49 protein-coding genes and 1 pseudogene (2 of these 50 running past the window's edge) are annotated in these 57,671 nt (G+C 57.0%); 29 read left to right on the forward strand and 21 right to left on the reverse strand.

Going from position 1 to position 57,671, the window contains the following annotated elements; all coding sequences use genetic code 11:
- On the forward strand, nucleotides 1-81 hold the final stretch of the coding sequence (locus SJQ66_RS02205) for a tail fiber protein (protein ID WP_320533815.1). 633 nt of this gene lie to the left of the window's left edge; the window shows 81 of its 714 coding nt (coding positions 634-714); the start codon falls outside the window, past its left edge; the stop codon is at nucleotides 79-81.
- A 104-nt stretch (nucleotides 82-185) separates the two neighbouring features.
- Here SJQ66_RS02205 and hydA read toward each other — a convergent pair whose 3' ends face one another.
- The 6 genes from hydA to SJQ66_RS02235 form a co-directional block, all read right to left on the reverse strand.
- On the reverse strand, nucleotides 186-1,652 hold the full coding sequence (gene hydA, locus SJQ66_RS02210; RefSeq protein WP_320533816.1) for a dihydropyrimidinase: 1,467 nt from the start codon (nucleotides 1,650-1,652) through the stop codon (nucleotides 186-188).
- Between the two features lie 224 nt (nucleotides 1,653-1,876).
- Entirely contained in the window at nucleotides 1,877-2,545 is a 669-nt protein-coding gene (locus SJQ66_RS02215) for an amino acid ABC transporter permease (protein ID WP_320533817.1), read from the reverse strand.
- A 4-nt stretch (nucleotides 2,546-2,549) separates the two neighbouring features.
- Nucleotides 2,550-3,227: an amino acid ABC transporter permease gene (locus SJQ66_RS02220; RefSeq protein ID WP_320533818.1), complete on the reverse strand. Its 678-nt coding sequence runs from the start codon at nucleotides 3,225-3,227 to the stop codon at nucleotides 2,550-2,552.
- Nucleotides 3,228-3,232: 5 nt separating this feature from the next.
- Complete coding sequence (locus tag SJQ66_RS02225; RefSeq protein ID WP_301291069.1) at nucleotides 3,233-4,078, reverse strand: amino acid ABC transporter ATP-binding protein; 846 nt, start codon at nucleotides 4,076-4,078, stop codon at nucleotides 3,233-3,235.
- A gap of 23 nt (nucleotides 4,079-4,101) precedes the next feature.
- Nucleotides 4,102-4,950, reverse strand: coding sequence for a transporter substrate-binding domain-containing protein (locus SJQ66_RS02230; protein WP_320533819.1), 849 nt, complete (start codon nucleotides 4,948-4,950; stop codon nucleotides 4,102-4,104).
- Nucleotides 4,951-5,166: 216 nt separating this feature from the next.
- Nucleotides 5,167-6,114 (reverse strand): N-carbamoyl-D-amino-acid hydrolase, encoded by a 948-nt coding sequence (locus SJQ66_RS02235; RefSeq protein ID WP_024905372.1) that lies wholly within the window; start codon nucleotides 6,112-6,114, stop codon nucleotides 5,167-5,169.
- A gap of 552 nt (nucleotides 6,115-6,666) precedes the next feature.
- On the opposite strand from SJQ66_RS02235, the gene SJQ66_RS02240 reads away from it, so the two are divergent.
- From SJQ66_RS02240 to SJQ66_RS02280, 9 genes are all read left to right on the forward strand, one after another.
- Nucleotides 6,667-7,830: a hypothetical protein gene (locus tag SJQ66_RS02240; protein ID WP_320533820.1), complete on the forward strand. Its 1,164-nt coding sequence runs from the start codon at nucleotides 6,667-6,669 to the stop codon at nucleotides 7,828-7,830.
- Complete coding sequence (locus SJQ66_RS02245) at nucleotides 7,827-8,336, forward strand: phage tail protein (protein ID WP_081765160.1); 510 nt, start codon at nucleotides 7,827-7,829, stop codon at nucleotides 8,334-8,336. The genes SJQ66_RS02240 and SJQ66_RS02245 overlap by 4 nt, the downstream gene beginning before the upstream one ends.
- Nucleotides 8,333-8,527 (forward strand): DUF5908 family protein, encoded by a 195-nt coding sequence (locus tag SJQ66_RS02250; RefSeq protein WP_024905375.1) that lies wholly within the window; start codon nucleotides 8,333-8,335, stop codon nucleotides 8,525-8,527. Before SJQ66_RS02245 ends, SJQ66_RS02250 begins: the two co-directional genes overlap by 4 nt.
- The gene (locus tag SJQ66_RS02255; protein ID WP_253464879.1) at nucleotides 8,524-9,243 is read left to right on the forward strand and encodes a CIS tube protein; all 720 of its coding nucleotides are present in this window, start codon (nucleotides 8,524-8,526) and stop codon (nucleotides 9,241-9,243) included. Before SJQ66_RS02250 ends, SJQ66_RS02255 begins: the two co-directional genes overlap by 4 nt.
- A 2-nt stretch (nucleotides 9,244-9,245) precedes the next feature.
- Complete coding sequence (locus SJQ66_RS02260; RefSeq protein ID WP_253464877.1) at nucleotides 9,246-10,919, forward strand: phage baseplate assembly protein V; 1,674 nt, start codon at nucleotides 9,246-9,248, stop codon at nucleotides 10,917-10,919.
- 148 nt (nucleotides 10,920-11,067) lie between these two features.
- The gene (locus tag SJQ66_RS02265) at nucleotides 11,068-11,385 is read left to right on the forward strand and encodes a GPW/gp25 family protein (protein ID WP_051504666.1); all 318 of its coding nucleotides are present in this window, start codon (nucleotides 11,068-11,070) and stop codon (nucleotides 11,383-11,385) included.
- 77 nt (nucleotides 11,386-11,462) lie between these two features.
- Nucleotides 11,463-12,419: a hypothetical protein gene (locus SJQ66_RS02270; RefSeq protein ID WP_253464875.1), complete on the forward strand. Its 957-nt coding sequence runs from the start codon at nucleotides 11,463-11,465 to the stop codon at nucleotides 12,417-12,419.
- A 9-nt stretch (nucleotides 12,420-12,428) separates the two neighbouring features.
- On the forward strand, nucleotides 12,429-15,107 hold the full coding sequence (locus SJQ66_RS02275) for a baseplate wedge protein (RefSeq protein WP_320533821.1): 2,679 nt from the start codon (nucleotides 12,429-12,431) through the stop codon (nucleotides 15,105-15,107).
- Nucleotides 15,108-15,161: 54 nt separating this feature from the next.
- On the forward strand, nucleotides 15,162-16,784 hold the full coding sequence (locus SJQ66_RS02280) for a contractile injection system tape measure protein (RefSeq protein ID WP_320533561.1): 1,623 nt from the start codon (nucleotides 15,162-15,164) through the stop codon (nucleotides 16,782-16,784).
- 121 nt (nucleotides 16,785-16,905) lie between these two features.
- Here SJQ66_RS02280 and SJQ66_RS02285 read toward each other — a convergent pair whose 3' ends face one another.
- Nucleotides 16,906-17,934, reverse strand: a complete 1,029-nt coding sequence (locus SJQ66_RS02285) for an Ldh family oxidoreductase (protein WP_046153336.1) — start codon at nucleotides 17,932-17,934, stop codon at nucleotides 16,906-16,908.
- 521 nt (nucleotides 17,935-18,455) lie between these two features.
- Between SJQ66_RS02285 and SJQ66_RS02290 the strand changes: the two genes are divergently transcribed.
- Complete coding sequence (locus tag SJQ66_RS02290) at nucleotides 18,456-19,007, forward strand: DUF2878 domain-containing protein (protein ID WP_320533562.1); 552 nt, start codon at nucleotides 18,456-18,458, stop codon at nucleotides 19,005-19,007.
- Between the two features lie 12 nt (nucleotides 19,008-19,019).
- Here the strand turns inward: SJQ66_RS02290 and SJQ66_RS02295 are convergent, their stop codons facing one another.
- From SJQ66_RS02295 to SJQ66_RS02305, 3 genes are all read right to left on the reverse strand, one after another.
- On the reverse strand, nucleotides 19,020-20,075 hold the full coding sequence (locus SJQ66_RS02295; RefSeq protein ID WP_046153308.1) for a LacI family DNA-binding transcriptional regulator: 1,056 nt from the start codon (nucleotides 20,073-20,075) through the stop codon (nucleotides 19,020-19,022).
- A 42-nt stretch (nucleotides 20,076-20,117) separates the two neighbouring features.
- Nucleotides 20,118-21,227 carry an S-(hydroxymethyl)glutathione dehydrogenase/class III alcohol dehydrogenase gene (locus tag SJQ66_RS02300; protein WP_024905025.1) on the reverse strand — a complete coding sequence of 370 codons (1,110 nt, stop codon included), beginning with the start codon at nucleotides 21,225-21,227 and terminating at the stop codon, nucleotides 20,118-20,120.
- A 280-nt stretch (nucleotides 21,228-21,507) separates the two neighbouring features.
- Nucleotides 21,508-22,074, reverse strand: a complete 567-nt coding sequence (locus SJQ66_RS02305; protein WP_036012185.1) for a TIGR00645 family protein — start codon at nucleotides 22,072-22,074, stop codon at nucleotides 21,508-21,510.
- A gap of 201 nt (nucleotides 22,075-22,275) precedes the next feature.
- Here SJQ66_RS02305 and SJQ66_RS02310 point away from each other — a divergent pair, with 201 nt between their 5' ends.
- Nucleotides 22,276-23,385, forward strand: a complete 1,110-nt coding sequence (locus SJQ66_RS02310; RefSeq protein ID WP_046153309.1) for a CHAD domain-containing protein — start codon at nucleotides 22,276-22,278, stop codon at nucleotides 23,383-23,385.
- 13 nt (nucleotides 23,386-23,398) lie between these two features.
- Here SJQ66_RS02310 and SJQ66_RS02315 read toward each other — a convergent pair whose 3' ends face one another.
- From SJQ66_RS02315 to SJQ66_RS02325, 3 genes are all read right to left on the reverse strand, one after another.
- Complete coding sequence (locus tag SJQ66_RS02315; RefSeq protein ID WP_024905028.1) at nucleotides 23,399-24,022, reverse strand: GNAT family N-acetyltransferase; 624 nt, start codon at nucleotides 24,020-24,022, stop codon at nucleotides 23,399-23,401.
- A 50-nt stretch (nucleotides 24,023-24,072) separates the two neighbouring features.
- On the reverse strand, nucleotides 24,073-25,503 hold the full coding sequence (locus tag SJQ66_RS02320) for a helix-turn-helix transcriptional regulator (RefSeq protein WP_024905029.1): 1,431 nt from the start codon (nucleotides 25,501-25,503) through the stop codon (nucleotides 24,073-24,075).
- Between the two features lie 284 nt (nucleotides 25,504-25,787).
- Nucleotides 25,788-26,819, reverse strand: a complete 1,032-nt coding sequence (locus tag SJQ66_RS02325) for a hypothetical protein (RefSeq protein ID WP_157685154.1) — start codon at nucleotides 26,817-26,819, stop codon at nucleotides 25,788-25,790.
- Between the two features lie 352 nt (nucleotides 26,820-27,171).
- Between SJQ66_RS02325 and SJQ66_RS02330 the strand changes: the two genes are divergently transcribed.
- The 5 genes from SJQ66_RS02330 to SJQ66_RS02350 all read left to right on the forward strand — a co-directional run bounded on the left by SJQ66_RS02330 (nucleotide 27,172) and on the right by SJQ66_RS02350 (nucleotide 33,469).
- The gene (locus SJQ66_RS02330; protein WP_096335620.1) at nucleotides 27,172-27,696 is read left to right on the forward strand and encodes a lytic transglycosylase domain-containing protein; all 525 of its coding nucleotides are present in this window, start codon (nucleotides 27,172-27,174) and stop codon (nucleotides 27,694-27,696) included.
- A gap of 151 nt (nucleotides 27,697-27,847) precedes the next feature.
- Nucleotides 27,848-28,516 (forward strand): adenylyl-sulfate kinase, encoded by a 669-nt coding sequence (locus tag SJQ66_RS02335; RefSeq protein WP_024905032.1) that lies wholly within the window; start codon nucleotides 27,848-27,850, stop codon nucleotides 28,514-28,516.
- 47 nt (nucleotides 28,517-28,563) lie between these two features.
- Nucleotides 28,564-29,745: a Rieske 2Fe-2S domain-containing protein gene (locus SJQ66_RS02340; RefSeq protein ID WP_024905033.1), complete on the forward strand. Its 1,182-nt coding sequence runs from the start codon at nucleotides 28,564-28,566 to the stop codon at nucleotides 29,743-29,745.
- Nucleotides 29,742-31,844, forward strand: a complete 2,103-nt coding sequence (locus SJQ66_RS02345) for a thiamine pyrophosphate-binding protein (protein ID WP_320533563.1) — start codon at nucleotides 29,742-29,744, stop codon at nucleotides 31,842-31,844. The genes SJQ66_RS02340 and SJQ66_RS02345 overlap by 4 nt, the downstream gene beginning before the upstream one ends.
- A 35-nt stretch (nucleotides 31,845-31,879) precedes the next feature.
- Entirely contained in the window at nucleotides 31,880-33,469 is a 1,590-nt protein-coding gene (locus SJQ66_RS02350) for a polysaccharide pyruvyl transferase family protein (RefSeq protein ID WP_157685155.1), read from the forward strand.
- Between the two features lie 271 nt (nucleotides 33,470-33,740).
- On the opposite strand, the gene SJQ66_RS02355 is transcribed toward SJQ66_RS02350, so the two are convergent.
- Nucleotides 33,741-34,841 (reverse strand): type IV pilus twitching motility protein PilT, encoded by a 1,101-nt coding sequence (locus tag SJQ66_RS02355; protein WP_320533829.1) that lies wholly within the window; start codon nucleotides 34,839-34,841, stop codon nucleotides 33,741-33,743.
- Nucleotides 34,842-35,835: 994 nt separating this feature from the next.
- On the opposite strand from SJQ66_RS02355, the gene SJQ66_RS29565 reads away from it, so the two are divergent.
- From SJQ66_RS29565 to sctC, 9 genes are all read left to right on the forward strand, one after another.
- Entirely contained in the window at nucleotides 35,836-36,090 is a 255-nt protein-coding gene (locus SJQ66_RS29565) for a toxin co-regulated pilus biosynthesis Q family protein (protein ID WP_390174024.1), read from the forward strand.
- Nucleotides 36,091-36,164: 74 nt separating this feature from the next.
- Nucleotides 36,165-37,889, forward strand: coding sequence for a PilN family type IVB pilus formation outer membrane protein (gene pilN / locus SJQ66_RS02365; RefSeq protein ID WP_024905038.1), 1,725 nt, complete (start codon nucleotides 36,165-36,167; stop codon nucleotides 37,887-37,889).
- A 3-nt stretch (nucleotides 37,890-37,892) separates the two neighbouring features.
- Nucleotides 37,893-39,206 (forward strand): type 4b pilus protein PilO2, encoded by a 1,314-nt coding sequence (gene pilO2 / locus SJQ66_RS02370; protein ID WP_024905039.1) that lies wholly within the window; start codon nucleotides 37,893-37,895, stop codon nucleotides 39,204-39,206.
- Nucleotides 39,196-40,026 (forward strand): type IV pilus biogenesis protein PilP, encoded by an 831-nt coding sequence (gene pilP, locus SJQ66_RS02375; protein WP_081765117.1) that lies wholly within the window; start codon nucleotides 39,196-39,198, stop codon nucleotides 40,024-40,026. The genes pilO2 and pilP overlap by 11 nt, the downstream gene beginning before the upstream one ends.
- 116 nt (nucleotides 40,027-40,142) lie before the next feature.
- Entirely contained in the window at nucleotides 40,143-41,873 is a 1,731-nt protein-coding gene (locus SJQ66_RS02380; RefSeq protein ID WP_260843880.1) for a GspE/PulE family protein, read from the forward strand.
- On the forward strand, nucleotides 41,863-42,939 hold the full coding sequence (locus SJQ66_RS02385) for a type II secretion system F family protein (RefSeq protein WP_024905042.1): 1,077 nt from the start codon (nucleotides 41,863-41,865) through the stop codon (nucleotides 42,937-42,939). Before SJQ66_RS02380 ends, SJQ66_RS02385 begins: the two co-directional genes overlap by 11 nt.
- A 63-nt stretch (nucleotides 42,940-43,002) precedes the next feature.
- Entirely contained in the window at nucleotides 43,003-43,584 is a 582-nt protein-coding gene (locus SJQ66_RS02390) for a type 4 pilus major pilin (RefSeq protein ID WP_244141713.1), read from the forward strand.
- Between the two features lie 21 nt (nucleotides 43,585-43,605).
- Nucleotides 43,606-45,705, forward strand: coding sequence for a type IV pilus biogenesis protein PilM (pilM, locus tag SJQ66_RS02395; protein WP_024905044.1), 2,100 nt, complete (start codon nucleotides 43,606-43,608; stop codon nucleotides 45,703-45,705).
- Between the two features lie 206 nt (nucleotides 45,706-45,911).
- A complete protein-coding gene (gene sctC, locus SJQ66_RS02400) occupies nucleotides 45,912-47,705 on the forward strand; it encodes a type III secretion system outer membrane ring subunit SctC (RefSeq protein ID WP_407691448.1) in 1,794 nt (597 codons plus the stop codon).
- Nucleotides 47,706-47,867: 162 nt separating this feature from the next.
- Here the strand turns inward: sctC and SJQ66_RS02405 are convergent, their stop codons facing one another.
- The 3 genes from SJQ66_RS02405 to SJQ66_RS02415 all read right to left on the reverse strand — a co-directional run bounded on the left by SJQ66_RS02405 (nucleotide 47,868) and on the right by SJQ66_RS02415 (nucleotide 50,775).
- A complete protein-coding gene (locus tag SJQ66_RS02405) occupies nucleotides 47,868-48,194 on the reverse strand; it encodes a hypothetical protein (protein ID WP_024905047.1) in 327 nt (108 codons plus the stop codon).
- A 604-nt stretch (nucleotides 48,195-48,798) separates the two neighbouring features.
- The gene (locus SJQ66_RS02410) at nucleotides 48,799-49,110 is read right to left on the reverse strand and encodes an H-NS histone family protein (RefSeq protein WP_024905048.1); all 312 of its coding nucleotides are present in this window, start codon (nucleotides 49,108-49,110) and stop codon (nucleotides 48,799-48,801) included.
- A 609-nt stretch (nucleotides 49,111-49,719) separates the two neighbouring features.
- Nucleotides 49,720-50,775: an LLM class flavin-dependent oxidoreductase gene (locus SJQ66_RS02415; protein ID WP_024905049.1), complete on the reverse strand. Its 1,056-nt coding sequence runs from the start codon at nucleotides 50,773-50,775 to the stop codon at nucleotides 49,720-49,722.
- Between the two features lie 624 nt (nucleotides 50,776-51,399).
- Here SJQ66_RS02415 and SJQ66_RS02420 point away from each other — a divergent pair.
- The 3 genes and pseudogenes from SJQ66_RS02420 (at nucleotide 51,400) to SJQ66_RS02430 (ending at nucleotide 55,495) form a co-directional block, all read left to right on the forward strand.
- On the forward strand, nucleotides 51,400-52,737 hold the full coding sequence (locus tag SJQ66_RS02420) for a sensor histidine kinase (RefSeq protein WP_052738355.1): 1,338 nt from the start codon (nucleotides 51,400-51,402) through the stop codon (nucleotides 52,735-52,737).
- Between the two features lie 187 nt (nucleotides 52,738-52,924).
- A pseudogene (locus SJQ66_RS02425) lies at nucleotides 52,925-53,668 on the forward strand (response regulator transcription factor); the annotation flags it as partial.
- 168 nt (nucleotides 53,669-53,836) lie between these two features.
- Complete coding sequence (locus SJQ66_RS02430) at nucleotides 53,837-55,495, forward strand: hypothetical protein (RefSeq protein WP_253464839.1); 1,659 nt, start codon at nucleotides 53,837-53,839, stop codon at nucleotides 55,493-55,495.
- Nucleotides 55,496-55,518: 23 nt separating this feature from the next.
- Here the strand turns inward: SJQ66_RS02430 and SJQ66_RS02435 are convergent, their stop codons facing one another.
- From SJQ66_RS02435 to SJQ66_RS02450, 4 genes are all read right to left on the reverse strand, one after another.
- Nucleotides 55,519-55,974, reverse strand: coding sequence for a CesT family type III secretion system chaperone (locus SJQ66_RS02435; protein WP_024905054.1), 456 nt, complete (start codon nucleotides 55,972-55,974; stop codon nucleotides 55,519-55,521).
- Between the two features lie 168 nt (nucleotides 55,975-56,142).
- On the reverse strand, nucleotides 56,143-56,325 hold the full coding sequence (locus SJQ66_RS02440; RefSeq protein ID WP_024905055.1) for a hypothetical protein: 183 nt from the start codon (nucleotides 56,323-56,325) through the stop codon (nucleotides 56,143-56,145).
- A gap of 182 nt (nucleotides 56,326-56,507) precedes the next feature.
- Nucleotides 56,508-56,768: a hypothetical protein gene (locus tag SJQ66_RS02445; RefSeq protein ID WP_024905056.1), complete on the reverse strand. Its 261-nt coding sequence runs from the start codon at nucleotides 56,766-56,768 to the stop codon at nucleotides 56,508-56,510.
- A gap of 90 nt (nucleotides 56,769-56,858) precedes the next feature.
- On the reverse strand, nucleotides 56,859-57,671 hold the 3' portion of the coding sequence (locus SJQ66_RS02450) for a hypothetical protein (protein ID WP_320533565.1). Its footprint extends 438 nt past the window's final position; the window shows 813 of its 1,251 coding nt (coding positions 439-1,251); the start codon falls outside the window, past its right edge — the gene reads right to left on this strand; its stop codon occupies nucleotides 56,859-56,861.

Genomic DNA, 57,671 nt, shown 5'->3' on the forward strand with positions numbered 1-57,671 from the left:
GATACGATGACTATTCGGCTAGATGCCCCCTTCAATGTGTCACCGCCCTGTTACGCTCTGGCCTTCATAATCAAGCTTTAACGTCGCCAGTCAGCATAAGTGATCGAAGTCGGCTACTGATACGGCACATCAAACTAGGGCAGCGCGAGCCGCCGACAGCAGACAACGGCAAGTCGGTGGGTTGATTAATGATCGACCTTTTCAAACAGCCTCCGCAAAAAAGACGCTCGTTCGCCTGGCTCTTTCGCATTCGCCACCGGCTCCGGTGTACCGCGCGGAATCTTCCAGCCGCGGCCAGCCACGGCGTTTAGCGTGCCCTTATCGATGATGACATCGCCGCGGCTAATCACCGTTTCAGGCCAGCCGGTAATGTGATGCCCTTCGTACGGCGTATAGCCGACGTTATCGTGCAGCATGTTCGCAGTCACGGTGACTTGCTTGTCTGCGTCCCAGATTGCGATATCGGCATCCGCACCCGGCGCGATCGTGCCTTTTCGCGGATAGAGGCCATACATCCTCGCATGGTTCGTCGAGGTCAACGCTACGAACTGGTTTAACGTGATACGGCCTTTCTTCACGCCCTCGGAGAACAGGATGGGCATCCGTGTTTCGAGCCCCGGCAGGCCATTTGAAATCTGCTTGAACGTGGTGTCGTCGCCATGCGGCAGCTTACCTGTCACGTCGTAGCGGTACGGCGCGTGATCGGACGAGAACAGCGCGATATTGCCTGACGCTAGACTTTCCCACATCGCTTGTTGCGAGGCCGGATCACGCGGCGGCGGGCTGCAGCAGAATTTCGCGCCTTCGGTGCCGGGCAGATCAATATCGTCCGCGGTCAACACCAGATACTGCGGACAGGTCTCGCCGTGCACGGAGGCGCCCATCGTTTTAGCGCTATGAATCACGCGCGCGCCGCCGGCGCTGGATACGTGCACGATCACGACCGGCACTTCCAATACGCATGACAGTTGCGTGGCACGATTCGTTGCTTCATCCTCTGCGAAGACATCGTGCGCGACCGCATGATATTTCGGTGCCGTATAACCAGCATCAATGAGCTTGCGGGCAATCCAAGAGATGACATCGTCGTTCTCCGCATGCACCATCGGCAGTGCGCCTTCGCGCGCCGCCACGGCAAAAACATCAAGCAATTGCTTGTCGTTCAACTTCATCTTCTCATAGGTCATGAAGACCTTGAAAGACGTGATGCCTTCGCGGACCAATACGGGCAGGTGCTCGTTCAACGCCTCGGGCGTCGGGTCCGTCATGATCAAGTGATAGCTGTAGTCGATGACGGCTTGCGGCGCTGCCAGTTCTTCATAGTCACGCGCAATTTGCATCAGCGATTGCCCGCGATGCTGCGCGGCAAACGGGATGATCGTCGTGTTGCCGCCGTACGCGGCGGACACGGTCGCCGAGTACCAAGTATCGGCGCACATGATGCCCATGCTCGACAGCTGTTCGACGTGTGCGTGGCTATCGATTCCACCTGGCATCACCAGCTTGCCTGCTGCCTGAATGTCGCGCGTTCCAGCGGGTAGCGCTGACGCGACCGCGACGATACGTCCGCCTTTGATACCGACGTCACCCACAAAGTCTTCGGAAGAGGTGACAATGCGGCCGCCGCGGATGGTCAAATCGAAATCGTTCATGCATGTGTCCTCGTTCGCGCGGGATCCGTCGATGCCTTTGGAGGTTTTGCGGCACGCCACCGAAGAAAGCCCGACCATTCACTAAAATAACTAATATCCTACCAGCCATGCCAGGTAGTCGGGGAGGATTTCCCAAAATATCGACGATGCGTCGCTGACCACGCTGTAACTTTTTGCAGCGCCTTCCATGGCATCAACGAGACCGCGCAAAGGAACTGCATCTATCAAGTTGCATGCTTTTGCTCGAAGCGACGGAGTAGCCTGACGAGCGGCCAAAGCATTGCGAGGTAAACGAGTGCGGCCAGCATGATGGGCGAGGGGTTATATAGCAGTGATTGCGCGTCACGCGCCACGCGTAACAACTCCGGCAGCGCAACGACGCTGGCGATCGTGGTCAGCTTCACCACTTCGATCGTGTTGCTGATCAGTTCGGGCAGGACGGTGCGAACGGCTTGCGGTATGACAATCAGCACCGTCGTTTGTACCGCGCTCATGCCGGTTGATCGGGCGGCCTCTTGTTGGCCTTTGGGAATACTTTCGAAGCCCGCACGCAACACCTCGCCGTAATAGCTGGAATTGTTCAGCATGAAACCGATGGCGACTGCCAGCAATTTCGGCATGTCCCATCCAAGGAACGGGGCGCCAAAATAGATGAAGATCAGTAGCACCAGCGGCGGCACCGCGCGGAACAAGTCAATATAGGCGGCCAGCAAGAAACGCGCGATCCGCGAGCGCAGATGATGTGAAAGTATTGCAACCACCATTCCGGCTGCGAAACCGCAGGGAATGACCAGCAGCGAAAGGCCAATGGTCATCGCCAGTCCGCGCAGCAAAAAAGGCGCTACCTGAACGTAAACGTCCCAGTTGAAGAAATTGTCGAGTATGGCTTGCATGACGTCAAACCCGCCAGGTAAAGCGTTTTTCCAACCATCGTCCAAACAGCACGAGCGGAATGAAGATGATGAGGTAACCAAGTGCGCCCATTGTCAAAGGCGTGGCGCTGCCTAAGTTACTGCTGGCGGATTGCGCGTTGTTCAGGATTTCATTCAGTGCGACGACGGATCCGAGGGCAGTGTTTTTCGTGGTCGAGATCGCGCGATTCGTCAAGGGCGCCATCACGAGCCGGATGGCCTGTGGCAGGATCACCAGTCGCATTGTCTTGATCCAGCTCATGCCGGTCGACCGCGCTGCTTCCGCTTGCCCCTTCGGCACCGAGATAATACCGGCCCAAAATAACTCTTCGGCAAACGCCGCGAGCACCAAGGCCAGTGCGAGCCACGTGGACTGAAAGGCAGAGAAGGATAGCCCGATCGACGGAAATGCGTAGAACAGCATCATGATCACGATCAGCGGCGGGAGTGCGCGGAGAATATCGGCATAGCCGATGATCAGAACGTCGAGCCAACGTAATTGGAGCGAACGGATCAATGCCAGCAGGAGGCCGCCAGACAAGCCAGTCACGATGACCGCGATACCCAATTGCAATGTCACGACCATGCCCTTGAAAATATCGGGCAAGACGGTCTTCGCGATGGCGCCATTGAAAAACGCGTGCTGCAGTGCGACGAGATCCATTGCCATTAGTCCGCCATGGATGTTGTCGGTAACGTCGCTGTCGTCGATGGCGCGGCGACGTTTGTCAATAATGATTCAGATGGCGCATCGGCGTGATGGACATCATGCGACTGGTTCAGGAAAGAGGATAGGAAGGCACGGGTGCGGTCATGCCGCGGTTGGGAAAAAATTTGTTCTGGCGGCCCTTCCTCTACGATCACGCCGCCATCCATGAAGATAACCCGGTCGGCGGCTTCACGGGCAAATGCCATTTCGTGGGTTACCACGACCATTGTCATGCCACTCTTGCTTAACTCGCGCATGACGTTCAGTACGCTACCAACGAGTTCCGGATCGAGTGCACTGGTGGGTTCGTCAAACAGCACCAACTCCGGTTCAAGCGCAATTGCACGGGCAATGCCGACGCGCTGTTGCTGACCGCCCGATAGCTCGCCTGGCTTCGCAGTCGCCTTGTGCGCCATCCCCACACGTTCGAGTGCGGCCATGCCACGCTTTTGGGCTTCGGTTTTTGACAATTTCTGAACGTGACGCAATGCCAGCGTCACATTATGCAAGACGTTCAGATGCGGGTACAGATTGAAGTGCTGGAACACCATGCACACCTTCTGCCGCATCTTGTTCAAGTCGACGCCGGGGCGGTTGATATCGATGCCGTCAACGACTATCTGGCCGCCTGTAGCGGCTTCAAGCCGGTTGCAGCAGCGCAGCATGCTGCTCTTGCCGGAACCGGATGGGCCGATCACGGCAACCACTTCACCTGATCGCACTCGAAGGTTGACCCCCTTGAGCACCGCGTGATCGCCGTACGACTTATGCAGGTTGACGAGTTCGAGGATAGGGGTGTTCTTCATGAGGCGTATCTCTATTCAACCTATCAGTTGCAGACGACCTTGACCGGAGTGGCATCGTAGCCCGGCATGTCGGGTACACCTTGACCCGGCACGACCTTCACGGCAGCCGAATCGGGCCCTGGCGTCTCGCCAAACCACTTTTGCGCCAGTTTGGCGACCGTGCCGTTCTGCTTCAGGCACTTCAACGCCATTGAAATGCGATCCCGACCGGCTTTGTCGTCCGGGCGGAAAGCCAGCGACCATACCAGACCCGTGCCGACAGTAAAGGTCGTCTTGAGTAGCGGGTTTTGCTTCGCCGCCCAGGCCGATACGGTATTGCCCGACATGTTGGCATCCGCGCGACCCGCCAAGAGCGCCTGTATGGCGTCGGCATTGCTGCCGTACACGTCGTACTTGAAGCCATACTTCCCGGCGTTCTGACTTGCCCAGACGTCATAGGCCGACCCTTTGTTGACGGCGATCGTCATGCCCTTCAAGTCTTCGAGCTTCGTAATCGGCTTGGCGGCTTTCTTTTGTACGAACGTGTAGTCCGTATTAAGGTAGCCTTCGCTGAACAACAACGATTTGGCTTTTTCCGGCGTCACCGTCACGGGTGCGAGGATGAAATCGTACTTTTTTGACAACAGGCCCGGAATGAGTGCAGAGAACTCCGTTCCGTCGATGTCTATCTTCTCGTGCAATTGGGCCGCAAGCGCGTTGCCCAAGTCGATATTGAAGCCTTGCAGGCCGCCACCCAAGGTCCGCATCGCATGCGGTGCGTAGTTCGCATCCACGCCCGTCTTCAATGGGCCCGCCGCATGGGTGCTGAGCGCCGACACCGACAACAGGACGGCCATGCCCGTGGTTACGAGATTCTTACGGAAAAACGTCATTGAACTACACCCCGTCGTTATAGGAGAACAAGCAGTTTCGAGCCGGCTTTATGTATGAAGCAGGAGGCTGCGCACGCTTCCCCGGCACTACCGGGTCGACGTCGAATCGAGGGGTGACGCTCATGTAACCCGGCATGCCCAGAGGATGGTGTCATCATATCCGCACCAAATTAATGCACTGTTATGCTTTTTTATGCCCCAGGTATAACGTCGGCGTTATAGTTTGGGAGGCAACGTAACGCCTGTTTGATCGACGATGCGACGGTAGTGATGTGGCTGGCGGTGCATCTCGAAATTAAACATCTTGGTCTTGCCCTGAAGACAGGCGTTTAGATCGATATCGGCGATCAACACTTCGTCGTCGTGGCTTTCGGCCTGGGCCACCACCACACCGTTCGGGTCGACGATACAAGACCCGCCGATCAGGCCGAATCCGTCTTCCACGCCCGCCTTGGCAACGCTAATGGCCCACGTGGCGTTCATATAGGCGTTTGCTTGCGTTGCTATTGTTGAATGGAACGTCCGCAGCGGTTCATCCTCGGCGGTCCCGCCGTTCGGATCATATGCCGCCGAGTTATAGCCCATGACCATCAGCTCAACGCCCTGAAGTCCATATTCCCGCCAGGCTTCCGGCCAGCGACGATCATTACAGATGAGCATCCCCATGACCGGCGCGTGCCAGTCCTCCGCACCGTAAAAAGCCTGAAAGCCCAGGTCGCCATATTTGAAATAGCGCTTTTCCAATTGTTGTACCGGTTCGTCGATGCGGGGCTCGACGGTTCCGGGTAGGTGGACCTTGCGATAATGTCCGAGTATGGTGCCGTCCGGCCCAACGGTGATCGCGCTGTTATAGTGATGACCCTCCGCGGTCAGTTCCGCGTATCCAACATAAAAGCCTACCTTTAGTGCTTTCGCGCGCTCGAAAAGGCCGGCAACCTGCGAGTTGGGCATGGCATTTTCAAAATAGCGGTCTACTTCGTCCGGGTCCAGCAGCCACCGCGGGAAAAAGGTCGTGAAGGCCAGTTCAGGGAATACGACCAGCTTTGCGCCTTGCGCGGCGGCCCGTTCAAGCAGGGTGACCATTCGGTCGAGCGTGTGTTGCCGGCTGTCCTGTAATTGGGTCGCGCCCATCTGGGCAGCGGCCACGCGTAAGAGTCTGGGCATCGTTTATCGTCCATCATGTCGCGATAGAATCGTGACGGCTAAATTGTTCGCTTGGTGCCTGCCAATCATCCGCTGGCACTGTGGCGTTCGCGGCGATCTTGCCGCGCGATTCGCTTGAAGTCTTTTGCGCGGCACCATGCTTGCTCTGATGGGGGTGCGTCGGCGAACGCGCTACGTGCATCCTAGGCGAAAAAAAAGACCTCAGGGTATGCGACTTTACAAACAGGGTATACGGTTACGCTATACCCACCCCACGCAATTCAGCGAAAGCGGTGACCTATGCAGTGTCGTCGGGCAAACACGCCGGGATGCGCTTGCGCTGACATCCTGTTGGCCGGATGGTCGATCTATTCGACATGCTGCGCTTTTTGCTACATTTGCAGGAAAGGTAGCACGCTAAACGCCGTTTGACCTGGCGCCGCTTTTTTCGGGCCGGTGGCGTGACGAACACACGCTATCGCCGGACTTTACCTGGCCGTTCCGCAATATTGACCTGGTAAATGGCTACGAAAAGGAACATATATAAGTAGTACTACAGAGTAAAAATGGCAAATGACGAAATCAATCGTAGAAATCGACACGGACATCCTATCGTCGATCGACGAGCAAGAACGTACGGCCATGCCCGTATTTGTGGGAAGCCGTCCTGGAGGCGTAGATGACATCGTCGTCAAAGGAAAATCGTTCGCGGAAATAGCTAAGAACGTACTTGATCAGCGAGGCGATTGGGAAGAGATTCTAAAGGATACAGTCAGATCGTTCTTTGCCAATGGCGGCGAACTTTGTTATGTACTTTTACATGCCGATCTAAAATTAACCCGCGAGATTAACCATGTTGTTGCCTTAGTCGAACGCTATGTACCAGATGGCACGCTGCTTTCCATGCCTGAAGTACCAGGATACGAACAACGGTGGGAAGAAATTCTAAAAGCGGCCGCAAATACAAATCGGCTATTTTGTCTTATCGACATGCCCAACCATCCGGGGGACGAATATCAGGCTGCATCCGCATTCCACCGTGCATTACCTGACGAAGTGAAGTCGGTGAGAGCGGCATATTGGCCCCGTTTGCAGGAACAGGTGATCGAGCGAAATACCATCAGAAAGGTGGAAGTTGCGCCATCCGGCGCCGTTGCCGCCGCTATACAACGCACCGATGCCACAGCGGGGGTCTGGGGAGTGCCGGCCGGCGTAAAGCTGCCGTCTGTCCTTGGCCTAGCCATTACACCGGAAAAGAAAAAAGAGCCCGACTTCGAAGTCAATACCATACGCATTTTTCCTGGTCGTGGTGCGCTCCTCTGGGGTGCACGAACTCTTGCAACGGATCCGAAAAATCCTGGAGCGTATGTGCAAACCAAGCGGACGATGCAATTTATCCAGCATGGATTGCAGGCGCAACTGCGAGAGATGGTTTTCGAGGTAAATGACGCGTTGTTGTGGCGTACCTGTGAGGCGCGCGTGACAGTGTGGCTGACGGAGCTATGGCGAACGGGCGGCTTGGCCGGTGCGACGGCCAAGGACGCATTCCAAGTGCACGTGGGAGAGGGCGTAACGATGACACTTGAGGATATTGCGCAAGGGAAGCTGATCATCCACGTAACGTACTCGCTACATCCGGTTCTCAGTGACGTGCAATTAACGTTGACCATGCTGCAAGGTGAATCGCGGGTTAGTGTCAGCCAAATAGGCAGTGCGCAGCAAGGAGGCAAGGCATGAGGTCGGAGACGCTATTTGAGCCGGCGGTTGGATATCGCTTTGTTGTGGGATGTTTTTTTCGACCCGAAGGAACGGGGGTCTCCGGCGCATTAGGTACCGCAATGCGGCTGGTGCCCAGTCCACTGGACTTCCGATTTCAGCGCATCTCCGGTTTGCAGCGGCAGGTAGAGACAAGCAGCTTTCGGCAGGGTGGCGACAATGTGGCCACGATTTCCCTGCCCGAGCGGGTTACCCATGGCAACTTGGTATTGGAGCGGGGCGTGATGACGCTCTCCCCACTGACGCTTGCGTTCGCCGATGCGATGAGTCGCTTTAAGACCCATCCATGCGATGTGACCGTGTCGCTGTTAAATCATTTGTCGCTACCTATCAGTACTTGGACGTTCGTCAATGCCATTCCCGTTGCCTGGCGCACTGGCGACTTGGATGCGACGAACTCATCGGTCTTGGTGAACTCGCTTGAACTTGCCTATCGGGAAATGCACTTCCTTGGGGTAAAAGCATGAATGAAATTCACGAACTGATCATCGAGGCTCGCATAGACGGTGGTGTATCCAGGGATCATGAGGCCCGGAGCCGCCGCGCCAACGAAAGAGCCAGGCAGGTTGAGAGAGCGCATTTGGTCGACGAGATCGTGCGTCAAGTGATGCAACAGCTACGCGCCGATCTGGCGATTGAAAATGGGAGGTCGTGGTGAATGTGATCGATAAGATTCGCGGAGGCTTGAGTAAGCTAACAATCATTGCCTATAAAGACGTCGCACTTACGACGGAAGTTGGGCGCATGGAAGCAATGTACAACCCGGAAGCGCTCTCGCTCGACTACGCGGCGCGATATGAGGAGGAACCGGCGTTAAACGATCCGATTCAGACAACCGCCTTCGTTGATGCAAATGCCGGGCGGCTCGATATCCAGTTGATATTCGACGGCTCGCTGCCTACCCATCGGGAGCCAGTGGAGGCACAACTGAGTCGCTTACGGTCCTTATGTTGCGTCGTAGATGCGACAAGCGGACAGACCCGATTTCTGAAAATTCAGTGGGGTAGTTTCAACTGGCACGGACATGGCTATTTTGCATGCCGGATGGAACGGCTGTCCGTGCGGTATACGCTTTTTGATCGGGATGGTTCGCCTTTACGCGCGACGGCGAGCCTCAATGTCATCGAGGACGTGGAGCCGGGAATTCAGCGAGCCAAGCTGGGCGTGCGCAATCCGCAGCCGTCAGTGGTTCAAGTTATCGCGGGAACGGGGTTATCGCTAATGGCCGCGGCGCAGTCGGCAACGGTAGGGGCCGTAATGGTGGACAAGCCGCCGGTGGATTATCTGGAACTGGCCAAGGCCAACGACCTCGACCATCTAGATGCCATTCGGCCTGGTCAGGCGCTTGTCTGGCCTGCTGGGAAAGGAGCTTGATCATGACGGCATCGCCATTCTGGGAACAACCGTTAGTCATTGAAGTAGATGGTAAAACGCTGCAGTACATGAAGGTCTCACAGGTCGATATTACGCAGCGTGTCAATAACATTCCGAACCTCGAGTTGCGTCTGGTGAGGCAATCCTCGTTGCAAATCGGCCGTTGGGACGAAGTAAATCGCGACGCGGACAAATGTGTGCCTGGCAGAAAGGTAACGCTGCGTATAGCGCTGCCTGGCTCACTTAAAAACGTCGTGCTTTTTGATGGAATCGTGGTCAGCCAACGGATCACCTGGGCTGGACCTAATCCGGAACTTACACTACGTGCGGTACATCCCTTGCACAAGCTGATGGGCCAGCCGCGTAGTCGCGCGTATCAGAAAACGACCGACCAAACGGTCATTCAGACCTTGATAGGCGAACATGCAACGGCGGGCCGTATTGACGTCAAGGGAGGCGAACACGAGCAGTTACTGCAATGGCAGTCGAGTGATTGGCATTGGTTGCGCCGCCGTATGCGAGCGTGCGGGGTATGGCTTTTGCCTCACATGGACCGGGTTGATTGTGTGACACCCAGTCTGTCGAACGGCGACATATTCAAGATTAGCGGCGAGGCCTCCGAGAACGGGCACCCGACCAGGATTGTTGAAGCAGAATGGTATGTTGATAACAGCGGCCTTGCGGCGACAATCGAGGCCAGTTGTTGGAACGTGGCGGAACAAAGAATTTCGGAGCCGAGACGTGCCAAGCCGACAAAATTGGCCACGGGTGGTCTCGATCCTGGGCGTGTGAAAGCTTCGATTGAGGAGACATGGCGGTCCTTCTATCCGTTGCCACTGATGTCGGACGATATGCAGCACCTTGCGGACGGGCGTCTTTTGGCGCAAGAGGCTGCTGCGGCACAAGTGCGATTCGTGCTATACGCGAACCAGGATACAGTGCGCTACCGTCTAGGCGATACCTTGGAAATTAGCAGCCTGGGAGAACGGCAGAATGGCCAAGGCATCATCACTGGCATACGCCACCAGTGGTCACGCGGTAGCTTTCTGACAACCGTGTTCATTGGTCTGGATGATATTGCGCAAAGTGATGCCGCCGCATTACCGCGTGCCGACGCGTTGACGGTCGGAATAGTTGCAGAGTACGAATCGGATGCAACGCATTGTGATCGAATACGTGTCGTATTGCCGGAACTCGGAGAAACGCCCATTTGGGCACGTTTCGCCAAACCTTATGCAAGCGCCGGGCGGGGCTTTCATTTGTATCCGGAGTCGAAAGACGAAGTGCTCGTTTCTTTTATCGACGACGATCCACGCTTTCCTGTCATTTTAGGCGCAACCCATAATCCGGTGAATGCTGCGCCAACGTCGAGCGATCAGGGTGATCATCCTCGCTTCTGGAAAGGCTGGATTTCCGAAAGTGCGGAGGCTGAAAAACCGAACGGCATTAATTTTTCGAATAACTGCGTTCGCATTGAGACTCAAAAAGGTGCACTATTTGTGGGCTTTGATGAAATGGACAAGAAAGATAATCATCGCGCAATAGTTCAAATAGGAAAATCAGGTATCGAGGGAAAATCTGAAAATATTACATTACGTTCTACAAATAATATGACCATTGCAGCAGAAAAAGAAATGGAAATTCTCGGGACTATGATTAATCTTAAGAAATCTTGAGATCGACATTGCCGATGCTCGACATGAGCAATCGATATCGCATAGCGCCCTCATCAGGGGAGAGAGTATGAGTGAAATAAGAGACGTAAGGTTTGTTGGAAAGCGTGGATGGGTCTTTCCTGTAAGTTTTGACAGTGATGGGCCCAAGATGGCGGATACGGATCTCACGGACATCGAGCAGAACCTGCGTCATCTGATGGAGACGTTGCCCGGTGAACGTATCATGAGGCCACAATTTGGTTGTGATTGGCTATCTGTCTTGTTTAAGAATCTGAACGATGATCTTCGCGCTGAAATCAAGACAATCGTCACGGACGCAATATTACGCAACGAACCGCGTGTAATCGTTCAGGATGTGATCGTTACCCAGCATGCGGACAGGATTGATGCGCTGCGCGTTGGTATCAGTTATCGGGTGGCCGGTCGGGATGTCGTTAAACAAATATCGTTCACCGCGCAAGCTTAACGGCAAGCCTGCATCATCCACGCGCTTTCGATAGCGGTGATGTGATGGAGCAAAATGAATGAGGAAAAGGGGGAATCGTGACAGATATCGAGGCTGGTAATGATATGGACAAAGATGAGAACGTAGCAGGGTTAATACGCTTCCTGCTTAAGTGGAGTTGTCGACTGGCACGGATTCCATTTGGCAACAATACGCCGGCACAGCTGAACTGGAACAGCGTGGCTTTTAACAATAATGATCGACTGACGCCGGACGCAGCTGAGACGCTGGCTTTACGAATGTTAAATCCATCTGAGAAGCTACGTCCCTATGAGGTGTTTTTGCTTGCGTTCTGGAAAGTTATGCAAACGCCCGAACGCCTGTATCTGAAATTGCTAGACGAGCATCGTAACCGATTCTTTTATGACATCTTTGGGATTCGTGCGAATCATTCGATCCGTAACGAGGTCATTGAAGATGTTTCGAGAGAAAATGCATTTAATAAAAATGGTGAGGATGACAAAGTATTTATATTGAGAACTCGTCATCGTTTTCTGAATGTGGACGATTTAGGTAAGGGAATCGCGCGGCGATTTCCTCAGTTTAGAGTGCGTATAGAAGCGCGTGTCGACGATCCAAAGATGAATTCCGCTGCTATGAAGCTCGCGATTCTCCGAAAAGAGCCTGACGGTGAAAATCGATATACATTGTCAGAATTGGAGCAGGAGCATGTGCGACGTTTTTTAAATGAAACTACATCGGTCTACGCCAAGATCCGACCGGAATTTAACCATGCGCATGCTCCGGTTGAGGTGACCTTGGAGTGGCGCGAAGGTATTGATCCGGTAAAGGCCGCCTCGACGGTCGATAGCGCATTTCGCGAATGGACATGGACGCTATGGCGATTTGAGGAATGGAACGAGGGTGTACTGAGAAACGAAGTGATTGCTTTCATATCTTCGCAAAATATCGCGAAAAGTTTCAAAATCAATTTTACCGACGGGCAGGCACACTTCGGATTATTGACGCTTAACTTACTACCAACGATAAAATAGGGAGGCGTCATGTTGAAGAAAAACGAAAATCTGTCATTGATTCATTTTGATACTTTGTGGGAAACGATGTCGACCGTTCTGGCGGAACGTGCGGATGCTGAGTGGCAGCACCATGGCGATAGCGACCCGGGGGTCGCGATGCTTCAGGCATTGGCTTTTGGTGGCTCGGATGTTGCCTATCGCCACCTTCACACGCTTGAAGATCTTTTCACCTCAGAGGCCGCACCGCCAGGCGACGAAACTGCGAAAGACATTACGCGCGAAGAGGCGCTAACGACCACGCCAGTCAGTGCAGATGACTATCGACGTTTGATACTCGACATGGTTGAGAAGTACGATGGTGATGATAATTCTTTATATCATCCGTGCAAAAACGTCGTCGTCGCGCCCGACGCCGATGGCGATAGACTGTGTGTCTGGCTGCTGCCGGAAATGATTATTAGTGAGAGGCTGACAAGCCGATACGAAAATCAGCAAAAAAAACGCCTAATCTACAGGGTTGAGACGTTACTGAGTGCTAACCGAAGCCACGGTGAGCGCCTGCCACGGGTCAACCTCATTGAACCGAGAAATGTCACGGTGAAGCTTGAAGTCGATTTAATTGATTGCAATGTCAATATCGCAAAGGTTTTCGCGCGGCTATATGATCTCCTAGATGATTGGATCTCACCACGGGCGAAACGGTGTTTCGATACAAATAAGAGAGATGCATGGCTGGCATGTCACGGCGGGCCTGAGACAGAGTATGGCTTTATTGAAATTCTGCCGCAGATCGACCTTATCCAGGACGGACAGGATTTCAATCAGAATCTTGAGATTTTGATAGAAAAGATTAAGTCCATTGAAGGGGTAAGAGGAATTTACGACATAGCTTTACAGCCGGATCGATCAAATAAAAATTTAGTAGACAAAAACACAAGCTTTTTTTTATGTAAAGATAATTTCGGTGGCACTATTCGTGCCAATCCCGTGAACAGTGAAAATTATGTTGAATGGTGTGGCATCAAGATTCGTTTGCAAAGCGATGCGCCGAAGATACAGGCTGTCGACATTCACAAAGAGATTCTGTTGCTAAGAGCACCGCAACGTTTTACCAATTCAGTAAAAGATACACGAAGCAAGGCGATCACAAAATACCGAAATGTCAAGGAATGGGCTGATGAGACTTGGAAACGCTTACCGCCTTCGCTTGCCTTAAATGGAAGACCCGTTGCAGCGCAGGATACGGATTTACTACGACAGTTTCTGTCCGCTTTCGACGGGCACCTTAAGCATCTTTGCGATCGGCTCGACAAATTGAAGCTTCGATTGCGCTTTGTAAGCGATAACGGCCTGGGGGTGTCTGGAAACAGTCAGCTTGGAACCGTATCAATACCTTCAGGGGAAAGCGCTGTGCTGAAGGACGAGGAACTTCGCGATGACGTTTTCGATGTGGGCTATATCCAGGCGCATCTGTTGCAGTACTTCGGTTTTGGTCCAACTGAGTTGTCCAAAACACGCTATGGGTTTTATCGATCCGGAGCTGTTACGCAAACAAATCGTTTTATTGAAAGCATCGCGGATATTGCTCGAAAACGGCTGGCCGCAAAAGGTCCGATCACGGCGCTCCAAAAAGAAATTGCCTATTCGTTAGGTCTTTACTCTTCAGCGTTCTTTGCAGATGATCACAGTCATTGGCCTTTTTATATGCTCGACATTTCGCATTTGATACCGAAGGCCATAAGTCTGCAAGATGGAGTCATAATTATCGAGAATGGCAAACAAATATTCGGCAAAATAAGCGGTAAGGTTTTAGAAGAGAACATTCACGAAATGGCCATCGGAGCTATTGTCGACGTTCATAAGGGCACGTTCTCTTCGACACTGTCCGCATACCCGGGCATCATTACCGGTGTGGACCACGGTCAATCGACGGTCACCGTAAAGCTATTTGGAGAACCCACTACGTGGGATGATGTTTCCACACAAAGGACTGTCCCGCAAAATCAGTTCATACTGAGACCACATCATGGTGATTCAGCCTATTTTCCACTTCGAGATTTAGCTAAACCAGAAGGTGGAGGAAAAATGCACTGGAAAGCGCACGTGGCATTCGGAGGTGTTTATCCATGGTTACACGAAAATTTGAAGGTCAAGGTTCATGTCTTGGATTCAGACTGCACCGAGTCGCAAGGTGGCTCTGCTACAGGAGAAGTGACGCTGCTCAATGCGAATGCTGACTCCGTAGTTGATTTCACGCTTCCGGAAAGTTTTAAGGAAACGTCAAAGCATCGCTTATTCGTAAGTGTGCCTGGTCTCTATGATCAGAGAGCTGCCGCAGGGCAGAGATTAGCTTTTGTTTTTCCACTGTATCGAGACGTCGAGAATGCCAACTTCAAGGCTTGGCAAGCGAAAGTCAATTTTCAATTAAAACGGCTTGTACCTTCACATCTGGAGTTCGAGGTGTATTGGTTAAAAGAGGAGACTTACTCTGCATTCGCTAGAAAATTTCACGACTGGCAGAATCGGTTCGACGAGCAAAGAGGCATGCCTGGGCCAGGCGCTATTCCCATTCTCGAAAGCTTAGGTCTTGCAAGAGTCGCGTTGCCATTGAAGGGCATCGGGACACTGCATATCAAGAAAGAAGGCGAGAGGGCAGATAACGCGCGGGAGGCACTTGAAAAGTGGATATTTCATGTAAATGATTAGGAACCCGTTTGATATGTCGGATGACGTTGACAATAGAGGGGCCGGAACGCAGCGATGATAAGGCTGAAAATTATTTTGCGGATGAGTTCGGGCGCGGAGCATGAGGTCTTGGCGGAATGTGGTGCGATCGTAAAAGCACGTCTGAAGCGTCCAGTGGAGAAGCTGTTTCAAACACTTGTTCAGACACACGAAGCAGGTTCCTCTATAAATGTCACCATGAATCTTGGTGCGATGGAGCGTTCAGGTTGGCAGACTGAATTGCCTTCGCGGGCACTTTCTGCGCTGCAACAGCGGACATTTATCGTTCGCGTAGCACTAAACAGGGAGGACCGTCAAAGTAAACTTAACGGGGGCGCCGATGACGGGCAAGGCGCGTTGGTTAAGAGCGATCCTGATGTGGTCGCCTCGTTGAATTGGCGCAAGGAAAACATCGATCGCACGGAGTACGAAGCTGGCGCGCCTGTTGAGGATGAACTTGGCGCGTTTGCTACTTTCCTGCGATGCGGATATTTTCGAGGAGCCATCTCATGGGGCACGAGTTCTCCGATAGATTGGTTGTCTAACCAGATCGAGAAACGCAGAAATAATTTCGTGCCAGCATTGACTCACGTGCTGGAAGAAAAAGTGGCGTTTTCTCGGCTATCTCGTATCGTTGGTCAAGACATGGCGTCGAGCGTGACGCGCATATGTCAAGCCACGTCTGATGCTGATTGGGTTTTAGGGTATCTGGCAGGGAGATCTCTCGACGGGATACCACCGTGGGGTTCGAATACGCCACATGCGTGGTTTGAAACGGCATTGCGAAATGTCACGAAGCACGCGCTCGATATTGCGCGGGTTGTCCAGGTTGATCCAACTAAGCAAGCACGGTTAGCCAATCTAATCGGCCAACCCCTGGTCGAGCAGTTGCTGCATATGAGCATTGACGTGCGAGATGGTCTTCCTCCAAGAATAGGTGACATGCATTCGATGCCGCAGGGTGCGTCCAGCATGGTGCAAGAGAAAGCCGTTGGCAAAGACGATATCAAAAGGCCACCTAGTCGTTTTCCCGCGGACGAGGTTCTCCCGCACATTCGCGCCACAACCGCCTTACCTGTTGCTAGGCCAAGGCGCGGCTTGATAGGACGCAGTGCCCACCGGCAACGGCTCCCCGATCTGGAGGCGATCGTGGTAACTAACGCTGGTCTGATTTGTCTCTGGCCGTTGATTCCGACCTTGCTTGCTCTGGTTGAATTCGTTCCCAGTCGTCGCGACGAGGGGGCAGCGCTATCGGACAATCAAGTGAACACGGCTGTACGTGCCGTGATGGTATTGGACTATCTTGTCTGGGGCGATCCGGCGTGGCAGGAGTGGCGCATGCCGATGAACAAAGTACTATGCGGCTTGCCGCAAGATATCTTAATCGACGGCGATATGTTGGAGCCTTGGCGCCTGGAAAAAATCGACACTTGGTTTTCCACCCTCCCGAGACGTCTTCCTGGCTTGGGTGGATGCGGCGTAAGTGATTTACGGCAGCTCTTCTTACAGCGCTCTGGCCGTTTGGTTCCGGAGGGTGAACACTGGCGGATCGAGGTTGAAACCGATGCGAGCGATGTGTTGCTCGATAACCTGCCATGGCCAATGCAGCCGGTCGTTCTTCCCTGGCTCGATGAGCCGATTCATGTTACCTGGCGTTAGTCGCTGCTTTTGCAGCAGATCCTGCCACATATGGAAATGATTGTGATTGGATTGAACATGATCGTCGCCGCCGTGACCGCGAAGCATTGGCGTCACTCGATGCTTCGCGCCGGGTAACCGGTCAGCCTTGCGCCCCGTCGGGTCGGGACGGAATCAGCTTAAGCACCGCGTCGTAGCGTTCTCGTGAGATCTGAACGACACCCTCCGCCATCGCGCGTTCCCGCGCGGCAAAGCGGCGCTGCGAAGGCAGTCGGGCGCCTTGACCGGTAATACGATCGAACATCGCTTCCGCATAGGCGTTTCCGACCTCTCCTGACCCGCCACTGAACATGAGTGGATCGAACGCCACGATTAGTTCGCCATGGCACGGCACCGCGCCCACGCCACCGTCACGCTTCGCCGATTCAATCGACGTCAATTCACCCATCAACGGTCCCGCCAGTAATTCGATCATCGTCGCCAATGCCGACCCTTTGTGACCACCAAAGGTCCGCATCGCGCCTTCCAGTGCCGCAGCCGGGTCGTCAGTGGCCTGGCCTTGGGCGTCGATCGCCCAATCCAGCGGAATCTTGGTGCCGGCCTGGCGGTGCAGCTCGATCTCTCCCCGCGCGATAGCCGATGTCGCGAAGTCGAACACGTAAGGAAGGGGGCCGGGTCGGGGCCAGGCAAAGGCAATCGGATTCGTGCCGAAGACCGGTCGATTTCCGCCCGCCGGGGCTACCCAATCATGCGCGGGCGTCATTGCCAAGCCGGCAAGCCCCGCCACTGCCAGAGCTTCCACCTCGGGCCATAATGCAGAAACGTGGTAGCAATCGTGAATTGCCATTGCGGCAATGCCGGTCCGACGCGCCTTTTCGATCAACAATGGCAAGCCGCGCTCGAAAGCCAGCGTCGAGAAGCCAAAATCGGCGTCCACGCGAACCAGCGCCGGGGTCGCGTCCTCGACGACTGGCATTGCATGACCCCGCACGGCACCGTGGCGCAGCGTGTGGACGCAGGCAAACAAGCGGTATAAGCCATGAGACTGGCAGTCGTCGCGTTGGCCCGCGGTCAAAGTGCGCGCCATTGCCGCGGCCTGATCCTCACTCATGCCATTTAGCGTCAATACCTTCTCTGCCAGCGCCAACACGGCTTCCAACGTGAGAGCGATCGTGTCAGGATGCGGTTGTCCGCCTCCACTGGCGTCGGTGTCGGCGTTCGCAGCATGGGGAAAACGGGGGTTGCGCTTTAGGATATTCAACGACGTCGGCTCGATGATGGAGAAACAGAAATACGTGGCAATCCTCCTATCGCGATCGGGCGATGAGGTCTGGGAGGAATGGCTGATTCTAATGCACGCTGCTTGCCTTGCTTCAAAACCCGGTATGTGCTGCAAAACAGTGCATACTGCTTCGGCATTCGTGGACCTGAACGCGATGGCATGGGTCGCGCCCGCGCGCGAGGCAGTCGCATGATAACGTTCGTGTGGCGGCGGGTCGGGCGCGTTTCCTGATCGTCCGTGTACGGTGGTCTGTATTATTCGGAAAGAAAACGCCGGAATCCGGTTCGTCGATCGGCAGGCTCTAGTGGAGAAGTATCACGCCATGTCTGCCGCCTCGGCGATGCGTGACCATTGCCGTGCGCAGCATGGGGTTGCCGCGGTGTATCGCCAGTGGCGGGAGTAAAATAAAGTTGACTGAGTTCGTGGCGCGTCTGCGCCAACCTTGGATCGCACGAACACTGTATTTGGTTGCGTGTCACGTTGGCTGGTTCGTGAGCGTATTGAGCGCAGCACGCCACCTCGCTTGGATCGGCGCCGTTTTTTCATTGTGCATGTTCGTCTACCACCTGATAGTGGCGGAACGTCCTCGGGACGAGGCGATCCTCGCCTGTATTGTCCTGTTGGGGGCCGCATGCTGGGAGTCAGCGATTGTGCGCACGCACGTGATCGTGTATGCCACCGGCACGCTCTGGCCCGGCACCGCCCCGTACTGGATTCTGGCTTTGTGGCTGCAGCTCGCGATCCAGGTCAACGTTCTGCTGGCGTGGTTCAAGCGGCATCTGTGGCTGGCGGCGCTGCTGGGCGCCGTGGCGGGGCCACTATCGTTTCGTGCAGGCGTGGCCATGGGGGCGGCACGATTTCCCGATGCCGCCTTCGCCACCGGTGTACTTGCCATAGGCTGGGCATGCTTGTTTCCCGCATTGATGGTTTTGCGGCGGCGGTGGAATGGCATGACGGCTTGAAAGGCCGGGAAGTCAGATCGTTTCGCGATCGATCAAGGCAAAGCCGACGTCGGCGCAAACCGGAGGACGAGGTGAGGCCGATAGTTCATCCATGGGCCGATCCCCTTGTAGTCGATCGAGTAACGCACGCGCGGCCATCACACCAATGCGGCGACCATCCACATTGATCGTGGATAGTCGGGGTTCTGTTTCCGCTGCAAATTCGAGATCACCGAAGCCGCAGATTGCCAATGCGGTCGGTACCGCGACACCTAGCGCTTTCGCTTCACGGAGCACGCCGAGCGCAACGAGGTCGGAACCACAGAAAATGGCATCGATCGCCGGATCTTGCGCGCGCAGACGGCGGTACGCTTCTTTGCCTACGGCCACGGAGCTGGGTGGATCGACAATGATTTCGCCGATTTCCGGGATACCGGCGTCGGCGAGCGTATCGCGAAAGCCGCTGCGCCGTGCCAAAGCCCGTTCGTCGTTCGCGGAGACCAGGGCAGGACGGGTGACACCGCGCTGCAGAAAGCGGCGTGCAACGGTTTGTCCTACCTGATAATGGGAAAAGCCGATGAGCATGTCGATCGGCCCTTCGGTGATGTCCCAGGTTTCTACGATCGGCAGGTCCAACACCGATAGCCGCTGGCGTAGCGATTCCGTATGTGCCACACCTGTCAGGAGAACTCCTTCGGGACGCCGGCTCATCACCGCGTCGAGCAATTGCTCTTCGTTCTTGTCGTCGTATCCGCTCAGTGCCAGCAACACCTGATACCCCGCCGCGCTCATCGTCTCGCTAAACGCCTGGATGGTCTCGGAAAACAGGGAATGGACAATCGTCGGGACAATTGCCGCAATCAGTCGAGATCTCGCGGAGGAGAGCCCGCCGGCAAGACGATTGGGCACATAGCCCAGCTTTTGCACTGCCTCCCGCACCCGTTCGAGCGTTTCCGGCGCTACGGTGTGCGGTTGATTGAAGACGCGCGACACGGTAATCGGCGAGACGCCCGCGCAGCGCGCGACGTCGGTGATGCGTGGCGCCTTCGCCGCGCCACGGATGCGCTGTTTTATCTCGGACTCGGCCATGACGACGATCCTTTTTCCCGATGCCGTTACGGCGGCCTCGAATCAATAGTGGATCACCGCGCGGATCGACTTACCGTCATGCATCAAATCGAATGCCTCGTTGATTTGGTCAAGCGGCAACGTGTGAGTAATGAAAGGGTCGAGCTGTATTTCACCCGCCATTGCCTGTTCGACCATGCCGGGTAACTGTGTGCGTCCCTTGACGCCGCCAAATGCTGATCCCCGCCAGACGCGGCCTGTTACCAGCTGGAACGGGCGTGTCCGGATCTCCTGGCCTGCGCCGGCCACCCCGATGATCACGCTTTCTCCCCAGCCTTTATGACAGCATTCCAGTGCGGAACGCATGACATCAACATTGCCGATACATTCGAAACTGAAGTCGACACCGCCATCGGTCATCTCGACGATCACGTCCTGGATCGACTTCTGATGATCCTTCGGATTAATGCAGTCGGTGGCGCCAAATAAGCGTGCCAGATCGAACTTGTCCGGATTCAGGTCGATGGCCAGGATGCGGCCGGCCTTTGCCTGCTTCGCACCCTGGATCACGGCCAGACCGATACCGCCAAGCCCGAAGACCGCCACGGTATCGCCTTCCTTGACCTTCGCCGTGTTATGCACGGCACCAATGCCGGTCGTCACGCCGCAGCCCAGCAGACAGACCTTTTCCAGCGGCGCTTGCGGGTTCACCTTGGCTAGCGAGATTTCGGCGACAACGGTGTATTCGCTGAACGTCGAGCACCCCATATAGTGATAGATCGGTTCGCCATTGTACGAAAAACGCGTCGTGCCATCAGGCATCAACCCTTTGCCTTGCGTCACGCGGATGGCCTGGCACAGATTTGTCTTGCCGGAACGGCAGAATTTGCATTCACGGCATTCGGCGGTGTAGAGCGGGATCACATGATCGCCAGGTTGAACGCTCGTCACGCCTTCGCCAACTTCCACGACAATGCCGCCACCTTCATGGCCGAGCACCGCGGGGAACAAGCCTTCCGGATCATCGCCTGACAGTGTGAACGCATCTGTATGGCATACGCCAGTGTGCGTGATCTTGACCAGTACCTCGCCTTTGCGTGGCGGAGCGACGTCGATTTCGACAATCTTCAGCGGTTCGCCCGGGCCAAATGCAACGGCTGCGCGTGATTTCATGGAAAGGTCCTCGTCAGGGAAAATAGCAGTGTAATCGACGTTGGCGCGTGATGCCTGTCTTCACCCCGGTCTCCGCCGATCACCATCGCGCGATGCTGGGGTCGGCCACAGCGCGCAAGCGCACGCTGTCATGGCACGAATTCGACATCGCAGGGGATCCGTCCGTGTTACGTGCAGATTAGTCAATGCCGCGGTCCTGAACGACATACGGTTTATTGACAAGGCAGCAAGTAGTGTGGGGCCTCCCTGCGAGGCGTGGCTATTTTTGCTGGGCGAGAGTCTAGAGTGCGTCGTCTTGCTCGATCTTTTGATCACGAACACGCGTCATCAACACGTCCATACCGGCCAGCAGCACCGCGGATACGACAAATGCCATATGAATACCGATGCCCCATGCCAAAGTCCGTGTGCTGACGTGCTCGATGCTCATGAAGTTTTTTAGCAACTCGATAGCCGAGATGGCGACGATGGACGCCATCAACTTCAACTTCAAGTCGCTGAAACCCACGTGCGCAACCCAATCCGGCGTATCTTTGTGCCCTTCGAGGTCGAGTTTCGAGACAAAGTTCTGATAGCCGCCGAACATGATCATCAGCATAAGATTGCCCATCAGAGACAGGTCGATCAACGAAAGAAGCCCAAGAATCGTATCATCAACGGTCATCGAGATCATATGGCTGACCATATGCCAGCATTCTTGCGCGAATTTGAATAAAAGCAAAAGCATGCTGAGCGCCAGTCCAACATAGATCGGCGCCAAGATCCAGCGTGATGCGAACAAGCCGCGCTCAATGGCATACTCGAGCGGGTGATTCGGTTGTCCTGTCGTTTTTTGCTTCGTGTTCATGATCTGGTGGGAAGGAAAAAACACCTAAAGGCATTTCCCGGGAAAGCCCTGGGTCTTATGACTTTCACTGGGAAAGTGGCATCGTTTGCGGTTTTGTCATCGCATCTCATTATGCATGAAAGCGGTTAGTAATGCGCTTTAGCCATCGGGCAGGCATCGGTTTTGCATCACTGTCGGCATGGCATGTATAGGAGAAGCGTAATGCGAGCAGATGGAAAACACGACCTCGAGCCGAATTTCTGTCCGCAAACAGAAGAGGAAGCCGCGGCAATCAACCGCATGCCTGCCACGAGTATGGCCGCCTCGCGTGACAGGCGCGGCGACGGTAAGCCCGATTCGGGCGACCCTGTAAAAAGCGCCCGTGATGCGGGTGCTTGCGCGGCTGTTCAGGACTACGCCCAATTGGCAAGACCTCTTTGGGAGACCGTGCGTGCGCGCACGCACGAATTCAAGGAAAACAGGGGTGGGGCGGCCCCTGAGACGATCCACGCAATGCGGGTGGCATTGCGTCGACTGAAAGCGCTGCAGTGGGCCTATCGTCCCCGGCTGGATGCCGGTGTGTTGACAGCAGAGCGAGAGGTGACACGTCGCCTGATGCGTACGGCGGCAGGCGTGCGCGATTGGGACATCACACTGGCGCTGGCGGATGAATGGGTGCCGCGCTTGACGAAAGCTCGCGCGACGCTGAGCGTTGTTCGCGAAGACGCTGTAAATTCCGGCATCGTAGGATTGGCAAGGCATGCGCGCGATATCGACGCTTCGGTTGTGTTACAAATACCGATGTGTGCTGAATTAGTCAATGCAACCACCTCGTCCCCGGTCGATCTGGTATTTCTCGCGGGGCGTTTGTCGAAGGCGCGCAAGCAACTTCGTACTTGTGAAAAAAAGGCGGTGCGCGATGGTCATTACGACGCGCTGCACGCAGTGCGCAAAGCGGGAAAGCGCGTGCGCGACTTGTATAGCCTGATCACTTCGTACACGGAGGCGCAATTTATCGTGGCCAGGCACGCGGTGCATGCCGATGCAATGCATAGGTCATCCGCGGATATGATGGATGTGCCAGCTGTCAAAAAATCCAAAAAGCGCAATCGATGGGCGGCAAAGCTGCTGACAAAGCGGCAGATCAAACGCCTGCAGCGTGTGCAGTCCCGGTTTGGGGCGCTGAATGACGCGGTGGCGTCGGCAACATTGCTGCGCACGATCTGCAAGCGATCAAGCCGCTTCGCGCGCACGCCTGGGATCGAGCGGCTTATTCACACCTTGGATGACGTTGCCCAAAAATATGAGCGCAAGGCCACCTCGCTGCTATGAGCCGGATTTGTCGCTATTCCCGGACGACGAGATCGTGTCGAGCAAGCCGGGGGTATCGGGCCGCGGTTCCTGGCATGGATTCGGCGGGGGACCGGGTGATGGCGAATAACAATGCGTCGCCTGCCGCGATATTCTGATTGGGTCTGGGCTCCCAGTGCGATAGTCGGCCTTCCAGGGTAAATCCCAGCCGTGTCATCGTGCTGGCCGCCTTGCCTTCCGGCGCGCAGTACGCGTGAAGTCTCCAAAGGTTTGGCTGCGACATCAGCCAGTCGATCAACTTCAATAACGCCAGCAATCCCGCTCGGCGCTTGCGATATCCCTCCTGGAAGCTTGTGATCACGCCAAGCTCCGCACGCGGTAGCGCAGGGCGGACCTCGATAGCGGCGACGATCCGTGCACTTTCGCTATCTTCGAGCGCCCACGTGAAGCAGTGTCCAGATGTCCAGCCGCGTTGCGTGTCCTCTATGAAGGTTTCCGATTCGGCAGTGCTCCTGTGCGTGCGAAATGCCAGCCAGGCTGTTACGTCAGGGTCGCCGAGCAGGCAATCGAATAGCATCGGCGCGTCGGACCGGGTGAAAGGCCGAAGCCGGAGTCTGCCAAAATCAATAATGCGGGGCGGACGAAAGATAGTACTCATTCGTTATCCTACTTATAATGTATAGGAATCTATAAAATAATTTTGCAAGATCAGCGCGAAAGCGTTTCCGAAGGCGCTTCTCGATACATTTTCCGATACCCGTTCAACAAGGTGGAGCGATGCTGAACCCCCCATCGGCTGGCGATCTGCAGGACGCTGGCCGCCTGGTCGTCGTTTGCCATTAATTCGCCGCGGATATGTTCCATTCGTTTGCCGCGGATCAGCTCACTCGGTGACAGGCCGAGATGTGTCTTGAAGGCTGCTTGGAGGGCGCGTTCCGATACCCCAATATGATTAGCAACCTCGCGGACGGATAAATCCGCACATTCCAGGTGATCAACCAGATAGCGATAGGCGCGGCGGTATTTCCCAGGTAGCCGTGCACTCAGATCATCTGGCGCGGGTATCACTCGCTCTTCTGGTGCGGTTGGCATTGCCTCGCTGTCCGCGCGAACATGTTTGATCGATAGCAAGGCATATCGACCATAGGTCTGCGCATGTTCCAGCATGCGACCGTGCTGTTGATGTACTTTTGAATGACAATACAGGTACTCGAGATACCAACGCGCATTCTGGTTCGCATGCATGGATACATCGCGGAACATGCGGAGCATGTTTTCCGCCACATCGGCTGATTTGCTAGCCAGCGCAGCCAGGGCCACTTCCAAACGTAGGCCGCGGTGGTAACCATGCAGTCCGGCGCTTTGGCTCCAACGCAGATAAGTGTCGATCTGCGCGAGGCCGGCATGGCTGCCACGCGATAAGACCAGCAGGTTATTCAGAAAGTCCGCGCGTTTCGAGAGCACTTCAATGGCGGGAGTATTGTCATCCGACAGGATCGCAAGCCCATCGACGAGTGCGTTTGGGACGAACTCCAGAATGACAGAGCGCCAGTAAATGTGGTCCGACAGCGGCTCGGAGGCGCGCAGGCGATATTGCGCAAGCAATTCGTGTCGGAGCGTGTCCGCCAGGCGACGCCACCGCGGATCGTCGGCATCACGCGCAAGTTCCCCTAGCGTTTCCAGGCGCAGGCGCACGGTATCCAGCCGGCCAAGATTGAACAGAACGAGAATCGTTCCTACTGTGCATTCGCACTTTTGTATCGGTGTAGCGAGTTCGTCTTCCATCACACGACGGAAACACATCAGGGCCGTTCCCATGTGATTTTGAAACAGCGCCTGCCACCCGGCGTTACGTGATAGCGCGGCGCGCATCGTGCCGCGATCGCCCAGCATCGATTTTTGCGCGCGGCGATAAGTTTCCTCCGCATCCTCGTAGCGCCCCAGAACGAGTTGCACATCCGCGTAGGCCTGCATGTCGGCATAGGTCGGCTGGAAACCTGCGCGGTCGTAGTCGGCTCTCGCCGCGGCAATCGTGGCGGCTTCGCTATATTGTCCTGCCAGCATCTTCGCGCAATACGTAGCGGACGGATGCGAGGTCGAAAGCGTGGATGCGACGGCAAAGTACAGAGACGTTGACATGATGCACTCCTGCTTGAGGGAGGAAAGTAAAAACGGTGAGCGGATCGTGAAGGGAGACGCGCTCTGTTGGAATGTATGGTGTCATCCCGCGCGTCGAATTCCGCCACTCTTTGACGTTCTGTTACTTTCGTCCCTAGCGAAGCCTGTCTTCTATTCCTCGAAGAGGGGCCGCGTCCGTTGTATCCCTCACCGCAAGCTGTTCCTGGAAACTTGGCAAACATGGGATGAATTGCAACGTAACCCCGACCAGAGGGCGACGTAATATAGTCTGAAAGCGCGGGAGGTCAGTTCTTGCGCGACAGTTGTTCCGTTTTTTGCGCAATGTTTTCCGCGATGTTCAGCATTGCGCTCAACATCGAAATGGCAATGTTCGCAACGCTGCTCACCATCCCGATCATCGGTTGCGCATAGTTCATCATTGACGATCCCTGGCCATAGGCGCCGAAATTACCATTCGGCCCCATGGGTCCGAATGGACCGGTAGGGCCATTGACAGGCTGCATCCCGAAAATTCGGCGGACTCGATCCCCCATGGTCATCGGCGGTGCTTGCATCCCATATTGCTGTCCGACGGTGCCTGGTGGAGGTTGGAAAGCGTGCGGACCCTGCGGACCAACGCCGGCATGAGGGCCCTGCATGGGTTGTGGTTGTGCGTGCGGGTCAGGTGTCGCTGGCGTCAGGGGCGGCTGCGTCTGTTGGGGTTCGTGCGTCTGCTGAGGCACTGCCAGGGACGTTTGAGCCTGCGGCAGGCTCGCTTCCGATGAGGCCCTATGCGGCGACGGCGCCTGTGGTGTCGATGCATTGGTGCTACTCGAAGCGCCTTGCGAGGGCGAGGATGGTCGCATGCTCGCGGCTTGATTTCGCGTGCCGGCACTGCCCGGTGTCCCGGCGAACACGTCGGCAATGTCTTCCCCGGCGAAATTTGCCGTCGGCGTCGTTTTGCCTTGATGATTGGCAGGCAGCCTGTTTTTCCGCGTTCGCATCGGTCGCATCTGTTGATGTCCGCCGTTGCCTGCAGCCTCGCTATCCGCAGTGTATCCCGTGTCTTCGTTGTACACGTGTGATCGCATCGTCTCTGCTTTATTGGCAGGCAACGCGTTTCGCAAAATAGGTCCGCGCCCACCGGTGACGGTGGGCTTGCGTTGTGTCGCTCCCTCCAGGCGTTGTGGTGTCAATCCGGTTAGCCTGCTATCGCCACTCTGCCCGGGAGTCGATATGGGACGGCGCTTTGGCGCGGGTGTGTGTGGACCGGTGTCATAGTCAGAGGCGACCTGACCGGTGCCATGAATATGCGAGATTCCTGTGTCGCTAGGCATCACCATTCTCCGAAATACAGCGTTGCGCCGGGCGGTTCAACGTGCCAACCCGGGGGGGTGCGTCTGCTCCATGGCGTGCCTGGCACGCCTCCCGACGATGGGCGGTCTCAAGTAGTGGGGTTATACCGCGCCATCGGTACCCGGGCGCACCCGAGGCGAAGCCATTGCCTGTCGCGCGAAGCCCCGCGTCGCATGACGCAAACCGACTGCTTGCCTGCCGAAGCGGATTCCCGTAGCGCGAAGCGTCTGCGCGCCCGCGTTTTTTTCCGCATGGACGGGGCCAACATGCTTCGTTTACTTTTCGCAGCAACGCCGTGTGGGCGGCACCTGGAAAGGATGAAACGATACGTCGATGGAACAGATCACGCTACAGAAGAAAAGGCAGCGCATGCGTTGGCGGCGTGCGTTATTGCTGATTGGTTTATCGATGCCGGTTGCCGCATGGGCCGATTGCTTCGATGCGGCAGCGGCTTACCAGGGCGTCAACCCGATGGTGCTGCGCGCGATTGCCTGGGTTGAGTCGCGCGGGAATCCGAATGCCGAGCATCACAATGAGAATGGTACGGTCGATATCGGCGAGTTGCAGATCAACTCGATACATCTACCGGAACTGCGGACATATGGCGTGAGCATGCGAGCGCTGCGTAACGAATGCGTCAATATTTATGTGGCTGCATGGCATCTCAAAAAGCAGATTGTACGGTACGGAAATAACTGGAACGCCGTGGGTGCTTACCATTCAGCCACTCCGCATTTGCGCGACGAGTATGCGGCGCTGGTTCGTGGCGCACTGCGCCATCTGGATGCCATACCGCATCCCCCATGGCGTAGGCGAAATGTATCGACTTACTACGCATCAAACGGTTCGAATGAATAAAGGCTACAAGTCCAAATGCGATGTCTTTCCCGGTTCGGCTTCCCGATAAATGCTTCGCGGCGTTGTCATTCTGAAAAAGCAGGTGCTTTTACAGTTTGCCGAACGATTGGTATCGACGAATTGAATTGACAGCAGCGTAGTGGAGCAAGTCATGGATGGCATGCAAGACGTGCGGACGCACAGTGAAGAGGCAAGTGGCATATCAGGAAGGATGTTGTCCGCGCGGCGTGCGCGCTGGATGGGACAGCGGCCGGTGACCGTTTGGTTTACGGGGCTGAGTGGTGCGGGAAAAAGCACGTTGGCCCTGGCGTTGCAGCAGCATTTGATGACGTTGGGTCATCCTTGCTGCTTGCTCGAAGACGAAAATGTGGCGCGTGGCTTATGCAAGGATGTTGCAGGAATCCTTGACGACTTGACGCGTCCAGGGGATGGCATGGACGCGGTCGCTGAAGCGGTACGGCGTTGTGCCGAAGCGGCTCGATTGATCAATGATAACGGCATGGTGGTACTCGCTGCTGTCACCGCGCCATTGCGTGCGCAACGCGCGGTGGCGCGCACGATTATCGGTGCATCGCGTTTTATCGAGGTACATGTCAGCACTCCGTTGTCCATATGCACTGCCCGGGACCCGCGTGGCCGTTATGCGCAAGTACAAGCGGGCACCTCGCGCGGATTGCCTGGCGTGGATACTCCCTTCCAGGAACCTCTGTCGCCAGCGCACGTTATGGATACCAGTGCCCGCGGCACGGCGCAATGCATACAGATCTTGTATGAAGGCCTCGCACCGCGATTGACACGCAAAGCGGCGCATATCCGCTGAATGAACTTGCAGATTGCTTTTGTTTATCCCACTCAGGAGTATTGTCGATGACTGCCAGGGAACGGGTGCCGGGGGCATCCCTCGACGCGCTCATGCCACGCCCGTTGGAAGCCCCATCGTTATTTTCGGCAACGCAAAGTGCCGAAAGCGTACGGTATCGAAACCCCGCGCAACAACCAGATGCGGTTACGCGTTCGTCATTCGTACGTAATGCGTGGTATGTCGCGGGCTGGTCCGATGAAATACGCGCCGACAGGCCGTTGGCGCGGAGGTTGCTGGGTGAGTCCGTCGTATTGTTTCGCGATGCGTCGGGTGATGCCACCGCGTTGGCGAATCGTTGTCCGCATCGATTTGCGCCGTTATCTGGTGGTAATGTCGGCGCCGATGGAACACTGGGCTGTCCGTATCATGGATTGCGCTTCGATAGCACAGGACGTTGCGTGCACAATCCACACGGCGACGGACGCATACCGGATGCCGCGCGGGTGCGACGGTTTCCGGTCAAGGAGCGTGACAGTGCTGTCTGGATCTGGATGGGTGAACCCTCGCTGTGCAATGCGGCATGGGAGACAACTGCCCGGTTTCCATTCTTGTCACGGGATGAAAACGAGATAAGCACCGGCTATCTTCGTAGCGAAGCGCATTACCAATTGAGCGCGGATAATTTGCTGGATTTAAGTCATTTCCAATTCTTGCATCCAGACACGCTCGGTAGTCCCGCCATGGCGGCGGATCCCGGGCGCTTTGAGCAGCGAGGCGATACGGTGTGGTCGCTGCGAGGTACGTGCAACGAGATCCTTCCACCGTTTGTTGCTCAGGCGTTCGGCGTGCCGCCCGGCATGCCCGTGGATCGCCGTCTTGCTGTTCGCTGGGATCCACCAGGATTGATGGAAATTACGATAACTGTATCGCCCACCGGACAAGATCTTGGGCGGATTTCGCATTCCGCGCATTTGTTAACGCCGGAAACGGAAGAAAGCACGCATTATTTCTTCGCCTTTGGTGTGCCGAAGGCAGTCGGGCCGGAGGCGAAGCAATTAGTTCGCTTCGCTGTGGACGGCTTGATGACGCCATTCGCACGCGAGGACTTGCCAATGCTGGCGGCGCAGCAAGCCTCGCTGGGAAACCGCGATTTCTGGGATGCACTACCGGTGCTATTGCCCATCGATGGTGGCGCGATTCGCGCAAGACGCGTAATGGCGCGTAGGCGTGAACAGGAGCAGCCATGAATGCTCGTCGGCCTGAATTGCCCGTCGCGCTGAGCGCGCATGCCGCGAATGCCCGCTGGGCAACAGTGTTGATTGATGTACTGCACGCTTATGGTGTTCGACGTGCCATCCTCAGCCCCGGTGGCCGCAGTGCCGCGCTGATGCTTGCCATGCGTGCCAGCGGCCTGTTTTCTGATTTGATGGTCTGCAATGACGAACGGAGCGGCGCATTTGCCGCGGTGGGTATGTTGAAGGTGTCTCCGGAACCAGTGGTCATGGTCACGACATCCGGATCGGCTATTGCGAATACAGTGCCGGCGCTGACGGAGGCATTGGAATGTGGTTTGCCGTTGGTGCTGGTCAGTTGCGATCGACCGCGTGCGATGCGCGGCGCGGGGTTTGGGCAGATGACCGATCATATCGGTGCCTGCGCCGCGTTCGTTCGCCATAGTGTCGACTTGCCTGATCCATGTGACGATGATGCATGGGGAAAAGGGGATGATGCCATGCATCAAGCGCCAGATGATGATGTCCTCTCCTTGTCAGGCCTGCATGCTGCCATCGCGCTTGCGTTATCGGCGGCGACGGGCCGGGATGGCCGAAACCATCCCGGCCCGGTTCATATCAATATGCCACTTGCAGGACGGTACGATCCCACCGAGATCATGTTGGCGGAAGTGGTGCGGCCGACGGGTCAAACGGCTCCGTCGACGGGATCGCCGCGATCCGCTCTCGCGGCGGAGTCTGCCTTGGAACGGCGCAGGGGTGACAGGTCGTCGCCGACGGAGCGCGCCAAGTCGGCCTATGTCGACGTACACGGTGAGGCGCCGATATTACCGCTTCACATCGAGGCTTTGTGCCATGCGGTACACCAGGCGATTGCGGCGGGGAATCGGCGAGAGCCAAACGAAGAGGGCGTGCGAGGTTTGGTTGTCGCCGGTCCCGATATCGGCTTGCCGTATCAAGCTGTGTTGCATTTCGCGGCTACGCTAGGCTGGCCAGTTCTGGCGGACACCGGCAGCGGCCTGCGTGGTGGGGAGCATGTGGTGAATGGACACGATGCACTGGCGTTGTCGGCATTGGTCCCCACGGTGGCACCGGATATGATCATTCGTCTAGGCCTGGCACCCGTCATGCCGATCGTCCAGGACTATCTGCTGGCGACGCACTGCCCGACGATCAAGATCACGCCAGTACCGGTCGCCCGTGATTTTCTTCATCCGGATATGACCGAGTGGGTGCTTCCTCGTGACCAGGCGGATGCGCTTCTTGCGATTTTCGCTGACAGGGTGGCCACGGTGCTTGGCCCGCCCCGGAGTGCATGGCGCACGCAGTGGCTTCGCGCCGCCCAGCATGCCGGCGTACTGCGCAAACGTACGTTACGGCCTTTTCCGTGGGGGGAATTGAGCGCGATGCAGGTGATTTTTTCGGCCCCTGTGACGCGGCATTTCGATTTCATCCATATTGGCAATTCGATGCCGATCCGTCATGCCGACCTGATGTTTGGAGGCGCCTTGGAGCATGCCATGCCGATCTATACGAACCGTGGCGTGTGCGGCATCGATGGGACGATCGGCACGTTCCTCGGCGAGGTGGTCGCGCATGGTCGATGCGCTGCGGATCAGGTATCGGATGGTCAGGTACGCGATGCCGATCATGCAGCGGGGGCTGGCTTGCTGGTCCTCGGTGACCAGTCCTTCCTGCACGACCTGCCCGCGTTGAGCAATGCGCAACGCATCACGACGCCAGCCTGTATCTGCGTCATGAATAACGCGGGTGGCGCGATCTTCGACTTTCTGCCGTTGGCGCGATTACCTGATTACCAACAAGTCATCCGCAATCCAACTTCGGTGAATATCTGTGCGGTCGCATCCGGTTTCGGGCTTGCGCACCGTACGGTCCGATCGCTCACCGCGCTCTCGTCAGCCTTGACCGACGCAAGCCGCCATGGTGGGGTGACTATCATCGACGTCTGCGTGCCTGCCCATTCGGCGGTGCTGGGGATGCGCCAGTTGGGGAGTGCATTGGAAGCGGCGAACCACGGGTTGCTTAAACAGCAGACAACCGAACCACATATGAATCCGACCCAGTCTATTGCCCAGGCAGTCGTGCCATTGTGAAGAACCGTCAAACGCACAGGGAAGAGGACGCGGAAATGAAACAAAGGACCGAGCGACGGGTTGAATTGATGCCGGGACGTGCGAGTATGGCCGCAGACCGCATAGCCGGTGCGGCGAACATGCGGTTAGCGCGGCCATCCACGCGGCTTCTGCGGTTCCTTTCGGCAAGTGCGCCCGATGCCGTGTTTCTCGCCGACATGGCGGAATTGATTACCGAGGCACGGCGTACCGTGTCCGCTCGAAGTCAGCCGCATCCAGATTACACAGTGCGGTCCGCTCGGCCGTTGCGTGTGCTCTTGCTTGGCTATACCGGTGCCGGCAATACTGGCGCGGACCTGCGCACGATCGGGGTGATTCGACAGCTTCGGACGTTGTTCGGCGATGGCAATATCGACATTACCGTGTTTGCCTGTGGCGATATGTTCGACCATCCGGTGCTGCAATCGGTACACCGTCTCGCCACGGGCGCGCAATATGTTCCCGATGCGCTGGAGCAGGTCATGCCCGGTTTCGATGTCGTGTTGAATGTCGAGGGATCGACTTATACCTCCAAGTTTTCCGATGCATTGGCGGGTATCTTGATCGGCGGTGTTGCGCTGGCCGCGGCACATGGCAAGCATGCGTTTGCCTATGGCATCGACGCCGGTACGATGTCGGTCTCGCTGCAGGCTTTCTCCGTATCTCAGCATCGAGGTGTGCATATCACGGCGCGAAGTAGCAAAGCGCTGCGCCGACTAAAGGATCTTGGTATCCCTGCGGAGGAAGGGGCCGATACCGCATGGGGATACCTTGCCCTGTCCAATGACGGCGCACCGTCGCGCGTCACGCCCGTTATGCACGGCCTCGCCCCAGGTGAGTATGTTGCACTATGCCCCAATAACCCGTATTGCTGGCCCGTGGTGTCCGACGTACAACGCGCGATGCGCTTGGACCATGCCGGTGCGCAATCGAATGAGCGCCACGGTCCTTTTACCTTTCATACATGGGATGAGGCACGTGCAAGGTCCTTCTCGCGCTACAAACAGGCCTTTGCCGAAGTCATGGCATGGCTGGTGCAGCATGGTGTGACGCCCGTGCTGGTGGCAATGGAGAAATTGGATGCGTCCGCATGTCACCAAATCGCTGCCTATTTGCCGTTCCCGGTGCGGGTTGTGGTGCGTGGTGAGCACGATCTGCAGACCGTCGCGAGAACGGTTGCGGAGGCGAAGGCGGTGATTACCACCCGATATCATGCAGCGTTGCTCGGCTTATCGCATGCGGTGCCGACGGTCGGTATCTCCATGGACGAACGTATCGACCAGCTATTTGACGACGCGGATCTGTCGAGATGGGTCTGCCATACGGGCGATGTCGACTTGGCGAAGCGCGTCGAGTACTTACTAACGCCTTGGATCGTCGACGGTGCCGATACGTTGGAGCGCGTGACGCCGTCAAAGAGCCGCGTGAATCACCGCGCTTCGGCTTCTCCGACACGTCAGATTCCCCTCAATGATGGAAAGTCACTGAAGGATGCCTATCGGGAACTTTCCTGTGTTCAGCGCAAAAGATTTGACGAGATGGGGCGGCGCTTGGTGGATACGGTGCTTACCGATCTCGATGTAAGGTTTTCTGAAAGCAAAAAGTAATATTACGAAAGAATCGCCCTTTAAGCAAAGATATCGGCAACTTACCCCACATTCTTGCCTATAGATATCGAAAGTGATCGCGTGTGCCATTGAAAGAAAAGATCCTTTTGCATCACGAATTGAAAGTATTTATAAAAATAATGAAAGCATTTAGTAAATCGTAACAGATCGTCAAAATTCGCCGTTTTGGATTTATTTGCAGTGAGAATTCGACTAGATGAATTTTCCGTTCGATTGCTTCAACCTGGAAGAGATGACATGCAACGCGGTATCAGCGTGTTGCGCTGGATTGCAGCATCTCGTGCAACTCAAGACGTTGATAGCTCGCACGTAAGGCATCGCGCGCGCTTATCTGGTTTTTTTGCACGAGCTGCATCAGGTGTTCGTTAAGGGAGCGAGACATGTTGTCTTCCTTTCGTCTCAGGAAGTCCGCCAAAAAATGTATTTTGGCCGGATCGGCCAGGAAAGCACTGACTTGATGGTTGTGATTGAAGAGCAGTTCGCTGGCAAGCATCAGTTGATCACCGTCCTTGCTGGGCAAGAGACTTTGGCAGATGACGCCGATGAGGGCATGTGAAAGTGCTGCCGCATGCCGTTCACGTTGTTCTCCGGGAAAGTATGAAAGGAAGCGTGTCAATGTGTTCAACGCACTGCTGGTATGCATTGTGGCGAAGACGAGGTGACCGGACTCCCCTGCGCGCAACACCGCTTCGGCGGTGTCCTGGTCACGTATTTCGCCGACCATGATGACGTCCGGGCGTTGCCGCAGCACTTCACGCATGCCGCTGGCGAAGCTGGGTGTGTCCGTGGGTACCTCGCGCTGGGACACGATGGACTGGCGGCTTTCGAGGCCATATTCGATGGGCTGTTCGATCGTGACGATATGGGAACTGCGAGTCTGATTGATGTGATCCAGCAGCGAAGCGATTGTGGTGGTCTTGCCGGAACCGGTAGGGCCGGTTACCAGAATCACGCCTTTTGTACTTTCGAGCATGGTTTTGATGTAAGCGGGCAATCCGAGTTTGTCCAGCGGTAGTGGTGTGAGTGGAAGGCGACGTATCGAAATAACGGTCTTGCGGCCGGCGGACGTCCGGAAGACATGGCAACGAAGACGGCATCGTGTGAGTACAAATGGCCTATCGAGTGCACCCGCGGCCAGATGGGTCTCCCATTCTTCGTCAATGGCATCGAGCAACGGCGTCATTTCGTCGTAGATCACGGGGCCGCCTTCCGCTTCCATCCAGCCACGCGGCGTCTTGAGCATAATCGGACGATCTTGTTCGATATGAATGTCTGTAAAGGCGCGGCGCTGATCGACGAGATCGAGCAATTCGTGGACAAGATCGCGCAGTTCGCTAGGTGACGTATTCATCTTGCAAGAAGGATCGAGGTGAATGGGAATGCGCCGTGCTGCTTGCATCGGCACCAATGATACGTTGGTCGCATCGATGCCGATCATGCTGTCATCGTCTTTTGAGAAAGTCCAGTGGATGTCGATCAGTGCAAATATACAAGCGTGGTGACGATGCGCGGATCGAGCGCGGATGCACGTCGGTGAACAAGAAGGAATGAAGATGCGAAGCCTGAAACTGACCGGGGAGCCGAGACGATGCAAAAGCGCCCGTTCATGCGGCAACATAAGGCATCCATGGAACTTGCCGCACTGGATGATCCTCATTTTATTGATCGTCACGAGCTTGCACGAGACGGCATCGGCACAGTCGAATGTTGATTTGCGCACGCCTGATACCTTGATGGATGCCGCGTATGACGTGGCGACGAATGCATACGATACGGCGATGCCGGCATGGCGGGGGGCATCAGACCGCGAGCGCGGCAAGATGACGAATGATCAAGCGAATGCGGCGGCTTTTCATTCGGAGCAGGTCAGCGTCGATGGTGAATTACGGGACGACTTTCGCGTGACCCGTAGCGGCTCCGATGTACCGTTGCGTGATGCATTGAAGATGATCGTTCCAGCCAACTACACGGTGTACCTTGCCGACCCGGGACCCTGGTCGCGCACGCCGGTGTCCTGGCAAAAAGACCGTCCGTTGGTGCAAGCGTTGCGTGATGTACTGTTCGCACACCCTGAATTAAGCGCGCAGATCGATGGTGACTTTCATCTTGTCACCATTACTTATCGTGCACCTGCCGCATGGAACGGGCAGGATTGGCGTGCGCATGAACCGACGCCCAGCCTGGAATCATTGCCATTGCCTGCGGGCGGATCGTCAGGGGCAGCGGTGGGATTACCCCGCGTGGCACCGCCATTGCCTCCTGGTGGAATGTCGCAAGGATCATCGACGAGTGGCAGCTCTCAGAGTGGTGTGGCGGGCCATGCCGCGCTTGTGTCCGCGCCACCTATGGTGTGGCGCCTGTCTCGAAACGACGGCACGGTAAAGACAGTGCTGACCCGCTGGGCGGCACGTGCCGGCTGGCAGTTGATCTGGGAAGCACCTGTCGATTTTCCGATCGACGCCGACGCCACCATCGACGGGTCTTTCGAAGACGCATTGCAATCTGTTGTAGCGGCACTTTCGTCTTCCACGGCGCCGATTCAAGCGATCTTGTATGAGGGAAACAAAGTGTTGCGCATCGTATCAAAGGGAGCGGGTTGATGACGGCAAGGATGGCAGGACTAGCGTTGGCGCATCGGCGCTTTCGTCCAGGCTCACCGCGCTATGCGCTGTCCATGGCTCGCATGGCATGCGTCTCGTTCGTTTTGTCGGGTGCGTTGGTGGGGTGCACCGGCTTACAACAACGTTTGAGCAACGACGTGGACGCTGATCATGCGCAATCGGAAGGGATGCTTGAGGCCGCACGACATGGTGACGTCCATCCTGGTACATCGCCGGACGGCGTGGTTGTCCGCCAGGGGTTGTGGCTTTCGGGTAAGCCGATCAAGTTGCAGCGGACCGAGTCCCTGCCGCCGATCTTCTCGGAACCGGTTACGTTCGATCGCGACGTCGCCTCCGTGCAGCAATTCGCGCAACGCATCTCGCAATTGACGCACTTGCCGGCCCGTGTCGCGCCAAGCGCGCTACAAGGGAGCGATGGCGGCGCGCGGGCAAATGCCGGCGTGCCTGTACAGGGGGCAAAGCTTCCGCCGCTGCCACCCGGCATGGGTGGCGATACCGGTGCGCTATCGAGCAGCGCACCGGGCAACGACGCTTACGGCTATGGCGGTACAGTGCATATCGCTTACCGGCATGGCGATCTCCAAGGTTTGCTCGATGCGGCGGCCACGCGCTTCGGTTTGTCTTGGAAATATGCTGATGGTGCGGTGGTTTTTTACCTCACTGACACGCGTACGTTTCAGGTGGATGCGATACCCGGCGATGCCTCGATCAATGCAAATGTCATGAGCGGTGCGAGCAGTGATTCGGGAGGTGGCAACGGCGCTGGCGGCAACAGTGGATCGGGCGGCTATGGCAGTGGCGGCGCAATGACGTCGGGAAGCGGCGGCAATGGCAATGGTCAGTCGAGCGTCACATCGAACAACACCGCAAATACCGTCGTGAATTCGACGTTGTCGGTCTATTCCAGTCTGCGAGCATCGATTCAAGCCATGTTGTCGCGCCGCGGCACGGTGGTGACGTCGCCGGCAACCGGCACGATTACGGTAACGGACACCCCGGACGTGCTGGCCCGTGTGGGTTCGTTCATGGACGAGGCGAATCAGTCGCTGTCGAAACAGGTGCTGATCAACGTCACCGTGTTGTCCGTTACCTTGTCATCGGAGGATAACTACGGGATCAATTGGAATGCGGTATACCAGGCCCTTGGCAGCGCTTTCAGCCTCAGTGGCGGTTTCGCGTCAACGGTATCGAATCCCGTGTCGCTGTCGGCAAACGTGATTTCACCGCGCAGCCGTGCATCGGGTACCGCTTCAATGATTTCTGCGTTGTCGCAGCAGGGAAAGGTGCGGCGCAAGACATCCGCATCCATCACCACATTGAATAACCAGCCAGTGCCTGTTCAGGTCGCTACGCAGCAGGGCTATCTCGCATCGGTTTCCACAACCGCCACATTGAATGTGGGCACGCAGACGTCATTGACGCCCGGGACCGTGACGACCGGGTTCAACATGACATTGTTGCCGCATGTACTCGATGATGGCACCGTGTTGATGCAGTTCTATACCAATATTTCTTCTCTGTCGTCATTGACCACCGTATCGAGTGGTAACGAGCAGATTCAAACGCCCGAGGTGGCTACGCGTAACTTCTTGCAACGTGTCTCGATGAAATCCGGCGAGACCCTGGTGCTGAGCGGTTACGAAGGAACTGATGACAATCTGACGCGTCAGGGGGTGGGACGGCCGGAGAACTATGCGCTGGGTGGCGGCTACGATGCGTCGCGCAGCCGCGAAGTGATCGTGATTTTGATCACGCCGGTGACGATGAACGGCGCTTGATCTATGGCTATTCAGATTGTCCAGATTCAGCGGCAACGATTTGTCTGCGGATTGTTCTGGCAGTCGCTGTCGCGACGGCACGAGCTGCGTAAGGAGGCGGTCGAACTCGCGCAGAAGTTGAGCTTCGACCTGATGGTGTTACGCCTGGATCGTGGCGTTGCCGCAGTAGGATTCGCCAACGGTGGCGCAGGCATTCAGTCAGGATTGCCCTCGCTCGGCGTAATTGTCTCAAAAACCATCGCGCAAGAGGGGGCGTTTTACGAAGGGCGCCAGCAACCGGCCGCCAGTTGGCTAGGGGCGTTCAAGTTGCCGGATGGTCGCTGGGCCTATTTTGCCGTGCGCGATGGTACGTTTCTACCTAATGGCGAGATGGTCGGTACGGCGGAAGACGTCTTTGACCGACTGACCTCCGATTACGGATTAGGGGGGTGGAACGTGGTGATTGGCGACGGAGAGATCGAGTCGCTGGGTTTTCACAACTTCTATCCCCGCACGATCGATGACGTGTTGGGACGACGCCGTGGTCGGGTATCGGTGCCATCGAATGCGCGGCTGCGATTGGTCAAGCGACGCCTGTCGCCGTTGATGCTTGCGTTAATCGTTGGCGCATTGGCCTGTGTCGTGGTGGGCGTGCTTCTATGGATGCAGCATGTAAAACGCGAGCGCGAACTGGCGCAGGCGCGCGCCTTTGCCGCGGCTCGGATGCGTATTGCACAGGGACAGGCCGATCCGGGGCAACCCTGGCTGAGCCAGCCCCGCCCGGCGCGCTTCGCGCAGGCGTGCTTTGCTGCCTACGGGAATGTGGCGCCAGGCGGATGGGCATTGGATCGCTTTGATTGCCAGGGAACGGCCTACACCTATGTCTGGTCGCGTGGCGAGGCCAATATCGCGTTGCTGTTGCAGACTGTGCCTCAGGCGCAATTGGATTTGACGGGCGAAAAGGCCACGTTTAGCGGCGCGCTGCCGTTTGCGCGATCAATCGAGGGCGCCAGTGCGGGAGTGGCGCTGGACACCGAGTTGCTTGAAGCAAAGCAGGTCACGGCACGTCTGTTGAGCCGCTTCCAGACCCTGGGTCTGCAATTGGCGTTGACGCCTGAGGTGGTACGTCAGAGTCCGCCTGTTTTGCCTGCTGTCGCCGCGCGCGGACCGGGGATGACGGCCCCGCCGCCTTGGCATCGCTGGACCTGGCACGTGGCGTTGGACGGGATGTCGCCTACTACTTTTGCCACCTTGCTCGTGGAGCCCGGTGTACGAATCGAAAAACTGACGTATCGAGCGGCGATGTGGACCGCGGACGGAGTGCTGTATGCGAAGTGAGCGATCGAGATGGGGCGTCGTGGGCCGCGCTGCGGCAAGGCGATCGACTGTACGTACGTGGGCCTGGATGCTGCTGGCATCGATGCCATTGTGGTGGGGTGTTGCGGATGCGGTAGCGGCAAGTCCGACGCCGGTAGCGAGCGCGGCGCCGCTCGCCGCGTCGGGGCCAAGGCGCCTGGCGCCGCACGATGCCGGTGTCGTGGATAACGCAACGGTGGCTGATGCGGGGCATGCCGTCGGCACGCTGCCTTCTGGTGGACAGGAGGCGCTGTCGTCCGGGGATGCCGTGCAACTGCAGCAGATGAACGCGGCATGGACGCCTGATGCGGCGCGCCGCATGACCGCGCTTGAGGAGCAGACCATGTTGCTGAATGCTGAATTGAAAAAGCTTGATGTGCAACAGAAAATCGCGCAGCGCCGTGCCGAGATCGCCAAGATCGACGCGGCCTCGCAGGCGGGGCTCGCATCGGATATGGGCGGTAGCGATGCCGCGGCGAATGGTACCCGTGACAGCGCGATAATCGCTGGTTTGTCGGTCGTGGCGATCGAAGGATTGGGTCGCCGCTACACCGCCACCATGCAGTCTGCCAATGGGCGGCAGTTCGATGTCACGCCAGGCGACATGTTGCCTGGACGTTTGCGCGTTGCGAACATTTCGCCATCGACGGTCACTATCCGACGTGCGGATGGGCGTTTGATCTCGCTCGTGATGTCGTCGTCACCGGACACAATGGTGGGTCTGAACGGCGTGCCCCCTTCCGATGCCGGTGCCGTGCGCGATATGCGCGGTAACCTGGTACCCGGCTTGCCGACACACTGATGGATGTTTTGATTTGATCGCTGCCTGCATGCCGATTCGTCTTTCGTGGCGGCGCTTTTTTGCAGGCGGTTGCCCGTCTCAACTTTGCTTTTCCTACTGATGCCAGGGTGATGCCGATGTCGTATCCGTCGAACCCAAAGGAAGAATCCGGCAGCAAGTTTCAATCCGCCGATGTTGCCTTGCCGGGCGCGGCTCATCCATTGTCCGGTGAGGGCGCCTGGGCGGCAAGCAACGAAGAACGCAAGCTATTGTGCCTGCTCGACGATGGTCGCCTATTGGTGGCTGAAGGGCACGAAATGAGTCATTACGTGCTGTCGTATCGTGCGCGGCTGGATCGCTTGCAACACGCGTATCGTTGCGAGGCCGTCGGCCTTGACGAGATCCGGCGCGCGTACGAGGGGTTGCGTCGCGATGGAACCGGAGAACGCATCGATCATACCGCCATGCAGATGGCGGCGAAAGAACTGATCGGCCAGGCTTGCAGGGAACGTGCCTCGGACATTCATATCCGCGTCAAGCAATTCAGTACGGAAGTGCTGTTCCGCATTCATAACGAACTGGTGCGGGTCAGTGAGCAGACCCGTGAATACGGTAACCGGTTGTTGGCCACGCTTTACTCCGCGATGGCAACAGTATCAGATAACACCTATAAGCCCAGTGAACGTCAGGATGCCAGCATCAGCGACCGCGATAAGCTGCCTGACGCGTTGTTCGGCGTACGGATCGCGACGGCCCCCACCAGTATCGGCAACCTGATGGTGCTGCGCCTGCTCTACAACGATGCGGGCGACACCATGGATCTGCGGCATCTTGGTTTTTCAGGGGCGCAGGCCGAATTGATTGAAGATGTCAAACATATGCCGCACGGCATGAACATCATCAGTGGCCCGACCGGCTCCGGAAAATCCACGACTTTGCAGCGGGTGTTGTTGAGTCAGATCGCGGAGTACAAGGGCAGCACCCATGTGATCACGGTGGAGGACCCGGTGGAGTATCCCATCGCCGGCGCGGTGCAGACGCCGGTGACGAATGCGATCACGGAAGAAGCGCGAACGCTCGCCTTCTCCGCTGCAATTTCGAATGCAATGCGGCTCGACCCGGACACGATCATGATCGGCGAGGTGCGCGATGGCGCATCGGCGCGCAGTGCGCTGCGTGCATCGATGACAGGGCATCAGGTATGGACTACCGTGCATGCGAACGGGGCACTGGCGATCATCGATCGTCTTGTCGATCTGGGGCTACCGCTGGCGATGATCACCGATGAATCGGTTGTGACGGGTTTGATCAGTCAGCGCCTGGTCAAGTTGCTGTGCCCGCATTGCCGTATCAATCTGTCGCGTGCCGCCGCGTCCGTGGACGATGCGTTGGTGGCGCGTGTGCGCCGTGTCGCGGGAACCTCATTCGATGCAGTGCATCTGCAAGGACCTGGTTGTGATCACTGCAGTGGTCGCGGCACGGTTGGCCGCACCGTGGTGGCCGAGGTCATTCGTACCGATGCGCGATTTTTTGCACTGCTGCGCAGCGGTGACAAAACCGCCGCGCAAGATTACTGGCTTTCGACGTTAGGCGGACAGACCTTGGCTGAGCATGCCGTATGCAAGGTCGCCGAGGGCCTGGTGGACCCGCGGATGGCGGAGCGTATTGTCGGTCCGCTGGCGGCGCGCCGGCTGCCGGTACGCATGCGGGCACTCGCTGTTGCGAACGGCGTCGACGCGGCAGACGGGGCAGACGATTCAGATAGGCATGCATCGCCGTCGCATGGTGGTGACATTGTCGCGCTGAGCTCGTTGCGCGGCGCGCGGTCCGAGGAGCAGTCCGAGTTCGGGGCCGAGCATGGCTATTGACATCCACCGCCTTTGGGCTCGGTTTCAGACCACCGCGGAAGTGCGATTGCGCTTGTATCGCAAGATTGAAAAGATGCTTGTAAACGGTTTGCCGCTTCTCAAGGTACTAGAGGAATTGGAGATGCGTGCGTCGGATCGCGGCCGCAAGCCTAATGAGCCGGAAGCGATCTTGCTGGGTGAGTGGCGGCGGACGGTGCAGAACGGGGGGGCCCTGCATGAAGGCATGGCGGATTGGGTGCCGCAGCAGGAGCAGATGATCATCATGGCGGGGGAGCAGTCGGGTCGCGTGGAAGTGGCGTTGCGAGCGGTGACGTCGGTGGTGGCATCTGGCAGAAAGATTCGCAACGCGATTCTGGCCGGGCTGGCCTATCCGCTTGCATTGCTGGCGATGACGGTAGCCTATCTCTATTTGTTTGGGCTGTATGTCATCCCGCAATTTGGGATGATTGCGCCGCCCGATCAATGGCACGGGAGCGCGCGGTGGTTGTACCTGATGTCCCACTTCGTACGAATCTGGTTGATATGGTGTTTGCTTCTTGCCAGCTTTCTCGCGGCGGGGCTTGTGTATGCGTTGCCGCGTTGGCGCGGCCGGTTTCGGAACCTATTGGATAACATTCCACCGTTTTCGATATACCGAATGATGGTGGGAACGAGTTTCCTGACCGCATTCGCCTCACTGCAGACCGCCGGTTTCACCGTGGAGAAGTCTTTGCTGCGCTTGACGGAGCAGGCCAAGCCCTGGCTCGCGCAACGGATCGACGACATGCTGTTCGGCGTCAAGTCCGGCCTCAACGTCGGCGAGGCGATGAAAAATACCGGTTACCACTTTCCGTCGCGCGAAATCGTGGACGACCTCTGTATCTATGCCGAATACAACGGTTTTGCCGATGCATTGAAGACGATTGCCGATGAGTGGATGGAGGCAGGCATCGAGCGCGTTGGCGTTCAAATGCGCGTCTTCAACGGCGCGGCCATTTTGATCCTCGCGATCCTCCTTGGTGTGCTGGTCACCGGTTTTTTCGGGATACAGCATGAGATTGCGGCAATGACGCGCACGATGCGTTAGCGCCGTCCGCCACGGCGTTTATGACACGCCCACGCAGTGGGTCTTTCAAGCATATAGAGGTTGATGATGAGCGAACATATCCAGAAAACCTTGTTGAACCGAGTAATGCAGCACCGGGCGAGTTATCGTGTACGCCAGCGCGGCGCGTCGCTGCTGGAAGCGGTCGCGTATCTCGGGGTGGCGGCCATTGTCGTGATCGGAGCGATTGCATTGTTGCGCAGCTCATTCAGCAGCGCGAGCGCCAATGGTCTGAGCGAGCAGGTGAATGCGATTCAGTCAGGTGTCAAGAAACTCTACATGGGTCAGGGAGCCGGTTACAGCGGCATCAGTATCGGTGTCCTCGCCAGCGCGGGGGGATTGCCTTCGACGTTGACCACCACCACGTCCGGTACCGATTCATCGGCCACGACGGTCTCCAATGCGTGGGGTGGCACGGTGGAATTGACCGCTGCATCTTCAAACAATGGCTTCAATATCATTTACACACAGGTTCCGCAGGATGTCTGCATCAACGCGTTGACATCAGGCGGGAGTTGGTCGTCCATCACGGTCAATTCCGAGACGATAAGTACATTTCCGGTATCGCCGTCGGTCGCTGCATCCGACTGCACGACCGAGAATTCGATTACGTGGGTTTCCATCTGACCGCACACGTCCGTCCATCCTATGCTCGCACTCTGGATTCTGGTTGCCTTGCTGACGATAGGCGGCGCTTATGCACTGGTGGATCAGCGTGACATGGCAGTGCCGCCGCAAATGAACGAGCAAACGCTTGCGGGCAGCATGGCGGCCTATCGCGCCGCAGTGGTTGCGTTCGCACGCACTCAGACTGCTTTTTCAGGATCGGCGACCGACGCACAATTGCAAGCCGTCACGCCTGGCGCGACGGCGGATGACCGATGGCAGAACTATATTGCGCCAAACAATGGCGACGCCAATGGTAGTGTTGTCGTGATCTACACGACGAAGACCGATGCCGCCCCCGCCATTGCCGGAATCGAACGCTTGTCATCCGGTTCCGCGTTGGCGGGTGTTGCCGCATCGGGTCATATCGTCTCGCCTGGCAATCCCGCTATTGCGTTGCCCACCGCGATTGCCGCCGTGGTCCCCGACGGCACACCTGTATGGATGGCGCAAGCTTACGGTGTGACTGCACTGTCGAGCGTGCGCACGCGCACGCCTACATCTGGTTTCGCGCTGGTGGAATTGCTGGCGGCACTGGCTATTCTCGGGCTTTTGCTGGCAGGGGTGGCGTCGATGATCAATACATCGCTGCAAGACGCAAAAGGCCAGCAGACGGCGTCTTATCAGGCCGCCCTGGCGACTGCCGCGGCGAAGGTCGTTGCAAACAACGCATCGGCATTGCTGGACAGTGCCACCGCGACGACACCGGTCGTCATCGGCCTGACCACGGCGACAAATCCCAGCTACGCGCTGTCGACCTATCTTCCCGACGGCATCGGTACACGTAATGCCTACGGGCAAACGCCTTGCCTACTGGTCTATGCGAACGCGGCGCATACGATGCTGCAGGGATTGCTCGTGACCGAAGGGGGGGTGTCGATATCGGACGATGCGCTCGGTTATATCGCCGGCAACGCCGGGCAGGGAGGGGGCTCTATTCCTGCGACGAACAACGCGTCGGGGGCCGCGTTGGGTGCGTTCGGAACTTGGAGCGTCGCGACACCGAACCCGTCCGGCAAGTCCTGTTCTGGAACGGTGACCGGCGTGGGACATTTGGTCAACGAGGTGACCACGAACGCTACGAATGCGCAGGACGCCGACTTTCTGTATCGCGTTGCCGTGCCAGGCGATCCTACGGCTAATGCGATGCAAGTGCCGTTGATCCTGGCAAAGGAAACGCTGGGCGCGGCGTGCACGGCCGCGACCGGTGCGATTGCAGCGGACGATCAGAATCACGTATTGTCCTGCGTTGCCGGAACATGGCAACCGGTCCCGTTGCTGCATTGGCGTGATCCTGTCGTCAATGCTACGGACCTCTCCGCGATGACGAATCCACAGACCGGTGACGTGGCAATGACAACGGCCACCGGTCGTGCCTACACGTTCAACGGTGCATCCTGGCAAGCACTTGCGGTTGATGAAAACGGTGTTCTGGCGTTGGGCAATCAGGAAACGGTCGGTGCCGCGTGCGCCGCCACGCAAGCCAGTACCACGCCCGTATCCACCGATGCCAAGGGCCGCGTCCTATCTTGCCAAAATGGCACGTGGCAGACGCAAAGCGAGGTGTTGCCGGCGTTGAACGTCGTGGGGTGCGAGACAATCATGTCGAGTCCAGGCGCGACGGATTACACTTGCACCACGGTGCCGAATGCCTGGACGATAAACACGACCAATAACACTTATACGACCATACATACGGAAACCGTCACGCTGAACAAGGCCGGCATGATATCGGCAAGTTCATGGGCGCACATGAATGACGGTGTCTGTGAAGGCAATGGCGTGATGGGTACTGGACATAATGCGCAAGAAAGTCAGTCGCTCGACGTGTTCGACAGTTCGGGTAACACACTGTCGCATACCGAGTCGATGGGGCCGACCTTAAAGGACGACTCCGGCGGTATCAACAACACGCTGAATACCGCGCAAAATGCCGGCACCTACACGGTTCAGGTCACGACGAACTGGGCGACGTATGCGGGCATCACGACCCCCTGGACGAGCAGCTATTGCGATACGGCGGGCAATCCCATTTCCAATTCTCCGCTCGTCGCAGGCTGGAGCGTGAATACGTATTACTGAAGCAGGCGTATATCGGCGCATTTGACTGCACCCCTGGTGACTGCGGGTGCGCGTGCATGGCTTCGTATGAAGCCTGCGTCTGGCGAACCGCGGTTGCGATATCGGAAGCAACCCCACCTCAGTCTTTCGCTTGCGTTGACCGGATTTCGCCGGACCGCAATGATGCATCTCGGAACTCTTCTCCTTGGCTCAACGACCATTCCGTGATGCATACCATGAAATCACTTGTCACCTTGTTGCTCTGTGCCGTAGCACTGTTCGCCATGAGCGTTGCGCCTGTCGATGCCGCGCAAGTGCAATGGCGGTCGGCGCAGATCGATTACACCGCCGATGCGAAGGACGTCAAAGACGTATTGCATGACTTTGCGGCCAGTCAGGGCATTCCGGCAAATATTTCGCAAAGCGTCTCCGGCAATGTGACCGGCAAATTCCAGATGTCCCCGCAACGCTTTCTCGATACCCTTGCATCGACATTTGGCTTCGTCTGGTACTACGACGGGCAGGTGCTCGACGTCGTGACACCTGATGCGATGAAGAGCCAACTGATTCGTCTCGACCATGCGAGCGCCGAGGACTTGCGCGAAACACTTCGCGAGATGCACGTCAGTGATCCGCGCTTCAGCATCACCTATGACAGCGCGCAGGGCGCTGCCATTGTCAGCGGCCCTCCGAATTACGTGAAGCTGGTATCCGACATCGCCGAGCGCCTGGATTCCAATACCGAGCATCGCGCCGGCACGGTGGTCAAGGTTTTTCCGTTGTATCACGCCTGGGCGATGGACCGCACCACGGACGCCGATGGTACGACGATCAATCTGCCAGGTGTGGCAACGGTGCTGAACAGCATGTATCACCCGAATGAGAACAACGCGGGTGCGTCTTCGGCGAATAAAGCGGCAACGAGTATGACGAACGTCAAGAAAGTATCGCCGATGAATAATATCAATGGCTATCCCGGCGGTCAGGGGAGCAATAGTGTCGCGCCGCCTATTCCGTCCAGCGTGCAGGGCCAGATGGCTGGATTCGGCAATTCGCAACCGGGCCTTCTGGCAGGGCTGAGCGGGCAGGCATCACCGCAATTACAAAGTGCTTCGAGCAGCGGCGACAATCAGCAAGGCGGGGGGCGGCAGAAGGACCAGTCGTTGCCGGTGATCGTTGCCGACCAACGGACCAATTCGGTGCTTATACGCGATACGCCGGACCGCATGGACCAGTATCCGGCATTGATAGAAAGGCTGGATATAAAGCCCCAGTTGGTCGAAATCCAGGCACAGATCTTTGAGGTGGATGATTCGGTCATCGATCAATTGGGCATCAATTGGACGGCGCATAATGGCCATGTCGACCTCCAGACTGGTAATGGCCTGACCGCACAGAACACCTACAATGGCACGTTGTCGCAGAATTTCGGGACGACGACGCTGGCGGGAGGCGCCACCGCGGCGGCGGCGCCTGCGGGCGCGGCATTGACAACCGTGATTGGCGGCGCGGGCCGCTACCTGATGGCAAACGTGGCCGCATTGGCGGAGACGAACAAAGCGAAAATCGATGCGAGCCCGAAGGTGGCCACGCTGAACGACATCGAAGCCGACATGGCAAACCAGACGCAATTCTTTGTGAGGGTGTCGGGCTACACATCGGCGGACCTTTACAGCGTCTCTACGGGGGTCTCGCTACGAGTGCTGCCGATGGTGGTCGATGAGGATGGCAAGCGACAGATCAAGCTCGATGTGTCGATACAGGATGGGCAACTGAGCGGGCAGACTGTCGACAACATACCCGTGATCACAAGCAGCAATATCAATACATCCGCGTTTATCAATGAAGGCGAGGCGCTGTTGGTCGCCGGCTATAAGGTGGACAAGATGACACGTGATCGTACGGAAGTGCCGGGCTTGTCGAAGATTCCTGTGATTGGTGGCCTGTTCCGCTATCACGACAACGAAGACAGCCATATGGAGCGGCTCTTCCTGCTGACGCCGAAGGTCATCGATCTGTAACGCATTGCTGCCAGAAATCGCTACGCGGGAAAGCCGTTTCGTGATTGACCAGGTTCGCCGTGCCTGCTACCCCAAGCCACCGCATACAGCGTCCGCTGGCGTGCAGTAACGCAAGCCAGTGGGCCGTGGCGCTACAAGGTGTTCCGACTTCCCGAAAAGTCATCATGGCAACGTGCTGTTGATACAGTTCTTATAGGCGAGATCGTGCACTTGTTGTGCCGTGCCGGCGTACTGCCGTTTGGTGTAGTACATCCCGATGGCTTCTCCACCAAACAAATCGACGACTGACTTTGCGAGGCGGTCCTTTGTTGCTTTCTCACGTGCGTAGGCGACCGTTTCCGCCTGCGGCTTGCCCGCATCGCGCATTGCTGACAGCGTAACAAGAAAGTCGGCGAAATACAGGCAATCTCCAGGCTTGTTTTTCGCGTAGATCGGTGTCGAAAACGTGATTGCCGCCGCGGCGAGCAACATGATGGACAGTTTGAACATCGTATCGGCTTGCGCTAACGAAAGAGGTAGCCTGCGCTGCTTCCTCTCCGCGAAAGCGGTGTCCGGCAGCAATGTGTTGGTCGGCGAGGCGCCCGGAACAAAGACGGGTGAGGGGGTAGCATCAATGTGTAAGCTAAGGTGCGGCATTATGGCGAGCATCGAGTGGCGTGAGGCCATATTTTATACCGTGTCTCGCGTCTGCCTTTCGCAAATAAGTAATCTGCAGTATTACCAGGTTCGTTAGCACAAGCCTAATCTCGCCCGGTATCGATGTGATGCGACGGAAATGGGACTGGTGCTGTATTGTTAAAATAGTTATAAATTTGAAAACAGATTGCAGTTTATGATGAAAATCCGTATTCAAATAGTTGACGATTTTCGCGATCCCCGACTGCTGATGCCGGTGATATTTTGACAAGGTGAGTCTACGACAATTGGGCAGGCACGTCTGATTCGCGTGGTAAAATTGCCGCACACGTACCCTGTCTATTCTAGAGTCATATTCTCGTAATACGAAATACGACACACCCACAGATATTCAGATTTTCCCGATAATCCCATCTATTGGGAAATCGGGCCGGGGATCCATTGCGACAATCAGCAATCAGATTGCGAATGCTTCGCGGTCCTTGCCTACAATCCACTTCGGTGGTTTGCCACGGCCAGACCACGTCGTGCCGCTTTCCGGATCGCGGTAACGCGGTGCCACGGGTTGGCGATTTGCACTGCGCGCGGGGCGACCAACTTTCGGTCCTAGACCCACTTCATTGGCTTTGAGGTCGTATAACGCGATCAGCTTGCGGCATTCCGTCACTGCGTCGTGGCGTGCAACCGTGCGTTGCGTCTCGATTTCCTTATCCAGCGCTGCTCGTTGTTCCAAAAGCGCGGCCAGATCTAATTTCTTATCAGCTTTCATTTTTTAAGTTTGGCTTGAGAGTTACAAATATGCGAGAAGCATCCCGATCCAGGCGACAAGCACCAATCGCGCGTTACCGCATATTATCCGGCCAGGTAGTAGAAGATTTTTCTCTTCCAACGTGGACGGTAATTTGGCAATAGCGTATCGATGACAGGGCAAGTTACTTGCGAAATAGATCCATCGCTTGTCACCCAAGGCGAAAGATGCGCCGATATTCGAATAAAGTAAAGCATTAAATAGAAACACAAGAATTACCGTAGTTTATACATTGTTATGACATTTGGGGCAAAGAGGTATGCAAGCGCTATTCACGAGCTTGCGACATCAAGAGGAATTTTAGATGATTGTTACAAAACTTGAACAGAATCTAACCTTATCTATCGATTTACTCCGATTGTCGCTTAATCAAACGCGCGTGACACCTTGGCGCGTTAGCGCCCGTATGCAGGTGCTATCAGCGCATCGGAGGTCCGAGCCTTCTGAAGGCTGGGACAAAACCGGAGTAATTCTTAATTTTTAGTGCGAGGTAAGAACGTTCCGCATTCCCGTCTGAATGAAGAAGTAATACCCACGCGGCACGCGGGTCCTTGTATCGCTCCTGTCAACTCAAATGAGATGCGTCGTGGGTACGGCGCGCGCGGCGTCTTGTTGCAGCACCGGCATGACATCGTGTGCAAATCGCCGCATCGATGCCAGGACACGCGGGTGCGAGAGATCGCCGAACCAGAAGCTGGCGCTGAAATAATCGCAGCCTAGCCCTTCCCTGATGCGCCGCAACTGATGGATACATTCATCGGTGTTGCCGATGATTAGATGATCGTCGCGTAATTGCGCATCGGACGGCTCACCCGGAATTGCTTCAACAGGCACATGACCATCGACGACGCCTCCCTGGCAGAAGCGCATGCGCCATGTCGCGCGTCCGTTCCAGCGCGCCTGTGCAATGGCGTCGGCGGCATCCGCTTCGTTTTCGGCGACATACACCGGTCTCTGAGTTCCGATACGTAGGCCCACCAGACGTGGTGCGAGGTCCGGATAGGCCAACCTTGGATTGGTCAGACGCGAGATAGGCTCCAGTACACCGGTAAACATATTCGCTCCATGCGCAACAGCCCTTTCGATACTCTGCCGTTTGCTGGAATTCACGACCATCCAGACCGGCATCGTTCGCTGCATCGGTTGTGGCACGAGATGGGTTGGCGGTGTCGTGAAATGATTGCCCGCAAATGAAAAGGATGGGCGGCGAAGCGCCGTAAGCAATAGTTCCTGGGCTTCCTCATCGCGCTGTACATTAGTCGTTCGGTTGATCTGGAAGCGCTCATATTGATAACGCTGGTACCCCATCCCGATACCCAGTTCGGCGCGTCCACGGCTCAGTACATCCAGGGTCGCGATTTCTTCCGCTATGGTCAAAGGATGGTGAAGCGGCACGGGAACGATCGCCGGACCCAGGCGGATACGATGCGTGCGCGCAGCGATATGGGCAAGAAGCAGTAATGGCCGCGACGAATGGGAGTAATTGGTGAAGTGATGCTCGGCAAGCCAAAAGTGACTGAAGCCCAATGCCTCCGCGCTGCACGCCATATCCATTGCACGGGCGTATGACTCGCCGGCAGGTCGGGGAGAGGCGGCAGGCATCGTCAGAAAAAGACCGAATTGCATGGTGAATTCCTATCGGGGAGCGATGATCGATGCCGTATTAACGGACATTGCATCTGCTCCTCACTTACGCGATCCGAAGCCGCGACGTCAAATCCGAATTGCAACATTACGAGAAGCTGTCAATCATGGCTGTGGTCGCGCCGAAGTCTTTCATGATCTTGAATCATCGACAAAATCAATGCCATGCATATTTAGCACGATCGTGCGAATCATGTTACAGAACCGACTTTTTGTTTCATTGAAATATCATAAATAAGACTCATTATCGTTTCTGCAGAGTGATTGTTGCAGTCAGTAAAACACTCGTTTCGGCGTTGTATGGAGAAAATTACCGATACAGGTGAAATGCGTGTCAATAAGCTGATGATCGTGTAATGTCCCTACAATTGAAATAGGCCACGTTCGTTGTATGATCCATTGCGTACGATCCGCACGCGGTAAGCTTTAGCGAGGTTTTGTGTCATGAAACAGCCTAGGAATTATTTGCTTTGTGCATGTGCGGCAAGGGTTAGTTAAGAGGTGGATCTGACTTGTTAAAGGGTAGATCGGCCAACCGGGAATCAACCGTTAAAACGTTGAGGGCTTGGTGAAAGGATCAGTGATTGCAATGCGCGAAGCCGAATCATGATCGGCAAGCCGCTGGCAAGCGGAATGCGCGATGACGTCCTGGCAGCGGTCTTGGAGAGCCAGCCCTGGGGCACGCTCGTACTGGACCGCGCGCGGTGCTGTGTCTACGCCAGCGCCGGTGCGCTGCGTTTGCTGCAACAAGATGCACCGTCCGGGCTGTCCATCGACACTTTGCTACCAACACTGGCCGAAGCGATTCGCCGTCAAATAAATGCCCGTGAAGTTGGCGCCGACAGTCACTTTTACGCCGCGAACTCCCCGCGTGACCGGGCTGGCGATGCAGTGCAAGCCGAGGCGTTGCAGGATCGGTCATACCGCCAATCCATCGGGGAGGTGCTTGCACGTGGACTCGAGGTGCCGGTTGGCGCGCAGTGGCTATGGGTACGTGAAGCGCCATTGCGTATGCATGGTGCAGCGCCATCTTATGATGCGGGATTGACGACGATGAGTCTTGTCGATGCGACTGATATGCGACGCGCGTTAGATGAGCGGATGGCATCGTTGCGTTTCATGTCGCACGATTTGCGTTCGCCACAGAACGCCATACTTGCGCTGACGCAATTGCATGACCAAGATCGTCAGGCGTTTGACGAATGTGGCGGGTTGCAGCGGATCGGCGAACTTGCCCGTTTCGCGCTATCGCTTGGTGATGATTTTGTCTTCGACTGTGTTGCCAGCGGCTGGCAGCATCGGGATGCCGCCCGTTTCGATTTGTGCGCGTTGCTGAAGACGTTGGTGCCGCAGTGGAACGTGGCTGCCGTGTATCGCGGCGTGTCCCTGCGCGTGTGGCTGGCGGACGGGCACGCTGCCTGGATGCACGGTGTGAAAGTGTTCGTTTCACGGGCTTTGCAAAATCTCGTCGACAACGCGATCCAGGCCTCGCCCCGGAATGCGGTGGTGGCGCTCTCGGTCAGCACGCGCGAGAACACTGTGGTGGTCACGATTCAAGACGAGGCCGGGGGTTTGCCAGGCCTGGCCGCCTGTCGGGACGTACCGATGACGGATTTCGAGTCGATGGCGGGGCATACGCGCACGGGACAAGGCCTGGGTCTGCGACTCAGTGAAAAGGTGGTCCGGATGCATGGCGGCAAGCTATGCGCGCGTCCGGTATGGGACGACGATACCCGGCCGAGCGCGGATGTGGACGTGGTGATGCGGAGCGGGAGTGGCCGATGCGTTGGTACGGTCTTCGAAGTAATGCTGCCGGCGTTGGCGGTCGGGCGCATGGCCCGCTCCCGAATGGCCGCGGCACAGGTTGGAACGCAGGGGAGCGGGGCGGGGCCGCGGGCACGTATCAGCGGGCTTGAGGCCCGCGATGCGCGTCGCGGTAGCTGAAGCCTGCGGATCGGATATCGATGATATACACATAACGAAGCGCGGCCGTTCAGCGGACGCCATCAGACCAGCGAGGCTGCACGGACGGTTCCGACGGTTTCGCATAGCGGGAGCCACCGTGTATCGGCGGAGCGACGCTTGCACGCGTCGGGAAGCGCGCGCCGGTCGCAAGTAGACAACCGAGCCCATGGCTCAGAATCGATTGACGGATATGATGCGCAAGTCGACACGGATTTTATTGGTTGAAGATGATCTGGTGCAGCGCTCGCTATTGACTTCCTGGCTAAAAGGCGAGGGCTACCAAGTGGAGGCGTTTGAAAATGGGCTGGATGCTCGCGCGCACCTTTCGGATCACTGGGCGGACCTGATCATTCTGGATTGGGACATTCCAGGTATCCCCGGCGACAAGCTGCTGGCCTGGATTCGTGGCCGGTCGAGGTCGATGGTGCCGGTAATCTTCCAAACGGTGCATTCGTCGGAGCACGACATCGCTCGCATCCTGGACACGGGTGCCGACGATTTTCTGGTCAAGCCGTTTGACAAGCTTGTTCTGCTGGCTCGTATTCGCGCGTTGCTGCGACGTTTCACCAATCAAAGCACCGAAGGACGGCGGATGATCGTTGGTGACTATTCGCTCGACAAAAGCAACTTGACGATCTCCGGATGCGGGCACACCCATACGCTCGGGACGAAGGAGTTCGAGCTGCTGTGGTATCTGGCACAGCATCAGGGAACAGCCGTGCAACGCCAGGACATCCACTCGGTGGTATGGGGCTGGGATGGCGGCGCGCAGAGCCGGTCAGTCGATATGTACGTCAGCCGTTTGCGAGCGGCGTTGAAGCAGATAGGCGTCGACTGGACGATCCAGTCGGTCTATGCCAAGGGATATCGCCTGCATCTCCCCGAGCGACCTTTCTCAGCCGACGCGGCGGGCGGCGCGGGCGGTGATGGCGGCATAAAGGACCTCTCGGCAATGGATCGAAGGCCTGACGGCGACGAACCTGCACGGCGGAAGTCCCTGGACACCACGCTCGCGGGACGTAATCATCGCAATGCGCAATGGACGGACATGGCCACGCCTGTCCCAACGTATTGATCCGTGCGGGCTTGGAATATTGCCCTGCTGAGCGTGGCGTTCGTATCCGCATGGGTGGTGCCTTCCTTTGGTGACGAAACCGGCGCACGGTTGCCACATCGATCTCCGGCGTGGCAGGTCTCGCGGTTTCGCTATACCGCGGCGCATACCCCGCTACATGAAATGCTCGACGTCCTGTCGGCACTGACGCATGTGGTCATCGATCAGGACGCGGGCTTGCGCGGTTTCGTCGATGGCCGATTCGACATGCCGCCGCAACGCTTCCTCGACTGGTTGACGGACCATTACGGTCTTGCCTGGTATGACGATGGCGCTGTGCTGCATATTGGCGCACGTGCCAACGATCACCCATTGCTGGTGCGACTCAACTATGGCAATGTCGGCGATGTACGCGCACTGTTGCGTCGTGCCGGGCGTCTTGATGCGCGTTATCCATTTTCAGATGGGCCGATCGATGCGCGCGCCGTTGCGACGAGGGTGATACAAGCGGACAGGATGCCGGACGACAGACTGCTTCGCATCACGGGACCTGCCGCCTATCAAGCCCTGGTGCTGAATGCGGCGCGCTTGGTGGAGCAGGCCGCGCAGCTGCGTGCGATCGACCGGACAGGGGCAGGCGCCGCGATGCCGCCGCTGGCGGTCCGCGCCATTACGCTACGCTATCGGTCCGCGGCCGATCGCATGATCATGGTTGATGGTCATCGCACGACGATCGATGGTGTCGCCAGTCAAGCACGGCGGGTGTTGATTCCTTTTGACGCGGCCCGGCAGGGTGTGATCGAATTCTCCCCGGCGTTGCCGGCATTGGCAGCCGATCCGCAAACCAATACGGTGCTGATCCGAGACCGCGCGGACAAGCTCGACGTGGATCAGGCTGTCGTCCAGACTTTCGATCGCCCCGGTGGAACAGTAACCATCGATGTCGTATCTGTGCGGGTTGCCGATGACGACATGGTGTCCATGTTGCATGCGTTGATGCGATCCGGCGATGAAAAGGACGGTACGTCGGAGGCCACAGCGCTCGCCAAAAATGACGGCGACGATATGGCCGCTGTGGCCCATCCGTCGAGCGCGTTGCGCGATGAGGCGCATGCATCTAACGATGACGTACCACACCCGCCCGATGCGGTGCTGCCGGGAATCGCCGATCCGGCGGCCGGCGCGCAGAGCAGGCATTGGCTGATTCGTGCGGACGATCAGCGCCGTGCGTTGCGCGCGCGGATCGCTATGCTGGTGGCGCGGCGCCACGCATCGATCCAGCTCGACGATGTGATGATTGCCTCGGATGGTGTCATGACGGCGCTGGAACGCATAATGCCGGCGTCAACGTCAACGTCAACGTCAACGTCAACGTCAACGTCAACGTCAACGTCAACGCGTGGCAATGGCCAATCGCTGGCACCTCCGATTGATACGGTGTCACTGCGCGTGGTTTCCACCGCTCCCCCGAGTGCGAATGCCTCCGTGGTGCAGTCTGTGATGGCTCGGCGCACGACTGACGTAACGGCGTCGGCTGCGCGATTGGCGATCGAATTACGAGCCGGTAATGTCATTCATGTCATCCGCTGCGTCGTGCCTGAGAAACAGACTCTGGTGCTGTTGGACCCGGCGGGCGAAGGTTACATGCGCGTTACGTTGCTGAGGCCGCAACGGCAAGGTTAGCGCCGGCTCTCCGCATCGGTTTGTCATGCCCGCAACCATGTGTAGTCGCCGTTGATCAGGCCGGTAAACATTTCGTCGCTCGATTCGATGATGTTGGATCGCCAATAACGGCCGTGCTCCGCATAGTGCGTGAACAAATCAGCGACAACCGTGCCATCGACATCATCGCTCAACGGCAGACGTAGTATTAGCACAATGCTGCCGGTATCGGTATCCAGTCCCAGTTGTGCCTGGTCCTGTGCGTAGATCAGAAGATTTGCTTCCAGCAACAGCCGGAACACGAGCAGGGTACGGCCCGCTGTGACGGTGCCGTAGTGAAAGTTCACATACATTGCTTCCGGGTCGTTCTCGAAATGATCGAGGCGAACGTCAAAACCCTCCACTGTCAACGTGCGCGTTTCCAGCACGTAGTCGGGATCGGGAAGATCGACGACGGCGCAGACGTCTTTGACCACGTCGGCAAATAGTTCGATGCTCATGTAGACCTCGCCGATCGGGCTAGTCGCGTCCCGACACGCCGAATTCAAAAATGGGAAACCGCGGCGGTGATGCGCCGGGTCTTGGCCCGGAGCCTCCCCGCCTGGTTTCCCGGCAAGGGCGAGACCGCGAGGCGCCAGGCAAGCCAAGCACCCCACGAGCAGCCTGTATCAGCCCTTTTTGGACATGTCCTCCGTGTCCGACGCGCCGGTTTTTGCGACATTCAATACGGAATCCAGCATCGACATCTCGATCTGTGCATTGGCCGCGGCCATCATGGTCGGAATCATTGTCGACAGTTCGCTGGAGATACCGGCGGTTGCACCTGCTGCGGATGAGGAACCGAATGACATAGTGATGCTCCTTGAAAGTGAAGAAGTAAAAGCGAACGATATGGCATGCCCTATTTCAGGGGTCATGACGCAGTCATCTCGTTCTGGTCTACACCGGCTTTTTTGCCGATGTCTTGTTTGCGCGTTACCGCGCGAATGCATCTACATCATGCGTAACGTTGCCCGAGGCGCGGTACAGGCCGTCAGTGCATCGGGGTGTCGCCGTACGCCAGGTCGGCCATCCGTTCCACCATGCGCTGCGCCGCCACCATGCCGCGGTACAGCGTTTGCATGTCCGCGCGCTCGCTTTCGTTGCGGGCCTCGTGGGTCTTGTCGCTTATCCGCTGCGCAGTGGCCGCGAATGCGGCACGGATGGTGCTCACTCGTTGATGTGCATCAATCGATGTCAAAACGCTGGGCAGTTGCTTCAGTTCATGGCGTACGGCTTCGATCTCTTCGTACATGCTTTGCTCCGTTGTTTGGGTGGACAGCGTTGATGGCGATGTCCGGGGTCGGGGAACGTATTGTCAGTAGCGCGGTGTTTGTCGTACGGGTCAGTCAATGCGTGATCGCGCTGGAATGAACGACTCCCGCAGCGATGGATTGGGGGTCTCAAGTTCGTTCGACGCGGTGAACAGGTGCTTTACGCCGTCTTCTGTCTGCACGTATCGTGTGTCGCCTATGACAATCATCTCGGAATACACATTGAGGCCGGTGGTCGGGGGCAACTCGCCGACGTCCACGTCGATCCGCGTCACGTTTGCGTCCAGGTCCGCCTGTACGCGGTTCAGGTCGTCACGGAATTTCGAGATGGACGGCACCTTGCCGGTAATAGCAAACGCACCGTTGCCGATATAGCCAACCCGCAAACTGTCCGTTGCCAACGACTCCGAGAGGTTGGCGATATCGGTTTGCGCCACGTCGTACTGCCGGGCGATATCGGCGCCGGGGAACTGTTTGAAGACGTTGCGTGCGGTGATGTCATCGCCCGCCGTGCTAACCATCCCTTCCACAATCACGGCTTTTTCCCCGTGCGCCCGCACGTGCAGGTCTGCCAGGCGGGCTGCAAGCAGGGCACTCTGCACGCGTTGCGCCAGTGGCGTGCCGGTATCAGCGGAAGCAGGCGGCCGATGAAGCGTCTCGTACAGTAACGTAGTCAACACCACAATGACTGCGGCACCCATGGCGCCGGTGCAGACGTTGCGCAACCAGTGCTGCGCGCGCGTGGGTGGTTGCAACCAGGCGGTGCCGCCTGCATGGTTTTGGTCATCGTTGTGCGCGGACGTGGACCCTAATTGTTCGTCCGGCGCGTCGTCATCGTTCGCACTGTATTTGTTCGTATACATGCCGGCCAGCAATTGGATATC

Origin of the sequence: Robbsia andropogonis, assembly GCF_034047095.1 — a bacterium.
GTDB lineage: Bacteria > Pseudomonadota > Gammaproteobacteria > Burkholderiales > Burkholderiaceae > Robbsia > Robbsia andropogonis.

Bases quoted from the DNA above. Each gene is read 5' to 3' on its own strand.
- hydA (WP_320533816.1), bottom strand. From the start codon at position 1,652: ATGAACGATTTCGATTTGACCATCCGCGGCGGCCGCATTGTCACCTCT.
- SJQ66_RS02215 (WP_320533817.1), bottom strand. From the start codon at position 2,545: ATGCAAGCCATACTCGACAATTTCTTCAACTGGGACGTTTACGTTCAG.
- SJQ66_RS02220 (WP_320533818.1), bottom strand. From the start codon at position 3,227: ATGGATCTCGTCGCACTGCAGCACGCGTTTTTCAATGGCGCCATCGCG.
- SJQ66_RS02225 (WP_301291069.1), bottom strand. From the start codon at position 4,078: ATGAAGAACACCCCTATCCTCGAACTCGTCAACCTGCATAAGTCGTAC.
- SJQ66_RS02230 (WP_320533819.1), bottom strand. From the start codon at position 4,950: ATGACGTTTTTCCGTAAGAATCTCGTAACCACGGGCATGGCCGTCCTG.
- SJQ66_RS02235 (WP_024905372.1), bottom strand. From the start codon at position 6,114: ATGCCCAGACTCTTACGCGTGGCCGCTGCCCAGATGGGCGCGACCCAA.
- SJQ66_RS02240 (WP_320533820.1), top strand. From the start codon at position 6,667: ATGACGAAATCAATCGTAGAAATCGACACGGACATCCTATCGTCGATC.
- SJQ66_RS02245 (WP_081765160.1), top strand. From the start codon at position 7,827: ATGAGGTCGGAGACGCTATTTGAGCCGGCGGTTGGATATCGCTTTGTT.
- SJQ66_RS02250 (WP_024905375.1), top strand. From the start codon at position 8,333: ATGAATGAAATTCACGAACTGATCATCGAGGCTCGCATAGACGGTGGT.
- SJQ66_RS02260 (WP_253464877.1), top strand. From the start codon at position 9,246: ATGACGGCATCGCCATTCTGGGAACAACCGTTAGTCATTGAAGTAGAT.
- SJQ66_RS02265 (WP_051504666.1), top strand. From the start codon at position 11,068: ATGGCGGATACGGATCTCACGGACATCGAGCAGAACCTGCGTCATCTG.
- SJQ66_RS02275 (WP_320533821.1), top strand. From the start codon at position 12,429: ATGTTGAAGAAAAACGAAAATCTGTCATTGATTCATTTTGATACTTTG.
- SJQ66_RS02280 (WP_320533561.1), top strand. From the start codon at position 15,162: ATGATAAGGCTGAAAATTATTTTGCGGATGAGTTCGGGCGCGGAGCAT.
- SJQ66_RS02295 (WP_046153308.1), bottom strand. From the start codon at position 20,075: ATGGCCGAGTCCGAGATAAAACAGCGCATCCGTGGCGCGGCGAAGGCG.
- SJQ66_RS02300 (WP_024905025.1), bottom strand. From the start codon at position 21,227: ATGAAATCACGCGCAGCCGTTGCATTTGGCCCGGGCGAACCGCTGAAG.
- SJQ66_RS02305 (WP_036012185.1), bottom strand. From the start codon at position 22,074: ATGAACACGAAGCAAAAAACGACAGGACAACCGAATCACCCGCTCGAG.
- SJQ66_RS02310 (WP_046153309.1), top strand. From the start codon at position 22,276: ATGCGAGCAGATGGAAAACACGACCTCGAGCCGAATTTCTGTCCGCAA.
- SJQ66_RS02315 (WP_024905028.1), bottom strand. From the start codon at position 24,022: ATGAGTACTATCTTTCGTCCGCCCCGCATTATTGATTTTGGCAGACTC.
- SJQ66_RS02320 (WP_024905029.1), bottom strand. From the start codon at position 25,503: ATGTCAACGTCTCTGTACTTTGCCGTCGCATCCACGCTTTCGACCTCG.
- SJQ66_RS02325 (WP_157685154.1), bottom strand. From the start codon at position 26,819: ATGCCTAGCGACACAGGAATCTCGCATATTCATGGCACCGGTCAGGTC.
- SJQ66_RS02330 (WP_096335620.1), top strand. From the start codon at position 27,172: ATGGAACAGATCACGCTACAGAAGAAAAGGCAGCGCATGCGTTGGCGG.
- SJQ66_RS02335 (WP_024905032.1), top strand. From the start codon at position 27,848: ATGGATGGCATGCAAGACGTGCGGACGCACAGTGAAGAGGCAAGTGGC.
- SJQ66_RS02340 (WP_024905033.1), top strand. From the start codon at position 28,564: ATGACTGCCAGGGAACGGGTGCCGGGGGCATCCCTCGACGCGCTCATG.
- SJQ66_RS02345 (WP_320533563.1), top strand. From the start codon at position 29,742: ATGAATGCTCGTCGGCCTGAATTGCCCGTCGCGCTGAGCGCGCATGCC.
- SJQ66_RS02350 (WP_157685155.1), top strand. From the start codon at position 31,880: ATGAAACAAAGGACCGAGCGACGGGTTGAATTGATGCCGGGACGTGCG.
- SJQ66_RS02355 (WP_320533829.1), bottom strand. From the start codon at position 34,841: ATGAATACGTCACCTAGCGAACTGCGCGATCTTGTCCACGAATTGCTC.
- SJQ66_RS29565 (WP_390174024.1), top strand. From the start codon at position 35,836: ATGGTGTGGCGCCTGTCTCGAAACGACGGCACGGTAAAGACAGTGCTG.
- pilN (WP_024905038.1), top strand. From the start codon at position 36,165: ATGGCTCGCATGGCATGCGTCTCGTTCGTTTTGTCGGGTGCGTTGGTG.
- pilO2 (WP_024905039.1), top strand. From the start codon at position 37,893: ATGGCTATTCAGATTGTCCAGATTCAGCGGCAACGATTTGTCTGCGGA.
- pilP (WP_081765117.1), top strand. From the start codon at position 39,196: ATGCGAAGTGAGCGATCGAGATGGGGCGTCGTGGGCCGCGCTGCGGCA.
- SJQ66_RS02380 (WP_260843880.1), top strand. From the start codon at position 40,143: ATGTCGTATCCGTCGAACCCAAAGGAAGAATCCGGCAGCAAGTTTCAA.
- SJQ66_RS02385 (WP_024905042.1), top strand. From the start codon at position 41,863: ATGGCTATTGACATCCACCGCCTTTGGGCTCGGTTTCAGACCACCGCG.
- SJQ66_RS02390 (WP_244141713.1), top strand. From the start codon at position 43,003: ATGATGAGCGAACATATCCAGAAAACCTTGTTGAACCGAGTAATGCAG.
- pilM (WP_024905044.1), top strand. From the start codon at position 43,606: ATGCTCGCACTCTGGATTCTGGTTGCCTTGCTGACGATAGGCGGCGCT.
- sctC (WP_407691448.1), top strand. From the start codon at position 45,912: ATGCATACCATGAAATCACTTGTCACCTTGTTGCTCTGTGCCGTAGCA.
- SJQ66_RS02405 (WP_024905047.1), bottom strand. From the start codon at position 48,194: ATGTTCAAACTGTCCATCATGTTGCTCGCCGCGGCGGCAATCACGTTT.
- SJQ66_RS02410 (WP_024905048.1), bottom strand. From the start codon at position 49,110: ATGAAAGCTGATAAGAAATTAGATCTGGCCGCGCTTTTGGAACAACGA.
- SJQ66_RS02415 (WP_024905049.1), bottom strand. From the start codon at position 50,775: ATGCAATTCGGTCTTTTTCTGACGATGCCTGCCGCCTCTCCCCGACCT.
- SJQ66_RS02420 (WP_052738355.1), top strand. From the start codon at position 51,400: ATGATCGGCAAGCCGCTGGCAAGCGGAATGCGCGATGACGTCCTGGCA.
- SJQ66_RS02435 (WP_024905054.1), bottom strand. From the start codon at position 55,974: ATGAGCATCGAACTATTTGCCGACGTGGTCAAAGACGTCTGCGCCGTC.
- SJQ66_RS02440 (WP_024905055.1), bottom strand. From the start codon at position 56,325: ATGTCATTCGGTTCCTCATCCGCAGCAGGTGCAACCGCCGGTATCTCC.
- SJQ66_RS02445 (WP_024905056.1), bottom strand. From the start codon at position 56,768: ATGTACGAAGAGATCGAAGCCGTACGCCATGAACTGAAGCAACTGCCC.